This is a genomic window from Paenibacillus planticolens (genome assembly GCF_013141725.1).
In the GTDB taxonomy this organism is placed as follows: Bacteria; Bacillota; Bacilli; order Paenibacillales; family NBRC-103111; genus Paenibacillus_E; species Paenibacillus_E planticolens.
On sequence record NZ_WHNZ01000012.1, the window covers coordinates 230,686 to 288,356 of the forward strand.

58 protein-coding genes (2 of these 58 only partly in view) are annotated in these 57,671 nt (G+C 48.1%); 15 read left to right on the forward strand and 43 right to left on the reverse strand.

The window, feature by feature from the left end; all coding sequences use genetic code 11:
• On the reverse strand, window positions 1–588 hold the 5' portion of the coding sequence (gene leuD, locus GC097_RS03860) for a 3-isopropylmalate dehydratase small subunit (protein ID WP_171682026.1). The gene continues 18 nt to the left of window position 1, outside the view; 588 of the gene's 606 nt are visible here — the first part of the coding sequence; the start codon lies at window positions 586–588; its stop codon lies off the left edge, out of view.
• Window positions 589–615: 27 nt separating this feature from the next.
• Window positions 616–2,037, reverse strand: a complete 1,422-nt coding sequence (leuC, locus tag GC097_RS03865) for a 3-isopropylmalate dehydratase large subunit (protein WP_171682027.1) — start codon at window positions 2,035–2,037, stop codon at window positions 616–618.
• Between the two features lie 318 nt (window positions 2,038–2,355).
• Between leuC and GC097_RS03870 the strand changes: the two genes are divergently transcribed.
• The 4 genes from GC097_RS03870 to GC097_RS03885 all read left to right on the forward strand — a co-directional run bounded on the left by GC097_RS03870 (window position 2,356) and on the right by GC097_RS03885 (window position 6,202).
• Window positions 2,356–3,249, forward strand: coding sequence for a LysR family transcriptional regulator (locus GC097_RS03870; protein WP_171682028.1), 894 nt, complete (start codon window positions 2,356–2,358; stop codon window positions 3,247–3,249).
• 25 nt (window positions 3,250–3,274) lie between these two features.
• Window positions 3,275–4,234 carry a helix-turn-helix transcriptional regulator gene (locus tag GC097_RS03875; protein WP_171682029.1) on the forward strand — a complete coding sequence of 320 codons (960 nt, stop codon included), beginning with the start codon at window positions 3,275–3,277 and terminating at the stop codon, window positions 4,232–4,234.
• A 113-nt stretch (window positions 4,235–4,347) separates the two neighbouring features.
• Complete coding sequence (locus GC097_RS03880; RefSeq protein WP_171682030.1) at window positions 4,348–5,223, forward strand: SDR family NAD(P)-dependent oxidoreductase; 876 nt, start codon at window positions 4,348–4,350, stop codon at window positions 5,221–5,223.
• Window positions 5,224–5,710: 487 nt separating this feature from the next.
• Window positions 5,711–6,202 (forward strand): cysteine dioxygenase, encoded by a 492-nt coding sequence (locus GC097_RS03885; protein ID WP_171682031.1) that lies wholly within the window; start codon window positions 5,711–5,713, stop codon window positions 6,200–6,202.
• Between the two features lie 54 nt (window positions 6,203–6,256).
• Here the strand turns inward: GC097_RS03885 and GC097_RS03890 are convergent, their stop codons facing one another.
• Both GC097_RS03890 and GC097_RS03895 read right to left on the reverse strand, forming a co-directional pair.
• Entirely contained in the window at window positions 6,257–7,639 is a 1,383-nt protein-coding gene (locus GC097_RS03890; protein WP_171682032.1) for a glycine--tRNA ligase, read from the reverse strand.
• A gap of 365 nt (window positions 7,640–8,004) precedes the next feature.
• Window positions 8,005–8,805, reverse strand: coding sequence for a carbon-nitrogen family hydrolase (locus GC097_RS03895; protein WP_246293930.1), 801 nt, complete (start codon window positions 8,803–8,805; stop codon window positions 8,005–8,007).
• A gap of 179 nt (window positions 8,806–8,984) precedes the next feature.
• Here GC097_RS03895 and GC097_RS03900 point away from each other — a divergent pair, with 179 nt between their 5' ends.
• The 8 genes from GC097_RS03900 (at window position 8,985) to mtnB (ending at window position 18,187) form a co-directional block, all read left to right on the forward strand.
• Entirely contained in the window at window positions 8,985–10,187 is a 1,203-nt protein-coding gene (locus GC097_RS03900; protein ID WP_312875604.1) for a pyridoxal phosphate-dependent aminotransferase, read from the forward strand.
• A gap of 392 nt (window positions 10,188–10,579) precedes the next feature.
• Window positions 10,580–11,680: a glutamate 5-kinase gene (gene proB, locus GC097_RS03905; protein WP_171682033.1), complete on the forward strand. Its 1,101-nt coding sequence runs from the start codon at window positions 10,580–10,582 to the stop codon at window positions 11,678–11,680.
• Window positions 11,681–11,711: 31 nt separating this feature from the next.
• Window positions 11,712–13,445, forward strand: coding sequence for a proline--tRNA ligase (locus tag GC097_RS03910; RefSeq protein WP_171682034.1), 1,734 nt, complete (start codon window positions 11,712–11,714; stop codon window positions 13,443–13,445).
• Window positions 13,438–14,685, forward strand: coding sequence for a glutamate-5-semialdehyde dehydrogenase (locus GC097_RS03915; RefSeq protein WP_171682035.1), 1,248 nt, complete (start codon window positions 13,438–13,440; stop codon window positions 14,683–14,685). Before GC097_RS03910 ends, GC097_RS03915 begins: the two co-directional genes overlap by 8 nt.
• Window positions 14,686–14,715: 30 nt before the next feature.
• On the forward strand, window positions 14,716–15,585 hold the full coding sequence (gene proC, locus GC097_RS03920) for a pyrroline-5-carboxylate reductase (protein WP_171682036.1): 870 nt from the start codon (window positions 14,716–14,718) through the stop codon (window positions 15,583–15,585).
• 42 nt (window positions 15,586–15,627) lie between these two features.
• On the forward strand, window positions 15,628–16,896 hold the full coding sequence (locus tag GC097_RS03925; protein WP_171682037.1) for a 2,3-diketo-5-methylthiopentyl-1-phosphate enolase: 1,269 nt from the start codon (window positions 15,628–15,630) through the stop codon (window positions 16,894–16,896).
• On the forward strand, window positions 16,893–17,555 hold the full coding sequence (locus GC097_RS03930) for a 2-hydroxy-3-keto-5-methylthiopentenyl-1-phosphate phosphatase (protein ID WP_171682038.1): 663 nt from the start codon (window positions 16,893–16,895) through the stop codon (window positions 17,553–17,555). Before GC097_RS03925 ends, GC097_RS03930 begins: the two co-directional genes overlap by 4 nt.
• Complete coding sequence (mtnB, locus tag GC097_RS03935) at window positions 17,552–18,187, forward strand: methylthioribulose 1-phosphate dehydratase (RefSeq protein ID WP_171682039.1); 636 nt, start codon at window positions 17,552–17,554, stop codon at window positions 18,185–18,187. Before GC097_RS03930 ends, mtnB begins: the two co-directional genes overlap by 4 nt.
• A 77-nt stretch (window positions 18,188–18,264) precedes the next feature.
• On the opposite strand, the gene GC097_RS03940 is transcribed toward mtnB, so the two are convergent.
• The 8 genes from GC097_RS03940 to GC097_RS03975 form a co-directional block, all read right to left on the reverse strand.
• Window positions 18,265–18,945: a DnaD domain protein gene (locus GC097_RS03940; protein ID WP_171682040.1), complete on the reverse strand. Its 681-nt coding sequence runs from the start codon at window positions 18,943–18,945 to the stop codon at window positions 18,265–18,267.
• A 40-nt stretch (window positions 18,946–18,985) separates the two neighbouring features.
• Entirely contained in the window at window positions 18,986–20,275 is a 1,290-nt protein-coding gene (asnS, locus tag GC097_RS03945) for an asparagine--tRNA ligase (protein ID WP_171682041.1), read from the reverse strand.
• Between the two features lie 102 nt (window positions 20,276–20,377).
• On the reverse strand, window positions 20,378–21,586 hold the full coding sequence (locus GC097_RS03950) for an acetate/propionate family kinase (protein ID WP_312875605.1): 1,209 nt from the start codon (window positions 21,584–21,586) through the stop codon (window positions 20,378–20,380).
• Window positions 21,583–22,455: a 3-hydroxyacyl-CoA dehydrogenase family protein gene (locus tag GC097_RS03955; protein ID WP_171682042.1), complete on the reverse strand. Its 873-nt coding sequence runs from the start codon at window positions 22,453–22,455 to the stop codon at window positions 21,583–21,585. The genes GC097_RS03950 and GC097_RS03955 overlap by 4 nt, the downstream gene beginning before the upstream one ends.
• 258 nt (window positions 22,456–22,713) lie before the next feature.
• On the reverse strand, window positions 22,714–24,222 hold the full coding sequence (locus GC097_RS03960; RefSeq protein WP_171682043.1) for an AAA family ATPase: 1,509 nt from the start codon (window positions 24,220–24,222) through the stop codon (window positions 22,714–22,716).
• Window positions 24,215–24,745, reverse strand: coding sequence for a hypothetical protein (locus GC097_RS03965; RefSeq protein WP_171682044.1), 531 nt, complete (start codon window positions 24,743–24,745; stop codon window positions 24,215–24,217). The genes GC097_RS03960 and GC097_RS03965 overlap by 8 nt, the downstream gene beginning before the upstream one ends.
• Before the next feature lie 114 nt (window positions 24,746–24,859).
• Complete coding sequence (locus GC097_RS03970) at window positions 24,860–25,354, reverse strand: cell wall elongation regulator TseB-like domain-containing protein (RefSeq protein WP_171682045.1); 495 nt, start codon at window positions 25,352–25,354, stop codon at window positions 24,860–24,862.
• 40 nt (window positions 25,355–25,394) lie between these two features.
• The gene (locus tag GC097_RS03975; RefSeq protein WP_171682046.1) at window positions 25,395–26,690 is read right to left on the reverse strand and encodes an amidohydrolase; all 1,296 of its coding nucleotides are present in this window, start codon (window positions 26,688–26,690) and stop codon (window positions 25,395–25,397) included.
• Window positions 26,691–26,934: 244 nt separating this feature from the next.
• On the opposite strand from GC097_RS03975, the gene GC097_RS03980 reads away from it, so the two are divergent.
• Window positions 26,935–27,561, forward strand: a complete 627-nt coding sequence (locus GC097_RS03980; protein ID WP_171682047.1) for a DUF47 domain-containing protein — start codon at window positions 26,935–26,937, stop codon at window positions 27,559–27,561.
• Between the two features lie 63 nt (window positions 27,562–27,624).
• Window positions 27,625–28,626 (forward strand): inorganic phosphate transporter, encoded by a 1,002-nt coding sequence (locus GC097_RS03985; protein ID WP_171682048.1) that lies wholly within the window; start codon window positions 27,625–27,627, stop codon window positions 28,624–28,626.
• Between the two features lie 50 nt (window positions 28,627–28,676).
• Here GC097_RS03985 and GC097_RS03990 read toward each other — a convergent pair whose 3' ends face one another.
• From GC097_RS03990 to GC097_RS04055, 14 genes are all read right to left on the reverse strand, one after another.
• A complete protein-coding gene (locus GC097_RS03990; protein ID WP_171682049.1) occupies window positions 28,677–29,297 on the reverse strand; it encodes a redox-sensing transcriptional repressor Rex in 621 nt (206 codons plus the stop codon).
• Window positions 29,294–32,155 (reverse strand): ATP-dependent DNA helicase DinG, 3'-5' exoribonuclease type, encoded by a 2,862-nt coding sequence (locus tag GC097_RS03995; RefSeq protein ID WP_171682050.1) that lies wholly within the window; start codon window positions 32,153–32,155, stop codon window positions 29,294–29,296. Before GC097_RS03995 ends, GC097_RS03990 begins: the two co-directional genes overlap by 4 nt.
• Window positions 32,156–32,244: 89 nt before the next feature.
• Window positions 32,245–32,838, reverse strand: a complete 594-nt coding sequence (locus GC097_RS04000; protein ID WP_171682051.1) for a tetratricopeptide repeat protein — start codon at window positions 32,836–32,838, stop codon at window positions 32,245–32,247.
• Between the two features lie 79 nt (window positions 32,839–32,917).
• Window positions 32,918–33,301: an aspartate 1-decarboxylase gene (gene panD, locus GC097_RS04005; protein WP_171682052.1), complete on the reverse strand. Its 384-nt coding sequence runs from the start codon at window positions 33,299–33,301 to the stop codon at window positions 32,918–32,920.
• 5 nt (window positions 33,302–33,306) lie between these two features.
• Window positions 33,307–34,170 (reverse strand): pantoate--beta-alanine ligase, encoded by an 864-nt coding sequence (panC, locus tag GC097_RS04010; RefSeq protein ID WP_171682244.1) that lies wholly within the window; start codon window positions 34,168–34,170, stop codon window positions 33,307–33,309.
• 27 nt (window positions 34,171–34,197) lie between these two features.
• A complete protein-coding gene (panB, locus tag GC097_RS04015; RefSeq protein WP_171682053.1) occupies window positions 34,198–35,052 on the reverse strand; it encodes a 3-methyl-2-oxobutanoate hydroxymethyltransferase in 855 nt (284 codons plus the stop codon).
• Between the two features lie 260 nt (window positions 35,053–35,312).
• Entirely contained in the window at window positions 35,313–36,281 is a 969-nt protein-coding gene (locus tag GC097_RS04020) for a biotin--[acetyl-CoA-carboxylase] ligase (RefSeq protein ID WP_171682245.1), read from the reverse strand.
• Between the two features lie 222 nt (window positions 36,282–36,503).
• On the reverse strand, window positions 36,504–37,787 hold the full coding sequence (locus GC097_RS04025; protein ID WP_376768360.1) for a CCA tRNA nucleotidyltransferase: 1,284 nt from the start codon (window positions 37,785–37,787) through the stop codon (window positions 36,504–36,506).
• Window positions 37,788–37,816: 29 nt separating this feature from the next.
• Window positions 37,817–38,989, reverse strand: a complete 1,173-nt coding sequence (gene bshA, locus GC097_RS04030) for an N-acetyl-alpha-D-glucosaminyl L-malate synthase BshA (RefSeq protein WP_171682055.1) — start codon at window positions 38,987–38,989, stop codon at window positions 37,817–37,819.
• A gap of 19 nt (window positions 38,990–39,008) precedes the next feature.
• Window positions 39,009–39,701: a bacillithiol biosynthesis deacetylase BshB1 gene (gene bshB1, locus GC097_RS04035; RefSeq protein WP_171682056.1), complete on the reverse strand. Its 693-nt coding sequence runs from the start codon at window positions 39,699–39,701 to the stop codon at window positions 39,009–39,011.
• A gap of 1 nt (window position 39,702) precedes the next feature.
• Window positions 39,703–40,122, reverse strand: coding sequence for a methylglyoxal synthase (locus GC097_RS04040; protein ID WP_171682057.1), 420 nt, complete (start codon window positions 40,120–40,122; stop codon window positions 39,703–39,705).
• 26 nt (window positions 40,123–40,148) lie between these two features.
• Window positions 40,149–40,952 (reverse strand): 4-hydroxy-tetrahydrodipicolinate reductase, encoded by an 804-nt coding sequence (gene dapB / locus GC097_RS04045; protein WP_171682058.1) that lies wholly within the window; start codon window positions 40,950–40,952, stop codon window positions 40,149–40,151.
• A gap of 26 nt (window positions 40,953–40,978) precedes the next feature.
• Window positions 40,979–41,488: a tetratricopeptide repeat protein gene (locus GC097_RS04050; RefSeq protein WP_171682059.1), complete on the reverse strand. Its 510-nt coding sequence runs from the start codon at window positions 41,486–41,488 to the stop codon at window positions 40,979–40,981.
• Between the two features lie 62 nt (window positions 41,489–41,550).
• Entirely contained in the window at window positions 41,551–41,889 is a 339-nt protein-coding gene (locus GC097_RS04055; protein WP_167053839.1) for a nucleotide pyrophosphohydrolase, read from the reverse strand.
• A 113-nt stretch (window positions 41,890–42,002) separates the two neighbouring features.
• Here GC097_RS04055 and GC097_RS04060 point away from each other — a divergent pair, with 113 nt between their 5' ends.
• Window positions 42,003–42,875 (forward strand): YitT family protein, encoded by an 873-nt coding sequence (locus GC097_RS04060; protein ID WP_171682060.1) that lies wholly within the window; start codon window positions 42,003–42,005, stop codon window positions 42,873–42,875.
• Between the two features lie 46 nt (window positions 42,876–42,921).
• Here GC097_RS04060 and GC097_RS04065 read toward each other — a convergent pair whose 3' ends face one another.
• The 17 genes from GC097_RS04065 to trpB all read right to left on the reverse strand — a co-directional run.
• Window positions 42,922–43,806 carry a sporulation protein YpjB gene (locus GC097_RS04065; protein WP_171682061.1) on the reverse strand — a complete coding sequence of 295 codons (885 nt, stop codon included), beginning with the start codon at window positions 43,804–43,806 and terminating at the stop codon, window positions 42,922–42,924.
• Between the two features lie 66 nt (window positions 43,807–43,872).
• The gene (locus GC097_RS04070) at window positions 43,873–44,535 is read right to left on the reverse strand and encodes a DUF1405 domain-containing protein (protein ID WP_246293931.1); all 663 of its coding nucleotides are present in this window, start codon (window positions 44,533–44,535) and stop codon (window positions 43,873–43,875) included.
• 63 nt (window positions 44,536–44,598) lie between these two features.
• The gene (locus tag GC097_RS04075) at window positions 44,599–45,489 is read right to left on the reverse strand and encodes a menaquinol-cytochrome c reductase cytochrome b/c subunit (protein ID WP_171682063.1); all 891 of its coding nucleotides are present in this window, start codon (window positions 45,487–45,489) and stop codon (window positions 44,599–44,601) included.
• Window positions 45,490–45,509: 20 nt separating this feature from the next.
• Window positions 45,510–46,181, reverse strand: a complete 672-nt coding sequence (qcrB, locus tag GC097_RS04080; RefSeq protein ID WP_028554311.1) for a menaquinol-cytochrome c reductase cytochrome b subunit — start codon at window positions 46,179–46,181, stop codon at window positions 45,510–45,512.
• A 17-nt stretch (window positions 46,182–46,198) separates the two neighbouring features.
• Window positions 46,199–46,744 (reverse strand): QcrA and Rieske domain-containing protein, encoded by a 546-nt coding sequence (locus GC097_RS04085; RefSeq protein ID WP_127451417.1) that lies wholly within the window; start codon window positions 46,742–46,744, stop codon window positions 46,199–46,201.
• 283 nt (window positions 46,745–47,027) lie between these two features.
• Window positions 47,028–47,462, reverse strand: coding sequence for a DUF2487 family protein (locus tag GC097_RS04090; RefSeq protein ID WP_171682064.1), 435 nt, complete (start codon window positions 47,460–47,462; stop codon window positions 47,028–47,030).
• A 72-nt stretch (window positions 47,463–47,534) separates the two neighbouring features.
• Window positions 47,535–48,557 (reverse strand): LCP family protein, encoded by a 1,023-nt coding sequence (locus GC097_RS04095; RefSeq protein WP_171682065.1) that lies wholly within the window; start codon window positions 48,555–48,557, stop codon window positions 47,535–47,537.
• A 170-nt stretch (window positions 48,558–48,727) separates the two neighbouring features.
• Window positions 48,728–48,916 carry an IDEAL domain-containing protein gene (locus GC097_RS04100; protein WP_167053825.1) on the reverse strand — a complete coding sequence of 63 codons (189 nt, stop codon included), beginning with the start codon at window positions 48,914–48,916 and terminating at the stop codon, window positions 48,728–48,730.
• A gap of 171 nt (window positions 48,917–49,087) precedes the next feature.
• Window positions 49,088–50,245: a hypothetical protein gene (locus GC097_RS04105; RefSeq protein WP_171682246.1), complete on the reverse strand. Its 1,158-nt coding sequence runs from the start codon at window positions 50,243–50,245 to the stop codon at window positions 49,088–49,090.
• A 139-nt stretch (window positions 50,246–50,384) separates the two neighbouring features.
• Complete coding sequence (locus GC097_RS04110) at window positions 50,385–50,966, reverse strand: histidine phosphatase family protein (protein WP_171682066.1); 582 nt, start codon at window positions 50,964–50,966, stop codon at window positions 50,385–50,387.
• 50 nt (window positions 50,967–51,016) lie between these two features.
• A complete protein-coding gene (locus tag GC097_RS04115; RefSeq protein ID WP_171682067.1) occupies window positions 51,017–51,646 on the reverse strand; it encodes an anti-sigma factor family protein in 630 nt (209 codons plus the stop codon).
• Between the two features lie 7 nt (window positions 51,647–51,653).
• On the reverse strand, window positions 51,654–52,235 hold the full coding sequence (locus tag GC097_RS04120) for an RNA polymerase sigma factor (protein ID WP_171682068.1): 582 nt from the start codon (window positions 52,233–52,235) through the stop codon (window positions 51,654–51,656).
• A gap of 441 nt (window positions 52,236–52,676) precedes the next feature.
• Window positions 52,677–53,531: a polysaccharide deacetylase family protein gene (locus GC097_RS04125; protein WP_171682069.1), complete on the reverse strand. Its 855-nt coding sequence runs from the start codon at window positions 53,529–53,531 to the stop codon at window positions 52,677–52,679.
• Between the two features lie 171 nt (window positions 53,532–53,702).
• Complete coding sequence (locus GC097_RS04130; RefSeq protein ID WP_171682070.1) at window positions 53,703–54,791, reverse strand: prephenate dehydrogenase; 1,089 nt, start codon at window positions 54,789–54,791, stop codon at window positions 53,703–53,705.
• Window positions 54,792–54,812: 21 nt separating this feature from the next.
• Entirely contained in the window at window positions 54,813–55,913 is a 1,101-nt protein-coding gene (gene hisC, locus GC097_RS04135) for a histidinol-phosphate transaminase (RefSeq protein ID WP_171682071.1), read from the reverse strand.
• Between the two features lie 224 nt (window positions 55,914–56,137).
• Window positions 56,138–56,947 (reverse strand): tryptophan synthase subunit alpha, encoded by an 810-nt coding sequence (gene trpA / locus GC097_RS04140; RefSeq protein WP_171682072.1) that lies wholly within the window; start codon window positions 56,945–56,947, stop codon window positions 56,138–56,140.
• Window positions 56,948–56,950: 3 nt separating this feature from the next.
• A protein-coding gene (trpB, locus tag GC097_RS04145) for a tryptophan synthase subunit beta (RefSeq protein ID WP_171682073.1) crosses the window boundary here: on the reverse strand, window positions 56,951–57,671 show its 3' portion. Its footprint extends 476 nt past the window's final position; only the last 721 of its 1,197 coding nucleotides appear in the window; the start codon falls outside the window, past its right edge; it ends in the stop codon at window positions 56,951–56,953.

Consider the following 57,671-nt stretch of genomic DNA (forward strand, 5'->3'; position numbering starts at 1 on the left):
CTTCGCGTGCGCTTGCTCATAAGCTGTAATTTTCTCTTCATGCTGCAGCGTTAACCCGATATCATCCAAGCCTTGCAGCAAAAATTGACGGCGGTGCTCATCGATATTGAAGGAAATTTCCAGACCGTAATTGTCAGTCAGTTTATTGTTTTCAAGATCGACGTTCAACTTGTAGCCTTCATATTGCGCTGTACGGTTGAACAAATCATCCACTTGCTCTTCCGATAGCTTGATAGGCAAAATGCTGTTTTTGAAACAGTTGTTGTAAAAGATATCCGCATAAGAAGGCGCGATGATAACGCGGAAGCCGAAGTCTTGAATCGCCCATGGTGCGTGCTCACGGGAAGATCCACAGCCGAAGTTCGCTCTGGAGAGCAGAACAGAAGCTCCTTGGAAACGATCCTGGTTCAGTGGAAAGCTCTCGATTACATTACCCGCTTCATCCCATCTCCATTCGAAGAAAAGGAATTGGCCGAATCCGGAGCGCTCGATTCTTTTTAGAAATTGCTTAGGAATAATTGCATCTGTATCTACATTGACACGATCCACAGGACCGACTAGGCCTGTATGTTGTTTGAAAGCTTCCATGTTTTCATTCTCCTTAATCAGCCAAAATTAAGCTTGTTGGTATTCTTTGATTTCCCAATCGCGAACATCGTAGAAATGACCTTTGATCGCTGCAGCGACAGCCATCGCCGGGGATACGAGATGCGTACGTCCACCGCGGCCTTGACGGCCTTCGAAGTTACGGTTGGAAGTGGATGCGCAGCGTTGACCTGGCTTCAGAACGTCTGGGTTCATTGCCAAACACATACTGCAGCCTGCATCGCGCCATTCGAAGCCTGCAGCCGTGAAAATTTTGTCCAAGCCTTCTTTTTCAGCTTGAATTTTAACGCGGCCGGATCCTGGAACGACGATTGCCGTAACACTTGGATCAACGGTGTAGCCTTGTGCGATTGTCGCTGCGGCACGCAGATCTTCGATACGTCCGTTCGTACAAGAACCGATGAAGACATAATCAACTTTCAGATCCGTCATTGGTGTTCCTGGTGTTAAATCCATATATTCAAGCGCTTTTTCAGCAGCTTTACGTTCATTTTCGGTTTCGAAGCTTTGCGGGTCCGGTACAAGAGCAGTCACGCTTGTTCCCATACCCGGGCTAGTTCCCCAGGTTACTTGTGGAATCAAGGTATCCGCATCAAACTCAACTACCCAGTCATACGTTGCTCCTTCGTCCGTTACATACTTCGACCACTCCGCTACGGCTGCGTCGAAATCAGCACCTTGCGGTACATACTCGCGGCCACGCAGGTAGTTGAAAGTCGTTTCGTCTGGAGCAATCAAACCTGCTCTCGCTCCACCTTCGATGGACATGTTGCAAACGGTCATACGCTCTTCCATGGAAAGACCACGAATCGCTTCGCCTGTATACTCGATTACATAGCCGGTCGCAAAATCCGTGCCATATTTCGCAATAACGCCAAGGATCAAGTCCTTCGCCGTTACACCCGGTTTCAAGCTGCCGGTAATACGTACTTCAAGCGTTTTGGCTTTGGATTGCTGCAGCGTTTGCGTTGCAAGAACGTGCTCCACTTCGCTTGTACCAATACCGAATGCCAGTGCACCGAAAGCACCGTGCGTTGATGTGTGACTATCGCCGCAAACGATCGTTTTGCCTGGGTGCGTAAGGCCAAGCTCAGGCCCCATAACGTGCACGACACCTTGATCGATGCTGTCAAGATCGAATAAAGTAACGCCGAAATCACGGCAGTTTTGGGAAAGTGTATCAATTTGCTGTTTGGAAATTGGATCTGTAATATTGAAACGGTCCTTCGTCGGAACGTTATGATCCATCGTTGCAAAAGTCAAGTCAGGTCTGCGAACTTTACGGCCCGATAGACGAAGTCCTTCAAACGCTTGCGGCGATGTTACTTCATGCACCAGCTGCAAGTCGATATAGATAACGCTAGGTTTGCCTTCTTCCTGGTTAATTACGTGATTATCCCAGATTTTCTCGAACATCGTTTGTTTACTCATATCCAGTCACCTCTTGTCATTATCCGCTCAATTTGTTAATGTCTTACCCTCATACGTAGTGTAGCATGGTTATCGTCATTGCTCCAAGATATAATAACTATAAGCTTGATAGGAATAACCTATACGGCGATCGCGGGTATTGTATAGCAATAGTTGGTTATATTTATAAACCAGACTCTTGCACATTCTGTCCCTCAAGACATCATCGCTTATGGTAAAATACAATTATGGCACGTATAAATGTAACAAGCCCGTTAGCTTTATAGCTAAAAGCAATAAAGAAGATCTTCATCATTCACATTAGGAGATGTAAATACATTGGAATTACGTCAATTGCAATACGCGATTCAAATCGCCGTCGAACGAAACTTTTCCCGTGCCGCAGAGAAACTGCATATCGCCCAGCCTTCTCTCAGCCAACAGCTGTCCAAGCTTGAGAAGGAGATTGGCGTGCTACTTTTTCAGCGCAGCACCAACTCCGTGGAGCTTACGCATGCCGGCTCTTTATTCGTAGAAAAATCCCAAAAGATACTCGACATGGTCGAACAGCTCAAAAAGGAAATGGAAGACATTTCTCAAATGAAAAAAGGACGTCTGGTCGTGGGCAGCATGCCAATTACAGGATCGACCATCCTCCCTTTCGTAGTCCCCGTTTTCCAAGCCGCTTATCCGGATATTGAGATTTCGCTTGTCGAGGAAACATCTGCCAATCTTGAAACGTTAACCATGAATGGACAGACGGATATCTCGCTGTTGTCATTACCGCTGAGAGAAGAGTCTCTCGTTTACGAAACTTTGCTGGAAGAGGAAATTGTTCTTGCCGTGCCACCTCGTCATCCTCTGACTCAGAACAACGGACCGGTCAGCATTTCCCAATTGGAAAAAGAATCGTTCATTGCCTTGAAGAAAGGGCAAGGGTTTCGAAAGCTAACTTTGGAGCTGTGCCAAAATGCGGGAATTGTCCCTAATATCGTTTTCGAATCCAGCAACATGGAAACCGTGCAATCCCTCGTCGCCGCCGGCATGGGAATCGCCTTTGTGCCGTATTTGATCTCAAAACGGAGCTTCAGCGAATTGTCGCCCGTTCACCTTCCTTTAGAAGGCAAGCCGGCTCGTACACTTGTTATCGCCTACCGCAAGGGCAGATATCTTTCCAAAGCGGCTGAAGCTTTCGTCAGCACGATGAAAGAAGTCATGCGGACAATCGGGTAGCCAAACGCAGAGGAGGATAACCCGCATGAATAAAACCCAGCGATTAATCCAGCTTATGATGACAGTCAATGAACGTATGAGGTTTACGACTAAAGAGCTGGCCGAGGAGTTTGGCGTCTCGGAGCGGACCATGCATCGCGATTTACAGGAATTGAGCGAGCTCGGAATGCCGCTATATACGGAATTCGGGCCGCATGGGGGCTACCGCTTGTTAAAGAAGCGGATGCTCCCTCCTATTTTGTTCACGGAGCAAGAAGCGGTGGCGATGTTTTTCGCCTTTCAATCGCTCCAATTTTATGGAGCGCTGCCTTTTGCCTCCGAATCGGTTTCAGCGCTTAATAAGTTTTATCACTATCTCCCAGGTGATGCCAAAGCAAGAATTGATGCCCTCAAAGACCGCGTCTCATTCTGGACGCCTACTCGAACGCAAAGTTCTCCGTACTTGGAGCAAGTATTGGAGGCTTCGATCGATGGCCTACCGCTTCGCATGACGTATGCGTCCAAGGATGGCGCCACAGATCGAACAGTTCAACCTATCGGCATCTACTCATCGAACGGATTCTGGTACTTCCCCTCCTATTGTTTTCTAAAAGAAAGAATCTTGCTTTTTCGCGCGGATCGCATACTAAGCTTGGAGCGTGCTGAGCCGGGTCATCCCGGCAAAGATCTCAGTCACTATACCATCCTTGATTGGCTAACCGCAGATCTTAACCAGACAGCCCATTCCTCCGAACTCATCAGGCTTCGCGTCAAATTTACCCCTGCTGGAATCAGAGCCTATGAACGAAGCGGTGATATGGAGGGAACGATAACCCTTCATGCGGATGGCAGCGGGGAGCTTCTGACTGATATGCATCAAAGCAATCTGCTTTATTTTTCGAAATTCTTTCTAAGTATGGGTGCGGATGCCCTGGTCGTCGAGCCGATGGACATGGTGATCTGGATTCGCGAGCAAATTCAAGCCATGCAACGTTCATACGGTTAAGTGCACGATTCTTCACGCGCTCACAATCCACGACAAGAATTGTCATAGTAACGAGTTAATCTATATGTGCAAGATAACTTGGCCATAGGACGCAAAGGAGGCATCGTTTACCGATGACGAATGAAAAAAAGCTGCAAGGAAAAGTAGCGCTCGTTACAGGGTCCAGTCGAGGCGCTGGCAGAGGCATTGCGTTGGTACTTGGAGAGGCGGGCGCAACGGTTTACGTAACCGGCCGCAGCACGAGAGCCCAGAGTGTGAGAACAGATCTGAAAGGAACGATTGAGGATACGGCGGATGAAGTGACGGCGCGCGGCGGAGTAGGCATTGCCGTTCGTTGTGATCATACCGTTGAAGCGGATGTCCAAGCGCTGTATGAGCGAATCAGACAGGAGCAAGGCACGCTTGATCTTTTGGTCAACAACGCATGGGGCGGTTACGAAAACTATGAAGATGTTGATTTCTTGGTTCCCTTTTGGGAGCAGCCAATGAAACGTTGGGACAGCATGTTCGATGCCGGCTTACGTGCTCAAATGGTCTCCAGCCGCCATGCCATGTCCACTTTCTTTCTGGAGCAGAATCGCGGACTCATAATTAACACAGGCGTTTACTCCGACATCGGCGGAAATTATCCTGTAAATGTTTTCTATGACACGGTGAAACGCGCGGTTGTCAATATGACACGGACTATGTCCCAAAATCTCAAAGCGCAGCACCTTGAAGTGACAGCACTTACGCTGGCCCCCGGTTGGATGCGCACAGAAGCTGTGCTCAAACATTACGGACTTCAACCAGACGATCCTGATTTCATGAAAATTGAAGATTTGCATCCGACGGAATCAGTCGAGTATATCGGGCGCGCCGTAGTCGCGCTGGCCTCCGATCCTGAGGTCCATCTTCAAGCAGGGAACATTCTCGAAGTTGGCTCCTTGGCTGAGCGATATGATTTTACAGATACGGATGGCAGGCGTTTGCCCCCTTTTCGCGTATGAACGTACATCTTTATTAAACATTTATTGAAAATAACTTGGCGGTTGGATGCTGCAGTTGTGAATAACTGCAAATTCCGGCCGTCTTTTTTTGACATTATGCCGATCGAGCAGATGCAATAGGTGTTACCGCAGTATTCATTCTCGCTAACGGACAGAGAGGTCCTTATTCGCTGGAAAAGAACCTCTTTGAACATGGGACGGACACCTGTGCTGTCATTTGCACACTTCGGGCTGATTTTGCCCCGAAATCGGTAAATAAAGACTCTGGCGTCCGTCATTGTGACACGACGCTTTTCGCGAAGATAACGGCCGCTGTGTCCGAAGCGTGATTAGACAAAGGCTAGGTTATCTTGTTCAAGTTCGATCACTCCCAAATTATTGCCAATTCCCCTAACCATTTAAATACCGTCCGCATACAATATAATAAAAACTTATCGATTCTCTAATAATTTCTGATAAAGAGAACCATGCCTAGGAGGCGGAGACCATGATGTTAGAAAGAGCAGTTGAACAGACATTCTGTAAATTGCAACAACCTTCATTGGAACAATTAAGCGAGGCACTACTATCGCTAAACGGCTTGCTCTATGAGGTGCCTGCGCATAAAACCGAGCCAAGACAGCTCCCTTATGGCCGCAATGTCCTTTATAGCACACAGCATCTCGAGGTTATTATCATTCATATCCCCCCTTCCGCTGCTACCGCGATTCATAATCATGGAACATCAATCGGGGCAGCTTGTTTGGTTCAAGGAAACATCGTCAATTCCACATTCGTCCTTGACAAGGATGGTTACCCTATAGTTGAAAACGATGTTTTCATTAAAGCAGGCGACTGCTTTACAGCTCCCCAGAATCAAATTCATCAGCTTAGCAATCCGTTCCATGAGCCTGCCGTTTCCATTCACGTCTATAGTCCGCCGCTTCGCGACGTTCACCGCTATCTGCCATACACCGAAGTCCTCGATTATGTAATATAAAAAATAAACCCTCTGCAAAAGCGCCTTGTTAGGCCTCTCGCAGAGGGTTTTAGCTTAGAATTGAAGCGAATTTTCGATGAATGCTTTTAATTCAGCAATCGGCATCCGGGTTTGTTCCATTGTGTCACGGTCGCGTACCGTTACTTGGCCGTCTGTCTCGGACTCGAAGTCGTAAGTAATACAGAACGGCGTACCGATTTCGTCGTGACGGCGATATCTTTTGCCGATTGAACCTGTATCGTCATAATCAACCATGAAATGCTTGGCAAGATCGGCGAATACCGCCTGCGCGCCTTCATTCAATTTCTTGGAAAGCGGGAAAATAGCGGCTTTGATCGGAGCCAGCGCCGGATGGAAGTGAAGCACCGTACGGCTGTCGTCGCCTTCCAGCTTTTGCTCTTCGAATGCATCGATCAGAAGTGCCAAAGTTACACGGTCTGCGCCAAGGGATGGCTCAATGCAATAAGGAACGTAACGCTCGTTCGTTTCTTGATCGATATAGTTGAAATCTTCGCCGGAGTGCTCCATGTGCTGTTTCAAGTCGAAATCCGTACGATCCGCAATACCCCAAAGCTCGCCCCAACCGAATGGGAATTTGTATTCAATATCTGTCGTTGCATTGCTGTAGTGGGACAATTCATCCTCATTGTGATCGCGCAAACGGAGGTTTTCCTCTTTCGCACCCAGGGATAGCAACCAATTGTGGCAGAAGCTTCTCCAGTATTCGAACCATTTCATATCCTCACCCGGTTTGCAGAAAAACTCAAGTTCCATTTGTTCAAACTCACGTGTACGGAACGTAAAGTTGCCCGGCGTGATTTCGTTACGGAAGCTTTTACCGACTTGGCCGATACCGAAAGGCAGCTTTTTGCGCATCGTGCGCTGAACGTTCTTGAAGTTAACGAAAATACCTTGAGCTGTTTCCGGACGCAGGTAAACAACGTTGGCACTCGCTTCCGTTACGCCTTGGAACGTTTTGAACATCAGGTTGAACTGACGAATATCAGTAAAGTCCTTGCTGCCGCAATCCGGACAAACAATGTTATGCTCTACGATCAGCTTCATCATATCGTCGAAAGTCATACCGTCAACGATAATTTCGATATCTTTTTCAGCCAGCTTGTTCTCAATTAATTTATCTGCGCGGTGGCGAGCTTTACAGCTTTTGCAATCGATCATTGGATCGTTGAAATTGCCTACGTGGCCGGATGCGACCCAAGCTTGCGGGTTCATCAGAATCGCAGCGTCAAGACCTACGTTATACGGGGATTCCTGAACGAATTTTTTCCACCAAGCGCGCTTGATGTTATTTTTCAGTTCTACACCCAACGGACCGTAATCCCACGTATTGGCCAAACCGCCATAAATTTCCGAACCCGGGAAAACAAAACCTCTGTGCTTTGCTAATGCGACAACTTGATCCATAGTAACACTCATCGTTCATTCGCTCCTTCAGCTTATCGTAATGGGTCAAAGCCCTTAGACGTCCGTTTGGATATGAGCGCGCAAAAAAGGCTCAACATCCAAAGGCATCAAATCATGCCTAGGGACGAGAGCCTTACGCACCCGCGGTTCCACCCTAGTTGATACACCTGTAAAAGCCATGTATCCCCTTTATCGTATTGGCTCCGGATAGCCTTTTCCTTGAGCTTCTGTCTGGGCTTTCACCGTCCCCAGCTCGCTGAACAAGAAGTTGTTCAAGTACTATTCATCCTTCACAGCCACAATTGATCATTCAATTGGCTTTAGTTTACAGAAAAACCGACAAAAAATCAAATCCTTAAAACCAAATTAAAGAAAAATTAATACAAATGCGGCCGGCGGTCCTCAAAGACCGGAATTTTGGCCCTTACCCGAACAACTTCCTCTAAATCGATCGTCGCCCGCAAAATCGCTTCGCTTTCATCGCCTTCCGCAAGCACCTCGCCCCAAGGGTCAATGACCATGGAGTGGCCAAAAAACTCCGTCGTTCCACTCGTTCCGACACGGTTGCAAGAGACGACGTACATTTGATTTTCGATCGCTCTAGCCATGAGCAGTGTGCGCCAATGATGCAAACGCGGGTGTGGCCACTCCGCAGGCACGAATAAAATTCTCACGCCATCCAGCGCCAATTTGCGCGCCAACTCAGGGAAGCGAATGTCATAACAAATCATGGCGCCGGCAGGAACGCCCTCGAGCTCAAATCGGCCAAGTTTGTCCCCGCTGTGAAGAAATTTCTCTTCATCCATCAGACGGAACAAGTGAATTTTGGAATACTCCGCAATTTCAGTCCCTTCGCGATCAAATGCATAGATGGTGTTTAGCACTCGTTCTTCTTTTTTATCGGCAATCGAGCCGCCAATAATATTAACATTGTTCGCTTTGGCAAATTCGCTTAAGAACGATCTTGTTCTTGCCCCATTCGGGTCTGCAAGCTCTTGAATCTCGGTCAAGGCGTAGCCGGTGTTCCACATCTCGGGGAAAACGATCACATCCGGTCTCGGGTCGTTTTGAACGGCTTCTTGAAGAAGCTTTTCCAATCGGGCAAAGTTCGTGTCCGGCTCACCGATCGTGATATCCATTTGAATAAGGACTAGATGAAGCTGTTTTGATTCTGACATGCGGTGAATACTCCTTCCGGTGGGCAAAAAGCCAATACTATGTTTTCTATCATAATCGAAATTCGGTTTGAACCCAAGTGCCGCATAAATCGTTTTTTTCATCACTATGAAAAAAAGGCTAATCATGATACATTTAGGTTATTAATTAAAATCCCGACCTCCGGAGTGTGAATTAAAACGTGACGATTCTATCTACTAAAACAAGCGCATTTCCCATACAGCCTGCCGAACGGATGAAAGGTTTGCCAACGCAATTTTTCGCGACGCTCGTAGGTAAGGCGAATGAACAAATTGCCCAGGGACATGATGTAATCAATTTGGGACAGGGCAACCCGGATCGCCCTACACCGCCTCATATCGTTGCTTCGATGCAGGAAGCGGCCGCCAACCCTTTGTATCACAAATACCCGCCATTCAGCGGATTTCCGTTTCTGAAACAAGCGATTGCACAGCGTTATAAAGAAGATCACCAGGTTGATCTTGATCCGGAGACGGAAGTCGCGATCCTTTTCGGCGGCAAAACAGGACTCATCGAAATCGCACAGTGCTTGCTGAATCCCGGCGATGTTTGCCTTGTGCCAGATCCGGGCTATCCCGATTATTGGTCAGGCGTAGCGCTAGCCGGAGCGGAAATGGCCTTTATGCCCTTGCGCGAAGAAAATAACTTTCTTCCGGATTACTCCGCTTTGAAGCAATCCGATCTGGATCGTGCAAAGCTTATGTTCATCAACTATCCGAACAATCCGACCGGCGCAACGGCCCCCGCTTCCTTCTATGAAGAAACGGTCCGGTTCGCGCAGAAGAACAGCGTAGTCGTCGCCAGTGATTTCGCCTACGGCGCTATCGGATTTGACGGACAGAAGCCGATTAGCTTCTTGCAAACGCCAGGCGCCAAAGAAGTTGGTATCGAGTTCTATACGCTTTCCAAAACGTATAACATGGCCGGCTGGCGCGTAGGCTTTGCGCTCGGCAACCGGGAAGTCATCCGCCTCATTAATTTGATGCAGGATCATTACTACTGCTCCTTGTTCGGCGGCATCCAAGCTGCGGCTGCAACCGCGCTGACCGCTTCGCAAGACTGCGTAACCGAGCTGCGCGATGTATATGAGAGCCGCCGCAATGCCCTGTATACGGCATTAGCGGACATTGGCTGGAATGCCCGGCCTTCACAGGGCTCTTTCTTCTCCTGGCTGCCTGTTCCGAAGGGACATACGTCACAAAGTCTTGCCGATCTGCTTCTCCAAGAAGCAAAGGTGGTAGTTGCCCCGGGCATTGGCTTTGGCACACATGGCGAAGGCTACGTGCGTCTCGGCTTATTATCTTCGGAAGAAAGGTTAGCTGAAGCCGTACAGCGCATTGGAAAGCTAAATTTATTCGGCTAATCCCAAAAGTTAGCGGCTTCTGCTGCTTTACAAACGCTTGGACCCCGTGCTATTCTAGATAGAACCAAAAAAGGAAGTCTTCCAAAACTTCTATATCGCAATGTTATGATGGGAATAGTAGGAACGTGCAGCACGTAACCAGAGAGTAAGCTCCACCGACTGAGAGAGCTTGCCGTGAACCGATTCCGAACCCGCCCCTGAACCGTCAACGATGAGTTGAACAGCCCCTGCTGTTATCAGGGAATCCAGAGTTGGGTGCAGCCGCTATAGGTTTGCGCCAATCTAAGGTGGTACCGCGGAAGCTACAGACTTTCGTCCTTATGTTATGAGGACGGGAGTCTTTTTTTGTATCTGCATGATACATATTTACTCAAGCAAAGGATGGGATTGTAATGACTCAGCGCATCGTCGTGAAAATCGGCAGCTCCTCTTTAACTTCAGATACGGGTGGTTTAAATCCCGATAAAATCCGCTTTTTCGCATCGGAACTAGCGCAATTGCAGCAGGACGGCAACCAAGTCCTGCTCGTAACCTCAGGCGCGGTAGCCGCAGGCTTCACTTCCCTTGGGTACCGCACGCGGCCCAAGGTGCTGCACGAGAAGCAAGCCGCAGCCGCTGTAGGGCAAGCGCTGCTTATGCAGGCGTACCACGAAGCATTTGCGTCCCACGGCGTAAGCGTAGCGCAAATTTTGCTGACCCGGTACGACTTCTCGAACCGCAAGCGCGTCCAGAACGCGCTGATGACGATTGACGAGCTGCTGCAGCGCGGCGTCGTTCCGGTCATTAACGAGAATGACACCGTCGCGGTAGATGAATTGAAATTCGGCGACAACGATACGTTGTCGGCCTTGGTTGGCAATTTGGTGAAGGCAAGCAAATTGATCATCATTACAGACATGGACGGCCTGTACACGGACGATCCCCGCAAAAACGCGAACGCCCAGCGTATCGATCGCGTAGCCGCCATCAGCGACGAGCTGTTCAGCTTCGCCGGCGGTTCGGGGAGCGCGGTCGGCACCGGCGGCATGCGCTCGAAAGTCGAGGCCGCCCGCATCGCGATGCGCGGGGGCGTGCCGGTATTCATCGGGCGCGTGGTGGAGCCCGGTGATTTATCGCTTACGGTTGGCGGCAGCGGCAAGGGCACGTACTTCGACACGGCGCTGAACAACCTGCCGGTGAAGAAGCAATGGGTCGGCTTCCACTCGCTGCCCCAAGGGCAAATCCTCGTCGACCCAGGTGCCCGGACGGCCCTGGTCAGCGGCGGCAAAAGCCTGCTCCCGGCAGGCGTCATCGGAGCTACCGGCGATTTCCACCCCGGCGATGTGGTCGAAGTGCTGAGCAACGAGGGAACACTGCTCGGACGCGGCGTCGTGAATTATGCGGCATGGCAAATCCAAGCCGCCGCGGGATTATCAACCGAGGAAGTACAAAAGCGCGTGGAAGTAGCCAGAATCGAAGTCATCCACCGCGATGAATGGGTTCCGCTGGCCTAGATTCGAATGAGAAAGCGAGGCACACCAAACCATGAGACAACAAAAAATGCTGATTCCAACTTTGCGGGACGTCCCGGGTGATGCCGAAGCCGCAAGCCACCGGCTCATGCTCCGCGCAGGCTTGATACGGCAGCTCTCCAGCGGGATCTACTCCTATTTACCGTTAGGGCTTAAAGCCCTTCAACATATCCAAACCATCGTTCGTGAAGAGCTGGACGCGGCAGGCGCTCAAGAAATGCTCATGCCGGCGCTCCATCCTTCCGAATTATGGAAATCGTCCGGGCGTTGGGATGTTTATGGTCCCGAACTCATGCGTCTGGAAGACCGGCATGGCCGTGAGTTTGCGCTCGGCGCCACCCATGAAGAAGTGATAACAACGATCGTGAAGGACGAAATCCAGTCCTACAAAAAGCTTCCTGTCACGCTGTATCAAATTCAAACGAAATTCCGGGATGAGCGAAGACCGAGATTCGGCCTGCTGCGCGGACGCGAATTCATCATGAAGGATGCGTATTCCTTTGATAAAACAGCAACCGGGCTTGATGAAAGCTATCAACGCATGTACAACGCTTATGATCGCATTTTCACACGCTGCGGCTTAAACTTCCGGGCTGTTGAAGCCGATTCCGGTGCGATGGGCGGTACGGATACACACGAATTCATGGCGCTTGCGGACATCGGCGAGGACACGATTGTTCATTGCCCTTCCTGCCATTATGCGGCCAACTTGGAGAAAGCCGTTGGTCAGTTGCCGCCCTCTTCAATAGCTGCAAGCAAGCAGCCAGAGCTGGACGGTCGGCCGGAGAAAGTGCACACACCGCAGGCGGCAAGCATTAAACAGCTAAGCGAATTCCTTCGCATTCCGCCTGAGAGGATCATTAAATCTGTTGCTGTCTCCGCAAACGGCGTGCCTGTCATCGTCCTCCTTCGGGGCGACTGTGAAGTTAATGAGATTAAAACAAAAAATGTCATAGGCGTTTCAGAACTTACGATGCTTTCCGAATCGGAAATTCAAAAAATGGGCTCCGTTGCCGGATTTATTGGGCCGATCGGACTTCAAAACGTTAAGATCATCGCGGACTTTTCGGTGAGGGGTATGGAGAACGCCGTCGTAGGCGCCAATGAAGCGGATTACCACCTCACACAGGTCGTCGCCCAGCGCGATCTCGCGGGTTTGACTTACCATGACCTGCGCAATGCTGCCGAAGGCGACTGCTGCGCGTCCTGCGGGCATGAACTCGCTTTTGTTAAAGGCATTGAGGTTGGTCATGTCTTCAAGCTCGGAACCAAGTACAGCCGTTCGCTGGGGGCTGTGTTCAGCGATGAGAACGGCGTATCCGAGCCCCTTATTATGGGTTGTTACGGAATTGGCGTTTCCCGTGTGCTGGCGGCTATTATCGAGCAGAATTATGATGAGCGTGGCATCCTATGGCCAGCGTCCATTGCGCCTTTTGTCATCCACTTGCTGACAGTTCAAGTGCAGGATGAGACACAGATGAAATTATCCCAAGAAATTTATACGTCGTTGACTGGGGCCGGCTATGCCGTCCTTTGGGATGATCGCGAAGAGCGTCCAGGCGTAAAATTCAACGACAGCGACCTGCTCGGTTTCCCCTTGCGAATTACCGTAGGGAAAAAAGCCGCAGAGAACATCGTGGAATGCAAGGAACGCCGCAGCGGTCATCAAGATGAAATAACGGTTGCTCAAATACTTACGCATTGCCAAACTTTTTTCCAAACAGGAGGTCGATCTTCCCATGAGTGAAGTCGTTCAAAAGTCAAAACTGGCGAAACAAGCCGCCCAAAAGATGGGCAATCTCACAACGGAGCAGAAAAACGCAGCGCTGCTGCTAATGGCTGATGCCCTTGTCACCGAACAGCAGGCCATTATTGAGGCGAATGCAAAAGATTTGGAACGCGGCAAACAATTAGGCACCAGCTCCTCCCTGCTTGACCGTCTATCCTTGAATGAAGATCGTATCGCCGCAATCGCCGAAGGATTGCGTCAAATCGCCGAGCTGCCGGACCCTATCGGGGATACGCTAGAAGATTTTGAGCGTCCGAACGGCTTGCGCATCCGTAAAATTCGCGTTCCGCTGGGCGTAATCGGCATTATTTATGAAGCAAGACCGAATGTCACCGTGGATGCGGCAGGTTTATGTCTCAAAACAGGCAACGCCGTTGTGCTGCGTGGCGGTTCAGCCGCTTTATTTTCCAATGAGAAAATCGTCGAGGTTTTGCATAGCGCGCTAAGCCGTTCCGCCATTCCTGCTGACGCTCTGCAGCTGATCCTTAGTTCGGATCGCAGTTCAGTCGATGAAATGCTGAAACTAAATGGCTTAATCGACGTTCTCATCCCAAGAGGCGGACACTCACTTATTCAAAATGTTGTCAATAACGCATCCGTCCCTGTCATTGAAACAGGCGCAGGTGTATGTCATACTTTTATTGACGAAAGCGCACAGCTCGAAATGGCCATCGCGATTGGGCTAAATGCCAAGGCTCAACGTCCTTCCGTCTGCAACTCGATGGAAACATTGCTCGTGCATGAAGCGGCGGCAGCTAAGCATCTTGGCGCCATTGCGGAAGCCTTCACAGGCGCCAATGTGGAGCTTAGAGGAGACGAGCGCGCCAGAGCTATTGTTCCTGGCATGCTGAAAGCTGAAGCAGCGGATTGGGGAACGGAATACGGAGATTACATTCTTTCCGTCAAAGTGGTTAAGGATCTGGATGAAGCGTTGGATCATATCCGCGAATTCGGCACGATGCACTCGGAATGTATTGTGACGGAAGATGCCTCGCATGCCGAGAGATTTCTGCAGGAGGTCGATGCGGCAGCGGTTTACCACAACGCCTCTACCCGCTTCACGGATGGCTTTGAATTCGGATTCGGTGCGGAAATCGGCATCTCTACTCAAAAACTTCATGCTCGCGGACCGATGGGTCTGCCGGCATTAACTTCAACCAAATACCGCATCTACGGCAGCGGTCAAATACGTCAATAAGTTCGAACATCAATTGAGGAGGAATGTACGATGTCCATTACTTTATCCCAAGCCAAAATCGCTTTCGTCGGCGCAGGCTCCATGTCGGAAGCCATTATCCGGGGCTTGATCCAAACCAAGGTTGCCAATCCGCAAAATGTGTACGTCATGAACCGATCGGATCAAGACCGTCTCGCATTTTTGCGCTCCGAATATGGCCTGCAGGCCACTTCCGATCCGGCTGTGAAAGAATCCTTTCTGCGCGAAGCCGATGTTGTCGTGCTCTGCATGAAGCCCAAAGACGTTGTGACGGCTTTTGCGGATCTTAGGCCGCTTCTGAATGAGGGGCAGCTGCTCGTTTCAGTCATCGCCGGTCTCTCGATCGCCAAAATAGAGACGCTGCTGGATTCGAATATGCCCATCGTTCGGACAATGCCGAACACATCCTCGACGATCGGATTGGGCGCAACAGGAATGAGCTTCTCCGCAAAAGTCAATGATACATTAAAGCAGCTCGCAACCCAAATGTTCGAAGCTGTGGGTATCGTTTCCATCGTAGAGGAAGAGAAACTTGAAATTCTAACCGGGGTATCCGGCAGCGGTCCCGCTTATGTATACTATTTCATGGAAGCTATGATCAAAGCGGGCATCGAAGGCGGTCTAACCGAGGAAGACGCACGGCAGCTCACGCTGCAAACCGTGCTCGGAGCCGCTCACATGGTTCAGCATACACAAGAAGATCCGGCCGAGCTTCGCCGCAAGGTCACGTCGCCGAATGGGGCTACGCAAGCATCCATTGAAGCACTGGATCGCTACCAGTTTACGGAAGCTGTATCCAAGGCCGTCTTCCGCTCCGCGGAACGGGCCAAAGAAATGGGCGAGCAAATCGCGGTGTCAAGCCCCGTAAGCAAATTGTCCTAAATGAACGAGGTCTTATTCTAGTAAAGCAGGTGAACGTTTTCGATGAGTGCATATTGTTTAGCCACATATCGGAGTTTCGATGAGAAAGCCGATTTTCATAAAAAAGCGACGGGCATTGCTGTCGGTCTGACAGTAGGCTCCTGGACGGAGCTGCCGGAAGCGCAAAAAGCGCAAATGGAGAAACATCTGGGCAAAGTCGTTTACGTTGAGGTTCACGAGCCTGGCCCTGAGGAGCCGGCTTCTGGCCGCTATGCCGATATTACGATCGCTTATCCGGACGTTAATTTCAGCAGAGACATTCCCGCACTGTTAGTTACCGTATTCGGCAAGTTGTCGATGGACGGCAAAATTAAGCTCATTGACTTAAAGTTTTCAACCGATTTCTTGGCCGGATTCTCCGGTCCGAAGTTCGGCATGCAGGGCGTGCGCGACATTCTCGGTGTCCATGACCGCCCTTTGCTGATGAGCATCTTCAAATCGGTTGTCGGTTATGAGTTGCCAGCTTTGCGCGAGCAATTTTATTTGCAAGCGGCAGGCGGCGTCGACCTGATTAAAGACGATGAAATCTTATTCGAAAACCCGCTGACTCCGCTTGAGAAGCGGATTGAGATTTGTATGGAAGCCGCCGCGCAAGCATCCAAAGAAACCGGTCAAAAACTGCTTTACGCTGTTAATTTGACCGGCCCAACTTCGAAGCTCGCGGCGCAGGCCAAAAAAGCGATAAATGCAGGAGCAAACGCCTTGTTGTTCAATGTGTTAGCCTACGGCTTCGATGTGCTTCATGAGCTAAGCGCTGATCCGGAGATTACAATACCGATTATGGCCCATCCGGCTATGGCAGGCGCCACATATCCATCACCGCACTACGGGATCTCCCCTTCTGTGCTGCTTGGCAAATTGATGCGGTTAGCCGGAGCCGATCTGGTGCTGTTCCCTTCTCCTTACGGTTCTGTGGTCATGCCGAGAGAAGAAAACTTAGCGATCAAGCATGTGCTGCTAACAGGCGATCTGCATAACGACTACAGCTATAACGCTTCGGCAGATGCGCAATTGAAGCTTGCCGCTTCCTTCCCTGTGCCGTCAGCCGGTATTCATCCTGGTCTTGTGCCTCTCATCCTGAGAGATTTCGGCCAAGATGTCATCGTGAATGCAGGCGGAGGCATTCATGGCCATCCGCTTGGCACAATCGCCGGAGGACGTGCATTCCGGCAAGCGATCGATGCAACGCTGCAAGGCATTCAGCTTCGCGACTACGCCCAAAACCATCCAGAACTACAATCAGCTATTGACACTTGGGGGATTAGAGAATGAGCAAGGAACGCATCATTTTTTGCGATTTTGACGGTACCATTACCGTAAATGATAACATCGTGGCGATCATGAAGCATTTTAACCCGGCTGGTTGGGACGCGATTGTGGAACGCATTTTGGATAAAAGCATTTCCATTCGTCAAGGCGTAGGCGAGATGTTCGCCCTCCTCCCAACTTCACGCAAGGATGAGATTGTGAAATACGCCATCGGCAATGCGGTTATCCGGGATGGCTTCAAACAATTTGTGGATTACTGCAAAGAGCAAAACATCAAGCTTTTGATCACCAGCGGAGGCATCGATTTCTTTATTTACCCGCTGCTGAAACCTTTCCCGATTCCGCATGAGCACATCTACTGCAACGCCTCTTCCTTTGAAGGCAGCGTTATCGAAATTTTGTGGCCGAACCAATGCGACGAGCATTGTCAAACAGACTGCGGCATGTGCAAAACGAGCATTATTCGCTCCTATGATGCCAATCGGTATGAGCGGATTATCATCGGAGACAGCATTACAGATTTCGAAGGAGCTAAGCTGGTTGATACGATTTTCGCACGTTCCCACCTTGTTGAGATGTGCGAGAAGCTGGGATACGCGTATTACCCGTTCGATAACTTCTTCGATATTATGAAGCAATTGGAGGCTGAACCTGTAGCATGAGTATTTTACTGGAAGAGAAACAACGCGCTTTTGCCGAGCTGCGCGACATTAAAGCCAATCTGGCGGCAAGAGGCTGGTTCCCTGCGACTAGCGGCAATTTATCCGTACGCGTAGGCGGCTTTGACCCTGAGCAATTCACGTTCGCCATCACATCAAGCGGCAAGGATAAATCCGTGCAAACGCCGGAAGATTTCCTGCTTGTGAATGAGAAAGGCGTAGCCACAGAAGCCACCAGCCTGAAGCCGTCGGCTGAAACGCTAATCCATAGCGAAATCTACCGATTGACCGGCGCTGGCGCTATTTTTCATGTGCATACGATTTTCAATAATTTGATTTCCGAGCTGTACTGGGAACGTAAAAGTATTCCGGTTAACGGCGTTGAGCTGATTAAGGCGTTCAACATTTGGGATGAGGAAGCTCAAATCGAGATTCCGATTTTGCCGAACTATGCGGAGATCCCGCGTATCGCTGAGCTTGTAGAAGGAGCCATTATTCCGCGGATTCCCGGCATCGTACTTCGCAAGCACGGTATTTATGCGTGGGGTGCGAATGCATTTGAAGCGAAGCGTCATTTGGAAGCTTTCGAATTCCTCTTTGAATACGTGTACCGCTCTCATCTGCTGAATAAATAACATATTGTGCCTCTTATGAAAGCACAAATAAGGCTGTCTCCAAAGGTCTAATGCGACCTGAGGGACAGCCTCTTCGTTTATCTGGATTGTCTAAAGCGCTGCGAATATTCCTTCGCTTGATCCACGGTGCCGACCCGATTCCGGCTCCATTCCAGCAGAATGCGATCAATATAACGGAAGTGCACCTTGCCGGCAAAAACCGCTTCCTTCAATGCCGTCAGTATGAGATCTTCCTTATATTGATCCTTGTCCAGCCAACCGCTGATCGTCTCCAGCTCCATCGGAGTCAACGGTCGGGCAAACTCTTTTTCGAACGTGGTGAAAATATTTCTGGCACCCTCGTCAGCTGGCATTGGCGTACGGACAGCGGATAATTTGGCCATCTCCTGTTCGGCTGCCTGCTTGGCTAGCTTCCGGTATAACGGTGTTAGATTATATCGCTCGCTGCGAATCCCAGATAGCACGTCAATCTCTTCATCAATCGCGATGAACTGTTCGTGAATCAATTTCTGCAAGCCGGCAATGACCAAATCCGGTGATGCCGACATGCGGGATTGAATCTCATCGGTGGTTGGAAAATCGTACTTTTCCTTTTCCAGAAAGGAAATGAGATGGATTAGCGTCATAACCTCGATTTCGCTTAACTGAAGGGCACGATAGTTTTTCAGCAGAAGAAGCGGTACCGCGACACTGCCTTCCTGGATGCTGCTCAACAGGACCGCTTCAATTTGCTGCTGTGTAATGAACGGTTTGCTCATCCGGTCTCCTTTCTCTTTCTACCTTCGGTTGATAAATGGATTACGGATACAAACGGTAGAGCAAACGCGGGAACGGAATCGTTTCGCGAACGTGATCCAGACCGCAAATCCATGCAACGGTACGTTCTAGGCCAAGACCGAAACCGGAATGCGGCACTGACCCGTATTTCCGCAGGTCGAGATACCATTGGTAGGCTTCTTTGGATAGCTCGTGCTCTTTGAAACGTTGCTCCATTAACTCCGGATCATCAATCCGCTGACTGCCTCCGATAATTTCACCATAGCCCTCTGGTGCAATCATATCTGCGCAAAGCACAACCTCAGGGCGGCTAGGATCCGGCTTCATATAAAAAGCTTTAATCTCGGTAGGCCAATGCGTAATGAACACAGGCGTTTCATATTCAGCAGCAATCGCAGTCTCATGCGGCGCTCCGAAATCTTCGCCCCACTCGAATTCATGGCCGTTCTTTTGCAAGAACTCGACCGCTTGATCGTACGTAATTCGCGGGAAGGAGCCTTTAATTTTCTCAAGCTTGGAAGTGTCGCGCTCTAAGGTTTCCAGCTCTTGCGCACAATTTTGGAGTACAGTCTGAACGATATGAGACACGAATTGCTCCTGAACTTCTAAGTTTTCGGCATGGTCCACGAACGCCATTTCCGGTTCGATCATCCAGAACTCAATGAGATGTCTTCTAGTTTTTGATTTCTCCGCACGGAACGTAGGCCCGAAAGAATACACGCGGCCAAGCGCCATCGCAGCAGCTTCCATGTACAGCTGACCGCTTTGCGTCAAGAAGGCATCCTCATCAAAATATTTGGTGTGGAACAAATTCGTCGTTCCCTCACAAGAAGAAGGGGTTAGAATCGGCGGATCCACCAAATGGAAGCCGCGCTCGTTGAAAAATTGCTGAACCGCTTGAATAATTTGGGCGCGAATGACAAGCACGGCGCGTTGGCGCGGACTGCGAATCCACAGATGACGGTTATCCATCAAGAAATCAACGCCATGCTCCTTCGGTGTAATCGGATATTCTTCGGTGATTTGAATGATCTCTACGCCGGTTACATCCAGCTCGAAACCGCCCTTGCTGCGGGTATCCTCTTTCACTTTGCCGGTTATGTACAGTGAGCTTTCTTGCGTCAGCTTGGAAGCCGCATCCCAAACATCTTCGCTAACTTCGCTTTTTACTACAACACCTTGTATATATCCTGAACCGTCTCTAAGTTGTAAAAATTGAATTTTACCGCTAGACCGTTTCTTGTTTAGCCAACAGCCAATTGTCACTGACTCGCCGACATGATGTTTTACTTCCCCTATCGTACATTTCATACTTGTTGAGTACCTCCTTGAGTTTTCGTACGAACTTTTTTACAGCTAAGATGCCCGGAAATCTCCTGCGCTTTTCTATTGTACACTATTTTGAGCAAAGATTCAGTTTTGGGCAGACTGAACTAAACGATAGGTGTCTCTGGCGATCACCCATTCTTCATTGGTTGGTATGACCAGCACTTGCACTTTGGAGTTTGCAGTTGTAATGCGCCGTTCCTGGCCTCTCCCTGAGCGGTTTGCTGCTTCATCGAATTCCACCCCAAGGTAAGTCAGTTGCTCGCAAACTCTTTTGCGCAGCAGCTCCGAATTCTCGCCGACGCCGGCCGTAAATACAATCGCATCGACGCCATTCATGGCCGCGGCGTAAGCACCGATATATTTGCGCAAGCGATACTCATACATCTCGAATGCAAGATTGGCGTTTTTGTCCCCTGCCTCCATCGCTTCCGTGATCTCCCGCATATCGCTGGAGATGCCCGAGATCGCTTGAAGCCCGCTATGCTTGTTCAGCATCGAGGAAATCTCGCCAAGCGTCAAATCCTCCTTGCCCATCGCATAAGGCACGATAGCGGGATCGAGATCGCCGCTGCGCGTCCCCATCATCAGACCCTCGAGCGGGGTCATCCCCATGCTCGTATCCACCGCCTTGCCACCCAAAATGGCGGCGCAGGAAGCTCCATTACCGATATGACAGGTAATGAGCTTCAGCTGCCCCAGAGGGCGGCCCAGGAAGGCTGCGGCACGTTCGCTCACATAGTTGTGCGAAGTGCCGTGAAAACCGTAGCGGCGCACTTTGTGCTTCCGGTACAGCACCATCGGTACCGGATAAAGGTAAGCATGCGCCGGCATGGACTGATGGAAGGCCGTGTCGAATACAACGGCCTGCGGGACGTCCGGCATGTTCGCTTCCACCGCCAAAATGCCAAGCATGTGCGCCGGATTGTGCAGCGGCGCCAAATCGAAAAGCCGCTTGATCTCCTGCTTCACCTCGTGGTTCACGAGGACGGAGCTCTTGAAGCTTTCACCGCCATGCACGACGCGGTGACCTACGGCGTTGATCTCTGCCGTTGACTCGAGCACGCCGTGCTCGGGATGAACGAGCAGCGCCAATACTTTGCGGATCGCAGTCGTATGCTCCAAAATTTCACTGACCTCGTGAACTTCACCTTTGTCTTTCGGTTCATGCACCAAAATAGCGGTTTCCATCCCGATCCGCTCGACTCTGCCCTTCGCCAGAACCGTCTCATCTTCCATTTGAAAAAGCTGATATTTCAGTGACGAGCTCCCTGCATTAATGACGAGAATATTCACAATCGGTCACCATCCTTGTCGTAAAGGAAAAAGCCCTCTCCTGTTTTGGCACCCAAATGACCGGCACGCACCATTTTCTTCAACAGAAATGACGGCCGGTACTTAATATCTCCATAATCGCGGAACATTCCTTCGAGCGCATCATGCACAGAATCCAAACCGAATCGGTCACACATTTCTAACGGGCCATACTTGAAATCATAGCCGATTCGCATGGCGGTATCGATATCTTCCGCAGATGCTACGCCCTCTGACAGCGTGTGCAAAGCTTCGTTGATAAGCGTGCAGATGAGTCTTGTCGTAATAAAGCCCGGCGATTCATTGACTTTAATGCCTTTCTTTTGAATCAGCTCATCCACAAATCGTCTCGTTTTCTCAAAGGTTTCATCCGACGTCTTCATCGCACGGATAATCTCGACGAGATTCACTTTTGCAACCGGGTGCAAAAAATGAAGTCCGATAACCCGTTGAGGAATGGTTGTCACAGCTGCAATCTCGGTCACGCTGAGCGTAGATGTATTGGATGCTAGAATAATGGATGAATTGCAAATTTGATTTAATTGGAAAAAGACGTGTTTTTTAGCATTTAAATCTTCGGTGATTGTTTCTATGACCATATCGCAAGAAGCCATGTCTTGGAGAGAATCCGCTTTCTTTATTTTTGCTAAAATAAGCTTTTTCTCCGCTTCCGTCAAAGCCCATCGTTCGATTTGTTTATCTAAACTAACCTGGATCTGCTCTAAGGCTCGGTCAAGCTTCTCTGCCGATTTCTCAACCAACAATACTTCCAGCCCCCGGGCCGCAAGCATTTCAGATATGCCTTGTCCCATTGTGCCGCCGCCGACAACACCAATTGTTTTGATAACCATGCCAATTTCTCCTTCGTAAGGCTCATTCTTATCTTTCGCAACCAGAGCGCCTTGCAACTTTGGATGCAACCTTGGAAGCCCACACCTATCATACAATTTTTACTGTCAAATTTCATTAACAGTCACAAAACATTGCGGAACCTTTACGAGCTTTGACACAATTGCGATATGAAAGAGAGCTCCGCCTATTTTTTGAACGAACATAAAGGGGCTATCCTTCAGGCCATTCCTGACCTTTCAAGACAACCCCCACCTTTTTTAAGCACTCTGGGAAACAGATGCATCAAACAACTTTCGGAACGTATCGCCGGAAATAACTTCTTCTTTCATCAAAATCGCGAAGGAATGGTCGAACACTCCCCGCTGCTGCTCCAGCAGAGCTTTTGTGTGCATCATCAAAGCATCGAGAATGCTCGTATTCTCCTTCATCAGCTGATCCTTCGTGACCATCTCACGGTCAATGATGCCAAGCGATGTTAAGCCTGAGTCCATCATATTGCGGACCATGGATAGAGCTTGCTCAAAATCGTTCCGCGAGCCCGTGCTGCGGCCGCCATAGAAAATTTCTTCTGCCGCGGCGCCGCCTAGAGCGATCATGATTTGCTGCTCGATATAATCCTTCGTGTACAAATAATGATCCTTCGGCGGGTTATGGCGCACATAGCCGAGCGCTTTCCCACGCGGACTTACCGTTACTTGCGACACGGAGCCCGGACGTACAAGCTCAGCAACAATCGCGTGGCCCAGTTCGTGATAAGCAACCCGCTCTTTCTCGTCCTGTGCGGTTTCCTTATCCGTCCGCTCACCCATCATGATTTTATCAATCGCAGATGCCAAATGATGCTGCTCAATGACTTTTTTATCCTCACGCATCGCATAAATGGCCGCTTCATTCAGCACGCCTTCCAATTGAGCGCCGGAGAAGCCGAAAGTTTGTTCGGCGATCACATCCAAAGAAACCTCGCTTGCTAACGGCTTGTTTTTCACATGAATATCCAGAATCGACAGCCGGCCTTTCTTATCCGGAAGATCCACTTCAATATGACGGTCAAAACGTCCCGGACGTAGAAGCGCACTATCCAGCATTTCCTTCCGGTTCGTCGCAGCCATAATCAAAATACGCGGCGCATCGTTCGTGTGAATCCCATCCATCTCGGTTAACAATTGGTTAAGCGTTTGGTCGTACTCGCGCTGCTGACCGCCATCCCGCTTACCGCCGATCACATCAATCTCATCGATAAAAATAATCGCGTTGTCTTTGCCCTCTTTGACCGCGCGGGTTCTTGCTTCCTTGAAGAGATCACGGACACGGCTCGCACCGACGCCTACATACATCTCTACAAACTCACTGCCTGAAGCAGCTAAGTACACCGAATTCGTGTAGTGAGCGGCTGCTTTCGCCATTAGCGTCTTACCCGTTCCCGGAGGCCCGGTGAGCAATATACCTTTGAGCGGGCGAATGCCCAGCTTCTTAATTTCTTCATGCTTAATCAAAAAATCAAGTGCTTCCGTCAATTCTTTCTTAGCCCGGTCCTGTCCGCCAATCTCATCAAAAGTCAGAAAAGCCGGCGTTCGATTCTTACTTTTACGGTCGCCGCCCCCGCCGGCAGAGATGCCTACTCCGCCGCGGCTTCTAATCATATAAAACAGCGAAACGCCGATTACACCAACAAACAATATAGGTATCACATTCACGCCTAAGAATGCTAAGAAAATAAGCAGTACGGGAATAAAGCCAATCCCAATTTCCTTGTATATTTTACTCATTCGGCCACACTCCTATCTGAGAAGTTCTAGGAAGCATGATGAATTTCGTGGCATCACCATCTGTCAATCGAATATATACATACGTTTGATCCATTTCACTTTCCACTTTCATATTCGGCATGTCAGCGGCATATTTTTGCAGCGTTGCAGGAATGTCCGCATAGTGCTTGGTCTCCATGGCTTGAGCAACTTCGAATAAAGCTTTGGACCACCACTGATCCAGCTTCTCGGACGGATTGTCTTTAACATGAATATTTACAGTACGTTTACCGATAATCGATGCACCATCTTTGTTAATATGTTCAACAACTGTCCTTAAATTAGCATCTGCTTTTAAAACAACTTCTATATCAACTTTATCTTTGTCTAATTTCATGGTTGAACTGGTCACTCCGGGAACTTTGCTAATGATATCGGATAATGGAGATTCCATTGCAAAACTTGTATAAGCAAACCAGCCTCCAAATAAGACGCCGGCGGAAATAATTACACTCAATACAACAGGTAAGAGACGTAGCTTCATCAGTCAACGTCCCCCTTTCTCGATATATTATGTTGCGTCCGATTCCATACACTGAGTATATCACGCCATATAACCATTAACCTTATGAAATGAGTGGAAACAAGAAAACCCAGCCTATTGCAGGCTGAGTCTCCACGTATCGATATACGATCCATCTTTAAATTTATAGTAATCATAAAAATATCTAGTGCCGCTATCATTTATTTTTTTATAAAATACTTCCCACACATACTCCTGATCCAGTTTGCCAGGCATGATCCGTTCAATCTCCGCATCAGGATTTTTCTTCATAACCACATCCCGAACTTGGTCTTCCGTGAAGCTTTCAGAAGCCATTTCCGTATGCACGTCCTTATCTGAAACCCATACGATCAAATCTTGACCCAGCTTGTCTTCCCCATAAACGATACGAAACGGCTCTTCGCCATAGAAGAAATCCACTTTAACAGCTTTCGTCATGATGCTTTTCTCAAATGCGGTTTCTACCGCGGTGCGCTTACTGTCCCAATGCTCATTCTGCACGTTTAAGTAGAAGCGGCTGAGCACGACGCCCAGCGTCACAATAATAAATACTCCAAAAGCTATAATTCTCGTTCGCTTCGCATTCATAAGCGCCGCTCACCTCCTTGGACGAACTGCCGGCACCTGCTTAACCAATTAATTTGTCGAAGCACAGTTCAAACTCGCGTTTAATTTTTTCTTCATCCATCGTCAAGCATTCGCCTTTGCGAACAAGCCATTTGCCATCGACACAGACATCAACAACATCCTTGGCGCACGCGGAGTAAACAACGTGAGAAACGAAATCTGTTTTTGGCAAGAAGTGCGGCTGATCGATATCCAGTGCGATAAAGTCAGCTTTCATACCTGGCTGCAGGAGGCCTACGTTATCCAACCAGACGGATTCCGCTCCCATTTTCGTTCCCAGCAGAAGTGCTTCTGCGGCCGGTACAGCCAGCGGATCACCGGAAACACCTTTGTGAATTAACGCCGCAAGTCTCATTTCTTCGAACATATCCAAATTGTTGTTGGAAGCTGCGCCATCTGTTCCAAGCGATACCTTCACGCCTGCGCGAAGCAGTTCCGGTACACGGGCTACGCCGCTGGCAAGTTTCAAGTTGCTTCCCGGATTGTGAGAGACGCGGACGTCATACTGCTTCAAAACAGAGATTTCTTCGTCCGTTAAATGTACGCCGTGCGCTACGAGCGTCGGTCTGCTGAACACGCCGATCTTCTCTAAATGGACAACCGGACGCAAACCGTATTGATCCACATTGCCTTGTACCTCGCGGCTTGTCTCCGACATATGGGTATGAATCGGCAAGTTCAAATCATGAGCAGCTTGAACGATTCGTTCAATATATTCCGGAGGACACGTGTAAGGCGCATGAGGAGACATCATCGTCGTGATTCTGCCATTCGCAGCCCCATGCCAGCTTTTTGCAAACTCAGAAGCGTCTTTCAGTTTAGCCGTCTGTACATCGGGCGGGCACAATCCGATAACGCCGCGTGCAAGAACGCCGCGCATTCCGGACTCTTCGACTGCTTTCGCCACTTCATTCATATGGTCGTACATATCAACAAAGGTCGTAGTTCCGCCTTTCATCATTTCCAAAATAGAAAGACTGGTGCCCCATTTTACATCCATAGCGCTAAATTTAGCTTCCATCGGCCACATTTTCTCTTCCAACCAGATCTGGAGCGCTAAATCGTCCCCATATCCTCTGAGCAGCGACATCGCCGCGTGACCATGCGTATTGACGAGTCCAGGCATATAAAGCTTGTTCGTCCCATCGATCACTTCATCGTAGTTTTCCTTAGGCTCAGGAGTTTGTTCGCCGATATATGTAATAAGATCGCCTTCTATAACCATAGAGCCTTTAATCCATGATTTTCCTTCAATAGTAGAAATAAAATGGCCATTCGTAATTAATGTTTTTTTCATACTAAAATACCCTCTCTATGCTCATTCTAAGTTAAACACTGCTTAATAAACTTTACATCTTCAGGCTTGTAAAATCAAGGAAGCATCCAATGTTAAGAAATTGTAAAATGTCACGGAATTTTGGTTGCTTTCGGTCCAATTATTATGATATTTTTAACTTCGTGAGTTTTTTCTACAATTTGGTCCAATTCTCTCGTAAATTCGATCAAAATCTTGTACATATAGTAAAAACTAGGAGGCTATTATGACCACATTATTCACAAAAAAAAATGAAGTCGATTTCTTGCAACTGCTTATCCGGGCCGCAGAGAACGCACTTCAAACCGCTCAGCTGTTTCGCACGGCGATGATGGGTGACAAACCGCCAGTAGACTACGTTCAGCCAATCCACGATTTAGAACATGCAGGCGACTCCATTACCCACGAAATTTTCAAAGGTTTGAATAAAGTTTTCATTACGCCGATCGATCGCGAGGACATCATGATTCTTGCCTCCAAAGTGGATGATGTCACGGATGGAATCGAAGCTACCATTGCCCGTTTTGACTATTTAAACGTCTCCCACACAGATACGTATATGAGAGACTTCTCGGCAGTCATTGTAGATTCGTGCCAACATATGCTAGACGCGTTCAAACTGCTCGCGAAGAAAAAATACATGCAAATTCCTGAGCACACCGTTGCAATTAACTCCCTCGAAAATGATGGCGATCGCTTAATGCGCGAAGGAATCCGCCAAATTTTCATCACTCGCAAAGACCCCTACGAGGACTTCAAACTGAAAGAAATCTACGAGCGCTTGGAAGAAACAACAGACGCTTGCGAAGACGTAGCCAATATCCTAGACAGCGTTGTACTTCGTTATTCATAGGGCTGTGCGGTTCATCTGCACGAGAAGATCGTTTTTTGAGTGGAAAGCTCTTAGGAGGAAATCATGTTAACTTATTTAATCATAATTGTTGTACTAGCCTTGCTCTTTGATTTCATTAATGGATTTCACGATACAGCCAATGCCATTGCGACTTCGATATCTACGCGCGCTCTTAGCCCGCGGGTAGCCATTGCTATGGCAGCCACTCTTAATTTTATCGGGGCGATGGTGTCCTCGAAAGTTGCCAAAACCGTGGGAGGAAGCATTGCCAACCCGGCTAAAATTGAGAACGGCGTTGAAATCGTAATCGCAGCCTTACTGGCAGCCATTATTTGGAACTTGCTAACATGGTATCTTGCCATTCCTTCTTCCTCCTCTCATACACTGCTCGGCGCTCTCGCGGGTGCGGTTATCGCCGGAGCCGGCGTCAACTCAGTGAACTGGAGCGGCTTCACCCAAATCATTATCATTTTGATTCTGTCACCAATCATTGCTTTCGCACTTGGTTACGTCATTATGATTTTGATCAAGTACATCGTCATATGGTCCGGAAATAAATCGCGATCAAAGCTCAACCGTATCTTCAGAACGTTGCAGATCCTCTCTGCCGGATTGCTTTCCTACTCACACGGCGGTAATGACGCACAGAAAGCAATGGGCATTATCGTGTTTGGTCTGGTTGCAGCCGGTGTGCAAACGGATCTGAACGTACCGCTCTGGGTCAAAATTTCAGCAGCCTTGGCAATGGGTCTTGGAACCTCGATCGGCGGATGGAAAATCATTAAAACCGTTTCCGGAAAAATCGTTAAAATCGAACCGATTAACGGTTTCGCATCCGACCTGACATCGTCGCTTGTCATTCAATTCTCGACTCATATCGGTAAACCTTTATCAACAACTCATGTTATCTCCTCAGCCATTATCGGGACAGGCAGTGTTATGCGGTTCCATGAAGTACAATGGGGGACCGTAAGCCGCATGCTGATTACTTGGGTCATTACCATTCCGATCTCTATCGCGCTTGCTTACACGCTATACTTCCTTATCTTCAGACTTATTTTCTAAAAAGAAAGACCGTCAGGAAAATCCTGACGGTCTTTTTGCGTGTAAGTCCATTAATCCAAATAATAAGCTAAGCTTTGAAGCTCCGTTGTAAAGTCTGCATAGTGTACACGAACTTCAGGCGGAACCTTGATAATGACAGGAGCGAAATTCAGAATAGCCTCAATGCCGCAATCTACGAACTGATTGGCCACATTTTGAGCTTCGTCCGCAGGTACCGTAATGATGCCGATCCGAACGCCAAGCTCCGATAAGACAGCTTTCATCCCACTCATGGGTTGAACCGTCAAATTATTAATGGTCTCTCCCGTTTTACTGGGCATGGCATCAAAAACAGCGACAATTTTCATATCATTTCGCAAGTAAGTATTATAATTGCATAAGGCGCGGCCAAGATTGCCCGCTCCGACAAGAGCGACTTGAATATGCCGGTCCAACTTGAGAATCTGTCTAATCTTCTCGATCAAGTAGGCGATATCATAGCCGATGCCTTTCTTCCCGAACTCCCCGAAATAGGCCAAATCCTTTCGAATCTGAGCAGGATTCAGATCAAGTTTTTGACCCAAATCCTGTGAAGACACTGTTGCGACATTTTTCATGGCAAGCTCATTTAGAAAACGTAGATAAATGGGCAGCCTGCGAACAACGGCCTCCGATATTTTTTGTGATTTCATTTCTGAACCTCCCCCATCCACTGCTCAATCCTTGGCAGCATTTGTTCCGTTTTCATATGCTCGATTTTGGGTCCGGGCAGCGAATAGAGGAAATGCTTGCCATAGAAGGTTTCAATCACGCGTGTATCGTAAATGATCACAATGCCCTTATCCGAAGCGCGTCTGACTAGCCGGCCAAAGCCTTGTTTAAAGCGAATGACCGCTTGCGGCACTGAAAATTTCATGAACGGGTTTTCGTTGCGTTTCTTAATATTTTCGCATTTAGCCTCAACCAGCGGATGATTCGGCGGTTGGAACGGCAAACGGATAATCGCTAGACAGCTCAGCGCGTCACCTGGAATGTCTACGCCTTCCCAGAATGAGCTGGTGCCCAGCAGGACGCACATTTTGTTGTCCTGGAACATGCGGGTCAGCTTGCTGCGGTTACCGCTGTCTACGCCTTGACCGAGAACTGTAATGCCGTACGGCTTCAAGTAATCTTTCATGCCGGCATAAATCTGCTTAAGCATCCGATTCGATGTAAACAAAATAAGCATTCGGCCTTTAGTCACGATGGCCACTTCACTGAGCGACTCAATAAGAGATGCGATAAAGACGGGATCGCCGGCGCCTTTAATCGTAGGGAAATCCCGTGGGATGACAACCAGCGCTTGCTCCCGGTAGTTAAACGGAGAAGGCAGCTGGACCGTCTTAAGCTTGCCGCTCTCTTCGTCCTGCGGGATAACCAGCCCCAATTGATCAGCTGAATACTGAAACGATTTATTCACGGACAAGGTTGCTGAGGTCATAATGATGCTGTCCTTCGTTTCAAAGAAATGCTGTTGAAGCAAGCCGCTCACATCGGTCGGTACCGAGATGAGCTGCAGCGATTTCGCTTTGGCGTAGGTCCCCGCTTCCATCCAGTACACATAGCCTTCATCGGCCATTTTCATAAAGAAATGCAGCGCATCCCGATGCTCATAGAGCTCTTTCACAGTCCCGTTAAGGTCCGTAACTAATCCTTGGACGCCAAAAGCTTCCTGATGCTCCTTCACATCGCTCAGCAATTTATCTAGCGTGCGAAGCAGATCATTGGCATTCAAATAAATATTATCTTCCATCGTCAGCAGCTCGTGCCAATTGTTAGGCAAAGTCTCCGGCTTCATACGCAAAACATAAGTGGAATTCTCCGTTTGCGACGGATCGCTTTTGGAGGAAAGCAGCTCATAAAGCGATTCGCTTAACCGTTCCCAATCCTCTTTCATTTGCACGATTTTGGGAAAGAGGCCGTCAATCGTATGGCTCCAAGCTGCTGCACGCTCCTGCTGCTCATCCGCTTTCTGCAGCCGAAACCGCAGCATCGGCAGCTGACCGCTTCGATTGTCTTTATAGAGCCAAGTCAACGAATGGTACATCGCCGAGGAATGCAGCTCAATTCCCAAGTGTTTGGAGGCTACTTCCTCAAAATGATGCGCCTCATCAATCACAAGGTGTTTGTAAGCCGGCAGAAGGCGGTTCTCCGCTTTCATATCCGTGAATAAAAGAGAATGATTCGTAATGACCACATCAGCCGTATTGGCGTCGTTACGGGCGCGATGATAGAAGCATTTTTTGTACCATGGGCACATGCGGTTTAAACATGAGTCCGTATCGCTGGCAACCGAATACCAGAATTGAGCCCCTTTATTCCCAAAATGCAGCTCCTCTTCATCACCGTACTCCGTCTCGCTGAGCCATACGACCATTTGAGCGGCCGTTAACGGGTCTTCCTTGCCATTCTCGTAATCGCGCGTTGTCAGCTTCGTCTCAAATTTGCGCAAGCATAAGTAATGGCTTCTCCCTTTGAGCACCGCGGCTTTGAACGGCACAGGGAAAATCTCCTTGAGCAGCGGAATATCCCGCTCTCTAAGCTGTTCCTGCAGATTGATGGTGTGCGTGGAAACAACCACTTTCTTCTCATACTTGATGCCATAATAAAGGGCCGGAATCAAATAGCCAAGTGATTTGCCCGTACCCGTGCCCGCCTCAATCATCAAATGCTGATCGTTCCTAAGAGACTTCTCCACTTCATAGATCATTTGCTCTTGGGACTCACGTTCTTCAAAAATCTCAAACTTTTGTTGAAGAGCCGTTTTTAAGCCCTGTTGGAAATGTTTAAAAGATGGCCCTAGCCCGTCTTCATCCGAAGCCGAGCGAATCTCATCCTCTTCTCCCCAATCCGTGACGTTCAGTGTAAATTGACGGAAATAGCGATGGGTTTCCGTATCTACGCTCGTAATCGATTCTTTATATAGACATATTTCTTCCAAAAACCAGCCTAAGTCACTGGAACTGTTTTCGTAAATATGCTGCAATCTCTGAACGGTAAGCAATGGCAGACCTAGCAGCCTTTCCAAACAAACAATCCAGATTTCCGCTGTCACTTCCGCGTCGCTATCGGCTTGATGGGGCCTTTCATGATCAATCCCGAATAATCCGGCTACCATGCTCAGTTGAAGACTGGAAATGGACGGAAACAAGATGCGCAGCATATCCATCGTATCGAGTACCCGGCCTGAAAATGGCGGATAGCCGGTTTTCGTCAGCCCCTTTTGCAGAAAGGACAGGTCAAAAGCGGCATGGTGGGCGACAAGCACACAATCGAACAATAGCGGAAACATATCCGACATCACTTGATCAAGCGTTGGCGCGTCTGCCACCATTTCGTCCGTAATGCCCGTAAGTGTTGTAATGGAAGAAGGTATACCGATCCCTGGATTGACCAGAGAAGTATACCTGTCGATAATTTGAAATTGATCTATAATGACCAGTCCAACCTGGATGATTTCATCCGCAGGCTGACTTCCTGTCGTTTCAAAATCTAAAACTGCAAATTTCATGACGTGTATCTTCAATCCCTTCGTCCTGCACTTCTCCTAGCATACCAAATCTTCTTAGGAAAAGGGAATACCTAGTTCGTCACTTTGCTTTAGGATTCGTCCAAATTAATGAGCGGCTCCATACATGACGGGTCGGTATGATACGCTTTTTGAAAATATTCAAACGCTTTTTCCATATTGTGATTTTGAACTTGAATACAACCCATGGCGTTGTAGGAAATGGCCTTCATTTTTGAATTGTCCGTTAAGGGCAGCAGGAATTTGAAGTGCTGGTACGCTTCTCCAAACTCCCCTTTGCGCAGATGTCCCATCGCCAAATAAACCCTTGCCAACAAGAAATCCGGCTGCCTCCGAATCAAAGCTTCAAATTCTTTGATCGCCTGATCATACATATAAAGCTTGTAGTACCCTTGGCCGCGAACGAACTCATCCGTTTGCTTCCCGGACAGATCAAGATCCATCAGTTCCTTATGAAGGGTTTGGGTGCTGATCGGCACGGCCCCATAAAACTTTCCCAGTTTCTCCTCAAAAAGCAGCCATGCCTCGATGAACTCATCGCTCATCGTCTTCAACACCTGCAACTGCTCGTCAAGCTCCGCTTTTTTCTCCACATCACTATTCGGATATTCTTTTTGGATTTCTTCCAAAACCTCGTTCATTGTGGAAAATAAATGCTTAAACATTTGGCATCCCACCTTTGCTTCGAAAGCTTATCCTCATTCTTTGTAAACAGAGCCGATTTCATGCATGGAAATCACCAGCTTAAAGGATGGTTGAATGCTCTTCCGCTTTCAGCAGTTGGGCCACTTTATTGTTCGCATCCATGATAGCAACGGTCGGTTGATGCTTCTTCGCTTCTTCGTCGGTCATCATGGCATACGACATAATAATGACGGTATCTCCGGTCTGAACCAGACGGGCCGCCGCGCCGTTCAAACAGATAACCCCGGTTCCGCGGGGGCCGGGAATAATGTAGGTTTCCAGACGCGCCCCGTTGTTGTTATTCACAATTTGCACTTTCTCATTAGGCAGCATATCGACTAGATCGAGCAAATCTTCATCAATCGTGATGCTCCCGATATAGTTCAAATTCGCTTCCGTTACGGTAGCGCGGTGAATCTTGGCTTTCATCATCGTGCGAAACATAAACTTCACTTCCTCAATTGTATAATAGCATTGTCGATTAGCCGGGTTTTGCCGAATTTGACAGCTAGAGCAATAATAACGGAATCGGTATGAGTGCTGCTTTCAAAAGTCTCTAAGGCCGGATAGGCAAGTACCTCCGCATAATCAATGACGGCTAGTGGCGCTGTGGCAATATGGCTCCTGACCAGACTCTCCAACTCACCTGCCGTAAAACTGGATCTACCCCGTACGAATTCCTTTGCTAGTTCCAAAGATTGCGAAAGAACCAACGCTTGTTTCCGCTCTTCCTCCGTTAAGTACACATTGCGTGAACTCATCGCGAGGCCGTCCTTTTCACGCAATGTTGGACAAGGTACGATTTCGACAGCAAGATTGAGATCCTGTACCATCTGCTCGATCACGGCAACCTGCTGAGCGTCTTTGAGTCCGAAGAACGCTTGATCCGGCTGCACGATATGAAACAACTTGCTGACCACTGTCGCAACGCCGTCAAAATGTCCAGGACGCGACGCTCCGCAAAGATTTGATGTCAGTCCCGTCACACTAACGGTTGTCCGTGTCGGAGCCGGATACATTTCGCTGACGGATGGCATAAAAACAAGATCAGCGCCGGCTGCCTCCGCTACCTCAAGGTCTCTCTCCGTATTCCGCGGATACCGCTCAAAGTCCTCTCCAGGACCAAACTGAAGCGGATTGACAAAAATGCTCAACACCACAAGCCCGCTTTGAGACCTGGCTTTGCGCAGCAAGCTGGCATGGCCTTCGTGCAGATAGCCCATTGTGGGCACAAAACCTACGGATCCATCATTTTTACGTCGGTATTCTCTAATGCGAGAACGCAAATCGGCAATTGAATGAACCACTTCCATGGTTTGGATCGCTTTCATGGCCGCTCACTACTCCTTATCGCCGTACAAGTATTGAACTACATCGTTATCCATATGAAACGTATTTTCAGGGGCGGGGAACGTCCGCGCTTTCACTTCTTTCACATATTCGCCAATGCCTGCTCGAATAGTGTCCCCGATATTCGCGTAACTTTTTACAAACTTTCTGGGGGCACTGTCAGAACCATACTGTAGAAGATCATGGTAGACAAGCACTTGCCCATCGCAATTAACCCCTGAGCCGATGCCGATGGTCGGAATGGACAGCTGTTTGGTGATCCATTCGGCCAGTTCGTCAGTAACCAGCTCCAGAACAATGGCGAATGCTCCCGCTTCCTCGATCGCTTTCGCATCGCTCAGCAGCTTCTCCGCTTGCTCCGAGCTGCGGCCTTGTACGCGGAAACCGCCAAGCTGGTGGATCGATTGCGGCGTAAGACCAAGATGTCCGACAACAGGAACACCTGCTTCGGTGATCGCTTTGACCGTTGCCGCTATCTCCGCTCCGCCTTCGAGTTTCACCGCTTTGGCTCCACCTTCTTGCATTAATCGGGCGACGCCTTTAAGGGTTGTATCCAGACTTCCATGGTACGTCAAGAATGGCATATCCGCTACAATAAACGTATTGGAAGCTCCGCGTACCGCGGCTCGCGTTTGATAGACCATATCATCCAGCGTCACAGGCAAGGTCGAATCATATCCGAGCACAACGTTCCCCAGTGAATCACCGACGAGAATTACATCAATGCCTGCTTCCTCCGACAATCGGGCAGACGGGTAATCATAAGCGGTTACCATCGTAATCGGTACGCCGTCCTGCTTCATTTTTCTCATTTTGGCTGTTGTAAGCGGCTTTCTCTTTTCCATTTGTATCCCAGCTTCCTCATCTAAAATAAAAAAACCTTTTAGCTAAGAGCTAAAAGGATCGCATGCAGAAAGAATCCAATGATCCTTCTGTCTCGGTCCCATAAGGCTCAGAGCAGAATCCAACATCTTGTTTACTCGTTATTTCGGCTTCAATCAAACCTGTTACTACGCTTGTATAGCAGCAAGTGCAGTTCCTTTAAGGATACCGCCTCGCTATTCAATTATACCAAATAGAGATTCCAAATGATACCTTAACTTTTTTAGCGCAGTTCGATATCGCCAGAGTAGACTTTAATTTTCTCGCCGTTTCCGGTAATCACCGTCAGTGCGCCTGAATCATCCAAGGAATCTGCAATGCCTTCAATGACGCCGCTGGGCGAATGCGTACGGATAGGACGCTTGAGAGTTACGCTTAAAGCTTCCCATAGCAGTCGGATAGGTGAAAAACCTTTTTCCAAATACAACGCATACAGCTCTTCGAATTCTAAGAGAAATGCTTGTACCAAAGTCTCTCTCTTGATTTCCGCTCCCGATTCAATGGCCAGTGAAGTTGCAACCGACCTTAGTTCCTCCGGATAATCCTCTACCTTCAGATTCACACTGATGCCAATTCCCGCGATAACATACTTTAAGCGTTCATCTTCACCGCTGCTTTCCAGCAAAATGCCGCTGACCTTCTTCCCTTTAATCAGCAGATCATTCGGCCATTTGATGCCGATGTCAACTTGGCATACCTTCTGGATCGACCGGCAAAGGGCGACAGCGCTTAACAACGTAAGCTGCGGCAAGAAATAAACAGGGACTCTCGGTGTCAGCACCAGACTCATCCATATGCCTTTCCCGGCCGGAGAATGCCACGCACGGCCCATTCGGCCCCGCCCGGCTGTCTGTGCCTCGGCGAGCACTAACGTGCCTTCCGGAGCCCCTGAAGCGACCAGCGCATGGGCGATCGTCTGGGTGGAATCGACTTCCCCGTATACATGCACCTTCTGCCCCAACACCTTCGTTCTCAAGCCCTGCAGCAGTTCGGTCACCTGCCATTTGTCCGGCTTGCTCACCAGCCTGTAGCCTTTGCGCGGGGCGGCCTCAAATTCATAGCCTGCCGCGCGAAGCTCTTCGATATGCTTCCATATGGCTGTGCGGCTCACATTCAATCGGCGGCTGATTTCCTCACCGGAAACGTAAGCCTCCGGGGATTGTTGGAAAAGCTCTAAAATCCGCTCATTCATCTTTTTCACTCCAATTTATTGACTTCTTCAACTTTAAGGGAACTACAATCCGCTATTAAAGCAAAAAGCGAAGATTTGGGTAATGAGAGGAAACTACAGGGTCTTATATCACTCGAACGGGCTATAAGACTACCCTGATCTGTGAAATAGCGGACCGTTATTCCCTCACCTGCGCAGAGCGCGGCCTTCCGTGAACACTTTATAAAAAAACCACGCGCGCTGCTACTTCGCAGCACGCGCGGCCTGTAGAAGAATTTCCCGCTCGTTCGGTATTTCCCCGAGCGTTGTTCGTTCAAGCAAATGCTCCAGCAGCTTGCCCATCTCCGGGCCCGGCTGCAAGCCGAGCTCCGAAGCCAAATCCTTGCCGGATATGGCGAGATGCTTGAGGCTGAAGCAAGGAATCTCGCTCAGCCACGCTTCCCCGCGGCGCACCAGCTCCGGCGCCGCTGTGTCAAGAAACAGCGCGAGCTCGCCGCGCTGACCCGCATACGGCTGCAGCACGCGCAGCAGCCGCAGCAAGGCGCGGGCCGCGGCTTCGCCGCTGCGCACCGCGCCAAGCTTCCAGACCCGCTCCAGCGGAGCCGGGTCTGAGTGCGTGGCGGCCACCGCTTCGCGCAGGGCCAGCACAGCCCATACCGCGTCGCCGTCGGCGCGGGAGAAGGTCAGCTCCTGGAGCGCCGTGCGGATAACGTCCGCCGGCACCTCCAGGAGCATCAGCAGCATCGCCCAGCGGTCATGCTGCCCTTCCAACGCGCTGACAGCGTCCAGCGCGTCATCCCAGGCGAGCCAGCGCTCAAAAGGCAGCGGCAGCTGCTTTTTGAGGTGCGCCGTAAGGCGGCTCGCCAGGAGCAGCCGTACAGCCCGTGCAGGGGCTGGGCCGTCGATCATGCGCTGGAGCTCGCTGCGCACGCGCTCCATGGCAATGTGGCGCAGCAGCGGTGCTTGCGCGAGCAGCGCCTGCCAAGTGCTCTCCTCGACCTGCAGCTCGTAGGTCGAGGCAAACCGAATGCAGCGAAGCATGCGAAGCGCATCTTCGCCGAAGCGCTCTTCCGCTTTGCCTACGCAGCGGAGAACGCCTAAGGCGAGATCCTTTTGCCCGGCAAAAGGATCGACGACAACGCCATCGCCGTCCATGGCCATCGCGTTCATCGTAAAATCGCGCCGCTTCAGATCCTCCGTCAAATCGGAGATATAGGCGACCGAAGCAGGGCGGCGGAAACCTTCATACTCCGCCTCTTTGCGGAACGTCGTTACCTCATACGTCCCCTGCTGCAGGATGACGGTGACGGTCCCATGCTGAAGACCCGTCGGCGCCGTCCGCGGGAAACAGGCAATAACCTGCTCAGGCAAGGCTGAAGTCGCGATATCGATATCTTTAATCGGTCTGTCAAGCACGGCATCACGTACGCAGCCGCCTACGAGATAGGCTTCATAGCCTGCCTCTGTAAGCTTTGCCAGCACATAAGAAGCGCCTCGATCTTCTACCAATATTTTTCCAGCATCCAACATGTTTCTCCTAACCAGCCTGCACCTTCTTATTGACAGGTTGAAGCTGTGATGCGATGTGATTCCGGAAGCTCTCTTCCAAGTACGCGATAGTAAATTTCCTCATATTGCATCGTTGTAATGTCATTGCAGAACGTATATCTGGCACGGTCCAAGCAATTTTGCACTACTTGCTCGTACAGCACTTGATTGCTGAGCAGGTTTACCGCATGCTCGGCCATTGCGTCCGTGTCGCCAACATTGGCTAAATATCCAGTTTCCCCATGAGTGATCAGCTCGGGAATCCCTCCTGCGTTAGAGCCTATGGTCGGTACACCGCACGCCATAGCTTCCAGAGCGACGAGACCAAAGCTCTCTTTCTCGGAAGGCAGCAGCATGACATCCGCAAGCGAAATCACCTGCGAGACGTCATCCTGCTTGCCGCAGAACGTAACCTTATCGCTAAGGCCAAGCTCCTTGACCTTCGCAATCATTTTAGACAGATCGGGACCTTCCCCGACAAACAAAAGCCGCGATGGAATCTTCTTGCTCACCTTAGCAAAAATATCGACGACATCATGGACCCGTTTGACCGGTCTGAAGTTAGAAATGTGGATAAGAATCTTTTCTTCCGGTCTGGCGAATTCGCCTCTGAGCTTTGTAATATCCCGTGGGTAATACACGCGTTTATCGACAAAGTTATATGTTAAATCAATATCCCGGTCAATATCAAGTAATTCCCTTGTTTCCTTAATTAAATCCTTCGAGACGGCCGTAACCGCATCGCTTTCATTAATTGCATAGCGAATTAAATCCGAAATGGATTGATCTTGGCCAAGTACCGTGATATCCGTTCCGTGAAGCGTGGTAACTACTTTCAATTTACTTCCGACCATCTGTTTGGCAAGAAGCGCACATACCGCATGCGGAATTGCGTAATGAACATGAAGCAAATCCAGCTCTTCCATCTTGGCTACCTGCGCAAGTTTGCTTGCAAGGGATAGATCGTATGGTGGATAGCGGAAAACATAATACTGACTGACTTCGACTTCATGATAAAAAATATTTTTATGAAATTTACCCAACCGAAACGGCATGCTGTGCGTAATAAAGTGAACTTCATGCCCTTTTTCGGCAAGCAGCTTGCCGAGTTCCGTCGCAACGACGCCTGAACCGCCTAACGTTGGATAACAAGTAATACCAATTTTAAGTTTGTCGTTCATCCTACACCTCTTTTCCCGATCAATCGAATCGATCAACCAACAATGGCAGCTTAGAGACGAAGCCTTCTGCATACTGAAGCATCCGCTTCTGTCCCATTAGACGGTCACGAGCTTCTACACGTTCTACATAGCCTTGATTGAGCGGCGTAGCTACAGTGCCTTGACCCGTAATAAACTGCGAGCGGTATGCGCTCAGTGCCGCTGTTTTGGTCTCGTAATAATCGGTTACATTTACAATGAAATCTGCTTCGTACACATCATTTATAAAATAGAAATACATCTGCTCCACATTCACAGGTTCAGTCTCCGGTAAATATTTGCGCAGCTTGGCATTGAAAACAGATTCTTGAATGAGTGCCGAGCAAGCGATATGATCCGGATGACGATCCTGCCAATACGGAGCGAACACGATTCTAGGTTTAAATTTCCGAATTTCAGCGGTAATCCGCTCAATATAGTCAGGAGTCACGTACAAGCCTCGATCCGGAAGACCCAGATTCGTGCGTGCGGTCAATCCCAACACCTTGGCAGCCTGGTCGGCTTCTTCCATCCTCGTTTCAACGGTCCCGTTGGATGACATTTCCGCATGGGTTAAATCGCAAATACCGACCCGGTAGCCTAAAGCGGTATGTTTCGCAATTGTTCCGGCCATCCCGATCTCGGCATCGTCCGCATGTGCGCCAAAAATAAGAATATCCAGTTGCTCGCTCATCTTATTCAATTCCCGGTTTATATTTATGTACGAGTTCTCTCCATGCAAAATCCCCGCGATCCAGCGCTTTAACGAGAATTTCCGCCGTAGCGATATTGGTCGCGCACGGTATTCCCTGTACGTCGCATAAACGCAAGAGCGCGATAATGTCCGGCTCATGCGGCTGCGCCATTAACGGATCACGCAAAAAGATAATCAGATCCATTTCATTCTGAGCGACCAAAGCGCCGATTTGCTGGTCTCCTCCCAGTGGACCTGACATAAATCGATGGACATCGAGTTTGGTATTATCCATAATCCTCTGCCCTGTTGTGCCTGTTCCGTACAGCTTATGGCCTGCGAATACATGTTCGTAAGCCGTAACGAAGTTTACCATTTCATCTTTCTTGCGATCATGAGCAATTAGCGCGATGTTTAACATTCTGACTTCCACTCCCCTAAGACTTCTTAATCTATAAAATGCTCGAATCCGTAAATCATACCGCTATATGTCATCACTTTACGTACAGCAATCGCAACGCCAGGCATATAGGCTGCACGGTCATAAGAGTCATGTCTAATCTTAAGCGCCTGGCCTTGCTGCGCCATAATAACTTCCTGTTGAGCGAAAATACCCGGCAAACGAACGCTATGTATCCTAAACCCATTGTAATACCCGCCGCGCGAACCTTCAATTATTTCTTCTTCTTGCGGATTGCCTTGCCTGAGCTCTTCTCTGACTTCCGATATAAGTTCAGCCGTTTTCACGGACGTACCTGATGGAGCATCCAGCTTCTGATCGCCATGATATTCGATAATTTCCAAATGAGGAAAGTATTTGGATGCCTGCGCTGCAAATTTCATCATTAGTATCGCGCCAATGGAGAAATTAGGGGCAATGAGTCCGCCGATTTCTTTCTCCTGGCACTGCTTGTCCAACTCGGCAATATCTTCCGGGGTAAATCCGGTTGTCCCCATAACAGGGCGAATGCCTAAGCGAATAGCTAAACTTGTGTGTGAGAACGCAGTTTTAGGCCCCGTAAAATCTACCAATACATCCGGTCTGGATTCGGTCAAAGCAAGCTCCAAATCATTGCTCATTGTAACTCCGCATTCTTCAAGCCCTACCATTCTTCCTAGATCAATCGGGCCAGAGGAGCGGTCGACTCCCGCCACTAATTCCATATCGGACTCCGTGAGTACGGTCTTCACGACCTCTCTCCCCATTCTTCCACTTGCCCCAACGACGGCTACTCGAATTTTACGCTCCATGACGATGTTTCTCCTTTGTGTATGTTTCAATCTCTATTTTTCATCTTTTGCTGGTATCTCTCCGCCTGCTGCTTTGCCAGCTCATGATTCGGCTCTAATCTTAAGGCATCCGCCACGGTTTGGTGGGCTCTCCCATAATCGTTCCGGAAAGCAAAAGCTTCGCCTAAAATCAGATAGGCTTCAATTGCCAGCGGGTCGAGCACGATCGCTTCCTTCAGCAAGAAAATCGCTCTTTCCGCATGCTCTGTTTGCGTGCTTAGATGCCTCTGAGCTCTTTCGACCAGTTCTCTGGCATGCAGCACTTGCAAATGATAGCGGTAGGCTTCATTGTCCTGCTCGAGCTGGGCGGCCTCTACAGCATGTTCAATAGCACTGCTCAGCTTGTTGCCTCTTGCATAAGTTATCGATAGTTTGTAATGATAGGCAGCATTGTTTGGTTCAGCAGCTATTGCTTTTTCAAACCATTCGATCGCTTTTTCAAAGTCTTGTGAAAGTATGGATTCGTACGCTTTCTGTATTTGATCTTCTCCATTCATCTGCCCATCCTCCTTATCGAAAGCGAGTCTCCCGTTAGTGGGGATGGAATAGTTTATGAAGCTTATGTAGTTTCGGTGTTAATTTTAGTCCATCTACCCGCGTCCCGCGTATTAAACTTATGCATGATTTTATCATGCGCCTCAGTCAAATCAATACCTAGCGAGTTCGCGAAGCAGATCGTAATAAACATAATGTCGCCAAGCTCCAGCTCAATGGAATTGTCCGCTTCGGTGCTTTTTTTAGGTTTTTCACCGTAGGTATGGTTCACCTCGCGGGCTAATTCCCCCACTTCCTCAGACATTCTGGCCAGCATCGCCAAAGGACTGAAATATCCTTCTTTGAACTGGGAAATATAAGTATCGACTTCTTTCTGTATATCTTTAAGCGTACGTTCCGACATAGTCACCCTTCTTTCCTTCATCTTCACCAAGATATCATTACTATGTTAAACTAAACAAGAAAAGTTGACAAATTTTTTTGACAGATGGGATCCGTAAGTTTGGAGGAAAAGAAATGATTTTTAAGGAACGGTTTGCTGATCAATTCACAAATGTACTCGCCATTACAATCGGTACCGCGATTTATGCGTTTGGTTTGCATTATTTCGTGATTTCCAACGAGCTGATGGAAGGCGGTGTTACCGGAATCTCATTGCTTCTGAAGTATGTGCTGAACGTACCTCCCTCTATCTCTACGTTATTGTGCAATATTCCGTTGTTTTATCTCGGTTGGCGCATTTTCGGGAAAGGACCCATGCTCTATACCATTTACGGCGTAGTGGCCTTGTCATTCTTTCTCTGGGTGATGGAACTGCTTATCAACCTGCATTGGATTGTGCCCTTTCAGACCACACAGGATTACTTTCTAGCCACACTTTATGCAGGTATTACACTCGGGACAGGACTAGGCCTTGTATTTCGCTTCGGCGGCACAACAGGCGGATCTGACATTCTGGCTCGAATCGGACATAAGAAAAAGGGATGGAGTGTCGGACAAGTCATTCTCATTATCGACGTCATTGTCATTGGATCCTCCTTTCTCTATTTACCGAAAGAAAAGGTCTTATACTCTCTCGTAGCCGTTTTTGTTACCTCACGCATCATTGATTACATATCCGAGGGCGCGTATGCCGCCAAAGCATTTACAATCATAAGCGACCAAGCTGTGTCAGTAGCAGAATCCATTACAAAAGAATTAGACCGGGGCGTAACGTTATTTCCCGCCAGAGGCGCCTACTCCGGCCACAATAAAGAAGTTGTCTATTGTGTCGTTTACCGTCACGAAACAAGGCGTCTTCGCGAGCTCATTCGCGCGATCGATCCCCGCGCTTTTATCATCATAGGTGAAGTCCATGAGGTGATAGGCGAGGGCTTTAAAGAGAACTAAACGCCAAAAAAGGCTGAACAGATGTCATCATCTGCTCAACCTTTTTTTATTCCCCCAGTTCCTTTTCACGGGATTGTTTGACCGGGACAATATGCCGCCCTGATTGGTACATCCGCCAGCCAACGAATGACAGAACGCTAACGATAATTAGCCCAATTCCTGCAGACCAGATGATTGGATGCTTAGGGTCGGTTATCGGTACGAAAGCAATAGCATCCTTATTTTTGAGAAATAGTTCATCCAGCACTTGACCCAAATGATCTAAGCCTGATTCCGCTTGGCGGGCCGCCATGGGCTGGCTGTTAATGTTTTTTCGCAAATAGAGAAGGACAGAGTCAAGTTTCTCGACGGAGGATGCCTCCCGGCTTATCAATAAGGAAGGATGAATAATGGCAATATGCTGAGAAAGTTTACCGAAGGCGGCAATAGCTTCTTGCTGTTTCCCCGATTTAACCACTTGCGTTAAGGCTGCCGTGTCATTTTGAAGCACTTTATAATATTGCAGCCACATGGGCTGATTTTTATGCGTAAGAGCATCTGTTGCTAGGCGTATTTTGGCGACGGCCATTTGCCCTTCTTCCGGCGAATAGCTCGCGGCATTATAGACCCTCTTCGCTTGCGTAATCGTTTCGGTTAACGCGTTTAGCCCTTCCACTGATGTAATACCCTCGAAATGTATTTTGGGTATTTGATCAGACATTTGCATAAGCTTACTTCGCGCCTCAAGCACTTGACCGTCCATCGTTTGCTTGTACATCTCATCGGCAATTTGATTCAGAAACTCTACACGCTGTATTTGTTCCGGATCAAGAGGTTTGGCAGCTTGACCACTCGTACTGGTGCTGGCCGTGCATGCAGAGCTTATACTAACAACTGCTGTCAGCAAAAGCGTGACCGTCAGTCGCTTAAATCCCCCGGTAAACCTAAACATGGGACATCCCCTCCTTCACCATCATCATATGGAGGTTCGTCCCAATTTAGACCATCGCTTATTGGATTATAGTGCTCTATTCTGGCGAATGCGCAAACAAATGAGGGCGATCACAATACTTATCAGGCTTAAACTGATGGTGAACCCTTCGATAGTCGCATAATAGTTGCTCACAAGCACATCCGGCAATCTGGGGAATACCCCGCGTTCGTAGTCCATGAAATCGTTCCAAAATGTCCAGCACGCAACAATCACGATCGCGGGCATACGGTAGGTATACCACCTCACAAATAACAGCGCTTCCAATGCCATTGCCAGGTGAGAGCAAGTCAGCATCCAGCCATCCCAACCGACAGGAACTCCTTGCCAGGCACCTGCCCAAATCATCGTAACCGCCCAGATCCCGTACTTAAAAGAAGTGATAAGCGCAAAGGCTTCGACGAATCCTCGGATGGCTTGATAAACTTTTGAACTGCTCTTGCCCATAGAACGATCTACAATCAAGTAACCGACCGACAAAGTGAAAAATAAGCTGGCTGTCGGACTATCAGGAACAAAAAAAACGTACCACAGCGGATTTTCGGCAATTGTGTCCACCATTTGAAGCCAATACCACTTATAACCATACACTGTGCCAAGCAGGTTCGTAATAAATAGCAGCCATAGCATCTTTTTGCTCAGTAAAAAATCCTTACTCCAAAAGTAAGAAATGGACACTCCTTGATGCAAGAGAGCTCCTCCTTCATTTGATTTAAAAAAACCTGACCGCATGCGCGATCAGGCTTTCCTGTTTTATTGGGCCTTTTGTTTGGATAACCATTCAGCAAGCTTCGTGATATCGGCATCAGTTAAGCCTTTATCGATGTTAGCTTGATATTGTTTACCCATGTTGCCCTTACCGTTTTTGATAATGTTCAAGATCTCATCTTGCGGATGTTTGTCACCTACGCCAAGCAAGGCCGGTACGCCTGAAGCAGGCATTCCTTTAAGTCCAGCACCATGACAGGACAAGCAAGTTGCTTTTTTGTAGATTTCAGCACCCGGATCATCAGCTGCCACGATAGCTGGAGCTTTCTTAGTATCCTTAGCAGCGCCGCCGCCAGCAGCTGCGCCTTTGTTCGCGTGCATTTCTTCTTCACGCTTAATATGCTCAGGAATGATGTTTTTCTCTTTCAATTCAAACTGGTAGTGATCCCAAGATGTGTACGTCAAGTATGTACAAGCGATTAGAGATAAAATCATCAAGCTGGAAGCGATCGGTCTTCTATAGAAACGACGCTCTTTCCCCGTATCTAAGAACGGAGCCAGCAGCAAGCCGCCAAATAACAGACCAGGTACGACAACCGCTCCAAGCACAACGTAATCTCCAGATGTATACGGGTATTTCAACAATTGGTACATGAACAAGAAGTACCAGTCCGGCATCGGAATGAAAGCCGTGTTCTTAGGATCCGCAGGATAACCCAGCGGAGCCGGATCGGACATAACCAGCACTAGCATACCAACCAGTACGACTACCCCTACCATCCACTCTTTTAACAAGAAGTTGGGAATAAAGGCTTCTGATTTTCCCGGATACGCGGAGTAATCGCGAGGAATCAATCTTTGTTCTTGTGTTTTCTTAATTACGCGGGAATCCCCGACGTAAACGATTTTTTCGTCAGACTTATGACCATGCGCCACGCTATTCGCCCCTCCCTAATTTATAGCGGTCCGGAAATACCTTGTTTGCGAATCATGAAGAAGTGTCCAGCAAGCAAAGCGAGCAGAACGCCAGGCAGGAAGAACACGTGAATGGCGAAGAAACGAGTAAGTGTTTGCGCACCAACGATACTTCCGCCTTGCAGCAATGTTTCGATGTACGGACCTGCGAAAGGTACGGACGCTGCAATTTTCATACCTACTTGTGTAGCAAAGTATGCTTTGTTATCCCATGGAAGCAGGTATCCCGTAAAACCAAGACCTAACATAACGAAGAAAATGAGCATGCCTACCACCCAGTTCATTTCACGTGGTGCTTTATAAGAACCTGTGAAGAACACGCGCAGGGTATGTAAGAACATCATTACGATAACTAAACTAGCTCCCCAGTGGTGCATACCTCTGACGATAACACCGAAAGCTACTTTATGTTGTAAGTAATCAACACTTGCATAAGCATTGATGATATCAGGTGTGTAATACATCGTTAGGAACATACCTGACAAGATTTGAATAACTGTAATGAAAAACGTCAATCCGCCGAAGCAATACACGAAAGCGGAAAAATGATGAGCAGGGTTTACGTGTTCAGGAACCTCATGATCTGCTACATCCCTCCACATAGGCGTAATATCAAGACGTTCGTCAATCCAGTTGTATACGTTTTTAAACATCTGACTGTGACGCCTCCTTATACTCTTGTGTTAGCATGCAGTTGTCCCACATAAACGAAACCGTTCTCTACTTTGGTTGTGTATTCATCCAAAGGTTTAGGTGCTACCGCAAGGTTCTTACCGTCTTGCGTATAGTGAGCACCGTGACAAGGACAGAAATACTGATCTTTGTAAGCCGGGTTGTCGTTCCAGTTGACCGTACATCCAAGGTGCTTACAAGTTGGATTCAATGCAAAGAGCTTTCCGCTGCTATCCTTGGAAATCCACGCTACCAACTCAGCATCACTTTCGTACCAACCATCTACCTGATGGACTTGGAACGTAAAAGACTGTGGTACATTTGTAATTTTGCTTTCTTCGACAACTTTTACCCAATCCGATTCTGACTTCTTTTGAAGCACAGGATCTACCGCAAACCGTATCATTGGAATAATGATACCGGCCCCCATGAATCCTCCAGCGCCACCAAGGGTGTAGGAAAGAAATTGTCGGCGAGACATTTCGCGTTTTGTCCCGGGTTTCTTCCCGTGCTGTTCTTCATTGTGATTGTTATGATCACTCATTCTCAGGTCTACCCTCCTACATTGGCCGATGTCCAACCCTCTCGGACGTCAGTTACCTCTATCACGTGTCGTTCGACATTACACTACATATAACTAGGACATTACTAATAATAGCCTACGACTACTAGGTCGTCAAGAATCCAGAACTCCTTTTGAGCCATTGAAAACTTGGCGTTCGGACAAATTTTAACGAAATTGTCACAACTTTTTGGCAGCCAATGTACGCCATTACTTCCCTTATCCTGCACATTTTTTTTTCCAATAATACGCTTAACGGAGAAAGTTAATCACCTTGCTGCCACAATTGCTGAACTTGCTTGGAAATACTCGCTTTGATCTGTTCAGACCCGCTTGTCCACTGCTCCATATCGACAACGATCAACAAATCGGTTTGATCCGCTTTCCAGGAGGCCGCATCTTCCGTATGTATGGTTAGCACAATGACATAGCGGAATCCCATCCTTTTTAAATGAAGTGAGAGTGCTTCCAACTGGTCTTTCATGCTCACAGCTGTCATGTAATGAAGCGCTGGGTACGTCACAACCCTTCCTTTGTAAGGAATTTCGATGGTTTCGAGTGCATCGCGGAGCTGTTCCAGCGCTGCTGTCACGGATGCCGGATCTTCAAACCCCGTCAACCCCGTTACCGGAAGCAAGCATGTATCCAAGTACGGTTTCAAATCGGGCCAATCTTGTGCTGGAATATCATTAAACTTCAACAGGACTTCCCCCTCTATCTTTTGCCAAAAAAGCTTTGGCTATGTAACAATAGCCATGTCTACTTGTACACTTTAATCCGTCATTACGCGACTGTCAATTGAACTTCCTGTTTGTCCGCGCAAAGCTTCAAGCGCATCCTCCAAATCCTGCTGCTTCACGACAAGATAAGGACTCTCCCATTCCCCATCCAAATGAATGTACTGGACATTTGCCGGTTTATAGGTTTGGTATGATTTCATCAATGTTCGCAATTCATCCGCTGGAATGTCCGTTTTAATGGAATTTCCCATAATATCGAGCACTTTAGCCCATGCCGTTAAACCGTTCAGTGATGTCAAGTTATCCAGCAACTGATTGAGGACAAGCTGTTCCCTCTGGTTTCGCACGATATCCGACGATTCCGCAGTACCTAAATTAGATTTGCGGTATCGAATAAAGTCAAGAACCTGCTTTCCATTCAAATGCTGTATGCCTTTATTTAAACGAATATCCGTACCATCGCTTTCGTCCTGATAACGCATATCCATATCGACATCTACCGTCATGCCGCCGAATTGATCAACGAGCTTGCGAAATCCGTCAAAATTAATAACAGCCATATGGTCAATTGGAACTTGATACACCCTGCTAAACAGTTGTTTTGTTTCCTCAAGGGCCGTGTCTTTATTTTTATTATAATAATAAGCGTAGAAATAATTTGCTTTATGGGATGTTTCTAAGCCGGATTTATCCGCAGTAATCTCCAGATCTCTCGGAATCGACACGACGGTCCCTTGATGGGTAGCAGGATCGACGCGAAAGATCATCATGACATCCGTATTCTTTGATCCCTCGCTGCCCTCACGCTCATCCGTAGCCGTAAGAAGGAAAGTAAGCGGTTTTTCTTCTTCCTCTGCCCGATTTGATAATTGTGAAGTCTGCGTTAGCGCTACTTTTCCTGTGTTTATGCCATTTATCGTTGATTCTGCCGGAGCAGCCATTTGATCAAGCGTTTGATTCCATTTATTCATGATAAACGCGGCATAACTGGTCGCAGATCCTACAACAAATAAGGTCACAAGCAAAAACACCGATAAAACTTTACGCTTTCTCATGCTTCTCAATAGCTTTCTCATCGTTTTCTCCTTTTGTTCCGCAGTATAGTCTAATTAATGGACGCACGGCTGAACAAAATAGTTCTTTTTTATCATCTTTACAGCAAAAAAAGACATGTGAAATTGTTCACACGTCTTCTCTAATTTACTTTGCCTGCCAGCATATTCATTTATCCTGAAGATTGCAGCGTTTTTAGCTCTGAGGTAAGAGCGAGGAATGTCGGTTGATCCCCTTTAGCTAACGCAAGGTCAATCTCTTTATAGAGATTTTGTTCTTTATATTTGCGAATGGCGTCATCCCAAACCATTTCCGCGAAAAGTGCCAGCAGCGCGTTGTTAGATACATTCATTTTTCCCATGAGACCTACCTCCAAATGTTGTACGCGGTTTGTCAGGAGCTTCTTTTTCGCAAAAACATGAAAGTCCGTTTCTTGGTGTCTGCCAACCCCTGTGTGCTCCTACTTTATCATATTCATTCGGTACAACAGCGCTTCCTTCAAAAGCCCGATTGAACAGGAATGTGTTTATACCTACTGCTTGCCGTCCGCCTTGAAACGCGTGCTCTCTTGATCCAGCAAGAGAACTACCTTATCTTCTTCAGCCACAAAGGTGCCTTGAACGACTTTAGATCCGAGTTTGGTGACTTGTACCACCATGCCCTCCTTATCGTCTTCTCCGATTCGAATGAGCCCCAGATGCATCATCATTTGTAAAATACGCTTTTCCACAATAGATTCCGAACTATCATAGTAAAATGGCTTCACCAATTTACATAACACATCGCTAAGTGATGACAATGTGATCCATTGCCCGCTAAGCCGGTCAACCCACCCCGCGAGGCTTTGCACATTGGGAATCGGATTCTTATACAGCCGGAGCCAGAACTTGTACACATCTGCCAGATTTTCTTTTTTGCCTTCCAGCAAGCGCGCTTTTCCTTCCTCCGTCAAATGAAGCGTTTGGCCCTGTTCGCTGATCAACTGACGGTAATAGCAGTAATCATAGATGAACGAGAATCGGTTCGGGTAGTCTTTAAACATACGGCCATACCCGAAACGCCAAGCTCCCTTTGCCACCATATCCTCCTGAACCGACAAGCGGTCGAGTATTTGCTGCAGCTGCCGCTTGTACATGGACCCGTCCGCTGTGAGAAGAATTTCCTGCTGATGTGAAATATACGTCAAGAAATGAAAGATATCATCCACCAAAAGCGTTTGCTCATCCCGATATACACTTGGTTCGCCGGTCAGCTTTAAGCTTTGCTTAAACTGTCCTGTCAGCACCTCGCTAAATTTCCGTTTCAAATCATTAGGCACATGAAACAAAAATTTCGTTTGCTGGGAATAGCCGTTAAATAGCCAGCCAAGCTTCTTAAACTTAATGACCATGTCGCGGGGATTCCATTCATCCGATACGTCCTTTTGAAACCGCGATTGTTGAACTCTAGCGATCAGCTCTTCGATGCTGAAGGCATTACGAGGATCAAAGAGCAGAGAATTTAGGAAACGGATATCTTCGATGTTCAACTCTTGAATATGTTTTTCGAAAATCTCTCTGCGCAGCGCCGTGCTCAAAATAGACTGAATCAAATCATTCTTAGAATGGCCATTGCACTCACACTCGTAAGTATGAGCAATTCGGCCTAGCTCGTGAATATCGGCGTAGCTGAGCATGTCCGCAAGGTTCATTTCCATCTACATCCCCCATTTGACGGAGCTTTCCGCTCCTTGGTTTCTAGTAACCATTATGGGGTTTTTTCCCGAAAATATTCCAAGCGGAACAAAAAAAGCACGACTCTGCTAACAAGTCATGCTTCCGGTTCAGTTATTATTCATGTACGGTTTCCAAGTGAGATAAACAATTATATAACTCAAGCTCCCACCCATTTTCTTGACGCATCAGGATCGTTAAAGACGTATTTTGCAGGAATTGCTCACTGTCCATGCGTAGAACTCTGAGCACCTGCACAATGAACCCGCCATGAGAAACCATTAATATTTTTTGGGCCGGGTATGCCTCAAGTATTTCTGCTTCAAGCTCCGACCACCGTTTCCAAAGATCATCGTCCGACTCCTGGCCTAGTTCCTGAAGCTTCCATTCCGGCCCCCAACGCTCTTCCCGCTCGGCAACGGTAGTTCCTTCCACCTGACCATATTTACGCTCACGAAGTCTGCTATCCGTACCTATAAGGGGGATGCCCGATAGATCCGAGATAATTTGAGCCGTTTCTTTTGCTCTTTTTAAGTCACTGCTGATGATCCCGTCCCAATTTTCATTGGCTAATCGGCGTCCAAGCAACCTGGCTTGCTCTCTTCCTTCGTCGGTCAAATCCGTATCCAACTGCCCCTGCAGCTTGCCTAAACGATTCCACTCCGTACTTCCATGCCGGATGAAGCCAATTGTTGTCATTTGAGTATCCTCCATGTATCTCTAAAATGAAAAATGCCCCATACGGAGCACTAAGTTTTCGTTCGCGACAACCAGTTCATAATGAAGATTGTTGCAATTAATCCTAAAATTGAAACAACCAGTAAATAATGCGGGTAAGAGTGAATCGGCCCTACGTGAAATCGCAATGGTTCCATGAAACTAGGATTCAAACTTGCAACGGCATCTACCATCTTATGGCCGTTCATAGATTCAGAGCCGGTAGATTTCATCGCTTGAGGCGCTTGCAGATCGAACAATGAATTATCTGCAGCAGCTATGGATGATTTCGGCGTCCCGTCATAGACAACAGCAAACAAAAAGCTGAACACAAATAAAGCTAAACAAAAAGCAATGACAGCTGTAAGATTACGGCGAAGCTTGTAAGAGATCGTATACATGCGCTCAGCAACGGGAATACGCCATGATTCGTCCTCATAAATACGACTCATGACCTTGCCTGAAACCATCGGTTCATAATCCGGGAGCTCGTCATCCAAAGCAGCCGTACGAATGAGTATCGTACTTTCCTCCCAGATCTGAAACTCTTCTGCACATTCGGCACATCCCGCAATATGGGCATCTACCGCGGTACGTCTCAGGTCATCATTCGGCAAATCCCAATACACCCCAAATAATTCCTGGATCTCACTACACTTCATCGCTGTTTCATCCCTTCGATTCTTCGAATATCGGTTCACTGAAGTAAGGGTCCAACTGTAACTTGACTGACGCTCTTGCCCGGAATAATAATGACTTCACCGAACTTACAGTTTGGCCTAAAATGTTGGCGATTTCCTGATAATCCATCTGGTCATACTCTCTCAAAATCAAAGCAGACCGTTGTTTCTCTGGCAAACTATTAATCGCCTCTCGAACCATCGATACTTTCTCGTTACGCAACATAGCTTGCTCCGGCATAGCATCAAAGGATGCATGCGGGGTCAAGCCGCTTTGCTCTAACGAAACTTGCACACTCTTATTTTTGCGCAGCTCACTCAAAACCGTATTCCGAGCAATTGTATACAACCAAGTAGAAAAGGAAGCCTCAATTTCACGAAAGGAATGCAAACTGCGGTACGCTTTATAAAACGTTTCATTACACAAATCTTCAGCGATCGCTTCCATTTGTGTGCTTTTGAGCATATGAAAGATGAAGGCAAGGATTTTACGCTCGTAACGACGCATAAGCTCGTTATACAGCTGAACATTTCCATCCTTGATTTCTCTGATCAATTGGGAATCGGTCATTACGTGGCGACCCTCCTAACAGTTCCCCGGGGTACCACTCCAACTGCTCATACATGTTGTACTGCGGTTAGAGTGAAAAGTTGCGTTCATTTATAAAAAAACGTGAATGGATCTTTATGTAAAAAGCATCCCTACTAATGCTTCTCGATTTCTCGTGAAATTCCTGCTCTATTCGACAAATTGTTGAAAAAAATTCATATTTATGACTTGTCTGTTACAAGCGGCAGTCCACCCTAACCATTATATAATATTTTCAGAAAAATATGGTATATCTGAGCAAAAAAAAAACCGCCAAATTGGCGGTTGCACTTATGGTGCGATTATCGGATAGGAGTGGAGAGAAACCATACTGTACTTTTATTATATGTATACGGTTTCATTCTGTCAATGACTATTTTGAAAACGTTTACTACATCTTTAAAAAAATGATGTCTTGAGCCGTTACAGCTTTTGCCTTTTAGATTGATTAATCAAATTGTTGATGGAATAAGGCCGAATATAAGGGCTGCCTGCATTAATCCGCGGAATCTGCATGGGATCCGTCTTTACGGAAGTTAGGCCGGCCTTGGTCGTGAACGCGTACTTAACCCCTGCTTCATTGAGATAGGAAATTGTAAATTCATCATAACTTCCAAAAGGATAAGCGTAAGCGTCGATAGACTTTGCTCCATTGACTTCTCTAAGTTTCGCCATACAGGTTTTGGTATCCGAAATAACTCTTTGCTTGAGATCTTCATCGGTTTCGGTTACGCCGTTCGTCGTCATTTTATTATTCAGCATAGGTTTGCCGTCTTTCATGACATGCAGTTGATCGGAATGAAGTTGAAAATCGATGTTCGAAAATTCTTTTCTCATTTTCCTGATTTGGTCTCTGGACAAGGAGGGCAGCAAGGTTGCCGTCGGGTTATCCAAATCTTTCGTTATAACGAAATTCACCGCTGGAATACGCATCTTTTTGAGAATGGGATATGCATGGGTGTAAAAACTTTCATACCCATCGTCAAAAGTGATCAGAATGGCATTATCCGGAATTCTAGCACCGTCTTTCATAAAACTTTTGAACTGATCCATCGTAATAAAATTGTACCCCTGCCGCTGCAGCGCACCTAACTGACGTTCAAATAATTTCGTTGAGATCGTCACTGAGCCCTGCACTTGATCATCGATATGGTGATACACGAGTACGGCAACTTCCTTGGAATAAATGACATTGTTCGCACTTACAAATGAGGGGAAAAAATTAACAAAAATAATAACAACAATCAATGCACTTTTTAACATCATCCAGATCTTCATTCCGTTCGCCCCACACTTAGAAGTTTGTAATATTAATATGAACGATGTCATTATAGCACGAAGTTTTTTTTTTGAGAATTACTTTCAATAGAATAAAAGAAAAGCTGGTTCCTCTCTCTTTAGAACGTCTAGAAGAGAAGAAACCAGCTTATATTTGGGTACAAACTTAAGTCAAACATGAACCTCATAAGGACCCTTGAGCAGCTCGCCTGCGCGGTCCGCGTCTTCTTGATTACGGAACGATAATCGCAGAATACCGGGAACATCTTCACGGCTCTCAATGATTTGAATATTGCTCAAATTAATTCTCTCATTGCCAAGCAGCGTAGTGATTTGTCCAATAATGCCGGGATGATCGGGAATATCCACATAAATATCAAACAGGGAAGTAATCATGCCTTTCCTACGCTCAGGCAATTGACTTCTGAACTCGCCGGCAATGCGGAATTGCTCAACAATTCCTTCGCCATCGCTGTTCTCCAGCAGCTCGACAAAACGTGAAATTTCCAAATTCCAATCGGTAAGCAGCTTGAGCAGCACCTGGCGGTTGTTCACCAGAATATCCCGCCAAATCATAGGCTCGCTGGAAGCAATGCGTGTGATATCTCTGAAGCCGCCGGCTGCGAGATTCTGATACAGCGGATTCGATTCATTATAGCCTCTGACTTGGTTAACCAGAGCAACCGCAATAATATGCGGCAAATGACTGATCGCGCCGACGATATCGTCATGTTCCCGTGCGCCGACTTTCACGACTTGCGCTTTCGTCATCTTGAGCAGCTCCGTCAAGCGATCAACCTCGGTTTGCGGCGTCCCCTCAGCCGGTGTCAGTACGTAGAAGGCATTCTCAAAAAGATGCGAAGAAGCCGCCTCAACGCCGTGACGTTCGGAGCCTGCCATAGGATGACCTCCGATAAAGTACACGCCTTTCTTTACGATGGTTTCGGCACTTTCCGTAATGGAAGCTTTGGTACTGCCAACATCCGTGATGATGCACCCTGATTTCAGCGGTAGTTTCATCAACTGCTGCACATACTCCTCCAACATCCCCACGGGCACGCATAAAAAGATGTAATCAGCCCCATCTACTGCCTCAGCCATGCTAGTCGTTGCCGCATCAACCACATTCCGTTTGAGCAGCTTCTCCACGGATTTCGGATTCGGCGAGTGGCCGACGACGGTAAAATCCGGTTTTCCTTTGTAGCATAAAGCCAATGAACCGCCAATAAGCCCTACGCCAAATATCGCAATTTTCGTCATAAAATCAACCTTTTAATTATATTAGGCTTGAACAGCAACCTCGGCTAGCACCTGCTGCAGAGCTGCAATGAATTTCTCATTCTGTTCCCTTGAACCGATTGTAACTCGAATGGATGTAGGGAAGCCCAGCATATGTCCGCCGCGGACGATGATTCCTCTGCGCAGCAAGCCATTAAATACGTCTGCGGCCGGACGTCCTACATTCACCATAATGAAGTTTCCATGAGCTGGGAAAGCCTGTAACCCCATCTCATTAAACTGTTCTGTCAAGTAATTCAGACCTGACGTATTTGCTTCGCGGCAGCTGGCAATGAAATCTTGATCCTTAATGGCTGCAAGCGCAGCAGCTTGTGCGAATCTAGTCGTGTTGAACGGCTCACGCACTTGATTGATAGATCTAATAACATCCGGATGCCCGACTCCATAACCGATACGAAGCGAAGCCAGTCCGTAAATTTTGGAGAAAGTACGCAGTGCAATGACATTGCGGTACTGACCGATAATTTCGATACTGTCCGGGAATTGTCCCGTCGTATTGTACTCACAGTAAGCCTCGTCCAGAACGACCAATACATGGGCAGGAACTTTTGCTAAAAATGCTTTAATTTCCGCATCCGTATTCATGGTGCCGGTCGGATTATTCGGATTGCAAATCCAAACGATTTTCGTACGATCCGTGATCGCAGCCAGCATGCCGTCCAAATCGTGCGTGCCATCTTTCAATGGGACCTCTATAGACACAGCTCCCTCAATCTCGCAATTGTGCTTATATTGCGGGAAGGTGTGAGTTGCCATCACCGTTTCATCACCCTGTACAAGGAAAGCGCGTGCCAGCATGAGAATTACCTCATCGGATCCTGCGCCGAAAATTAACTGGTTAGTCGCCACTCCGAGGTACTCGGCTACCGCTTCTGTCAGCTGAACAGCTCCGCCATCCGGATATAAGCTGATGTTCGCAATTTCCGCTTCGATCGCCGCTTTCACTTTAGGCGAAGAGCCGAATGGATTTTCATTCGATGCGAGCTTTATCACTTCTGTTAATCCTAGTTCTCTTTTCACTTCTTCAATAGGTTTACCCGGTTGATAGACCGGCAAATGTACAATGGTTTGTTTCGGTTTCATTGGTAGCCACCTCATCAATTAGTTGTCCGAACCTTGTAATTGTCCCACATACATAAAGGGTTTGTAAAATACGGCTCCTTCTACGAAGCAGGAATAGGGTCTTATTCACTTATTTGAGACAGATGTCTCGATGTTCAATACCTAATAGTGTACTGCTTTAACGCTTAACAGTAAATAGGTAATTTCAAAAAATCCCCCCAGACATGGTGTCTGGAGGGATTTCATTATTTGCCTTTTAACTGGCCGACAAAGCCGCCAATTTGCTGAAGTCCTTGCGGATGAGCGGCATCTTCTTTGAAATGATGCAGCGCACCTTCTATCGTACGGACAATGGCGCTCCCTACTACGACACCGTCGCAAAGCTTCTCAAACCGCTCGACCTGCTCCCGGTTGGAAATCCCGAAGCCAACAACGATCGGCACCTTTGCAGCTTCCCGCACGGTTGAAAGGAAGTCTTCGATTCCCCCGAAAAACTCAGCGCGTTCGCCGGTTACGCCCAGAGATGACACACAGTATACGAATCCGCGTGCTCCTGCCGCAATCCGTTTAACGCGCTCATTCGATGTCGGCGCTACTAATGGAATCAAGTGAACCCCATAAGACTCGGCGATCGCTCTCGTTTCACTGTCTTCTTCCAGCGGCAAATCAGGAATGATAATACCGCTGATTTCATTTTCCTGCATCGTCTTGAAGATACGTTCCAGACCGATTTGCAGGACAGGATTATAATAGGTGAATAAGATGAACGGCAGCTTTGAACCCCGGCTTCTTGCTTGGCGTGCCACATCGATCACATCGAAAATCGTTATTTTGCTCAGCAGCGCACGTTCGGAGGAGCGTTGGATAACTGGACCGTCGGCCAACGGGTCTGAGTAAGGAACGCCCAGCTCGATCAAATCGGCGCCGGCCCGCTCCATTTCCAGAATAAGCTCCAGAGACGCCTCCAACGACGGATCGCCGATGGTCAGGAAAGGGATCATCGCCGTTTCCCCTCGCTCTTTGAGCTCAGCAAATCGCTTATCAATCAGGTTCATGACTTATTCCCTCCCTGTGCCAAGATAGCTCATAATGGATTCCACGTCTTTATCGCCGCGTCCGGACAGACTGACGACAATAATTTGATCTTTGGACATCGTAGGAGCCAACTTAACCGTTTGTGCAATCGCATGAGCGCTTTCCAAGGCTGGAATGATGCCTTCCGTGCGGCTCAGTAATTGAAGAGCATCCAGCGCCTCTTGGTCAGTAATCGGATAATACGTTGCGCGCTCAATATCTTTGAGATAAGAGTGCTCAGGACCGATACCCGGGTAATCTAAACCGGCGGAAATGGAGTGAGCCGGAAGCACTTGCCCGTAATCATCCTGCAGCAGGTAGCTCAGCGAGCCTTGGAATACGCCGGGTGAACCTTTGGTCATCGTCGCAGCATGCTCTTCTGTATGAATGCCGCGTCCAGCCGCTTCCACGCCAATAAGCTTAACCGTTTCATCCTGAACAAACGGGTAGAAGATCCCCATGGCGTTGCTTCCTCCGCCAACGCAGGCGACAACGGCGTCCGGCAATCTGCCTTCGGTTTCCAGAATCTGCTCGCGCGACTCATCGCCGATGATGCGCTGAAAGTCACGCACCATCATAGGGTAAGGATGCGGCCCTGTAACAGATCCAAGAATGTAGTACGTATCCTGGACGTTGCTGACCCAATAGCGCAGCGTTTCATTACACGCGTCCTTCAGCGTACGAGTACCTGAAGTTACGGGAATA

Bases quoted from the DNA above. Each gene is read 5' to 3' on its own strand.
- leuC (WP_171682027.1), bottom strand. From the start codon at position 2,037: ATGAGTAAACAAACGATGTTCGAGAAAATCTGGGATAATCACGTAATT.
- GC097_RS03875 (WP_171682029.1), top strand. From the start codon at position 3,275: ATGAATAAAACCCAGCGATTAATCCAGCTTATGATGACAGTCAATGAA.
- GC097_RS03880 (WP_171682030.1), top strand. From the start codon at position 4,348: ATGACGAATGAAAAAAAGCTGCAAGGAAAAGTAGCGCTCGTTACAGGG.
- GC097_RS03885 (WP_171682031.1), top strand. From the start codon at position 5,711: ATGATGTTAGAAAGAGCAGTTGAACAGACATTCTGTAAATTGCAACAA.
- GC097_RS03890 (WP_171682032.1), bottom strand. From the start codon at position 7,639: ATGAGTGTTACTATGGATCAAGTTGTCGCATTAGCAAAGCACAGAGGT.
- GC097_RS03895 (WP_246293930.1), bottom strand. From the start codon at position 8,805: ATGTCAGAATCAAAACAGCTTCATCTAGTCCTTATTCAAATGGATATC.
- proB (WP_171682033.1), top strand. From the start codon at position 10,580: ATGACTCAGCGCATCGTCGTGAAAATCGGCAGCTCCTCTTTAACTTCA.
- GC097_RS03910 (WP_171682034.1), top strand. From the start codon at position 11,712: ATGAGACAACAAAAAATGCTGATTCCAACTTTGCGGGACGTCCCGGGT.
- GC097_RS03915 (WP_171682035.1), top strand. From the start codon at position 13,438: ATGAGTGAAGTCGTTCAAAAGTCAAAACTGGCGAAACAAGCCGCCCAA.
- proC (WP_171682036.1), top strand. From the start codon at position 14,716: ATGTCCATTACTTTATCCCAAGCCAAAATCGCTTTCGTCGGCGCAGGC.
- GC097_RS03925 (WP_171682037.1), top strand. From the start codon at position 15,628: ATGAGTGCATATTGTTTAGCCACATATCGGAGTTTCGATGAGAAAGCC.
- GC097_RS03930 (WP_171682038.1), top strand. From the start codon at position 16,893: ATGAGCAAGGAACGCATCATTTTTTGCGATTTTGACGGTACCATTACC.
- mtnB (WP_171682039.1), top strand. From the start codon at position 17,552: ATGAGTATTTTACTGGAAGAGAAACAACGCGCTTTTGCCGAGCTGCGC.
- GC097_RS03940 (WP_171682040.1), bottom strand. From the start codon at position 18,945: ATGAGCAAACCGTTCATTACACAGCAGCAAATTGAAGCGGTCCTGTTG.
- asnS (WP_171682041.1), bottom strand. From the start codon at position 20,275: ATGAAATGTACGATAGGGGAAGTAAAACATCATGTCGGCGAGTCAGTG.
- GC097_RS03955 (WP_171682042.1), bottom strand. From the start codon at position 22,455: ATGGTTATCAAAACAATTGGTGTTGTCGGCGGCGGCACAATGGGACAA.
- GC097_RS03960 (WP_171682043.1), bottom strand. From the start codon at position 24,222: ATGAGTAAAATATACAAGGAAATTGGGATTGGCTTTATTCCCGTACTG.
- GC097_RS03965 (WP_171682044.1), bottom strand. From the start codon at position 24,745: ATGAAGCTACGTCTCTTACCTGTTGTATTGAGTGTAATTATTTCCGCC.
- GC097_RS03970 (WP_171682045.1), bottom strand. From the start codon at position 25,354: ATGAATGCGAAGCGAACGAGAATTATAGCTTTTGGAGTATTTATTATT.
- GC097_RS03975 (WP_171682046.1), bottom strand. From the start codon at position 26,690: ATGAAAAAAACATTAATTACGAATGGCCATTTTATTTCTACTATTGAA.
- GC097_RS03980 (WP_171682047.1), top strand. From the start codon at position 26,935: ATGACCACATTATTCACAAAAAAAAATGAAGTCGATTTCTTGCAACTG.
- GC097_RS03985 (WP_171682048.1), top strand. From the start codon at position 27,625: ATGTTAACTTATTTAATCATAATTGTTGTACTAGCCTTGCTCTTTGAT.
- GC097_RS03990 (WP_171682049.1), bottom strand. From the start codon at position 29,297: ATGAAATCACAAAAAATATCGGAGGCCGTTGTTCGCAGGCTGCCCATT.
- GC097_RS03995 (WP_171682050.1), bottom strand. From the start codon at position 32,155: ATGAAATTTGCAGTTTTAGATTTTGAAACGACAGGAAGTCAGCCTGCG.
- GC097_RS04000 (WP_171682051.1), bottom strand. From the start codon at position 32,838: ATGTTTAAGCATTTATTTTCCACAATGAACGAGGTTTTGGAAGAAATC.
- panD (WP_171682052.1), bottom strand. From the start codon at position 33,301: ATGTTTCGCACGATGATGAAAGCCAAGATTCACCGCGCTACCGTAACG.
- panC (WP_171682244.1), bottom strand. From the start codon at position 34,170: ATGGAAGTGGTTCATTCAATTGCCGATTTGCGTTCTCGCATTAGAGAA.
- panB (WP_171682053.1), bottom strand. From the start codon at position 35,052: ATGGAAAAGAGAAAGCCGCTTACAACAGCCAAAATGAGAAAAATGAAG.
- GC097_RS04020 (WP_171682245.1), bottom strand. From the start codon at position 36,281: ATGAATGAGCGGATTTTAGAGCTTTTCCAACAATCCCCGGAGGCTTAC.
- bshA (WP_171682055.1), bottom strand. From the start codon at position 38,989: ATGAACGACAAACTTAAAATTGGTATTACTTGTTATCCAACGTTAGGC.
- bshB1 (WP_171682056.1), bottom strand. From the start codon at position 39,701: ATGAGCGAGCAACTGGATATTCTTATTTTTGGCGCACATGCGGACGAT.
- GC097_RS04040 (WP_171682057.1), bottom strand. From the start codon at position 40,122: ATGTTAAACATCGCGCTAATTGCTCATGATCGCAAGAAAGATGAAATG.
- dapB (WP_171682058.1), bottom strand. From the start codon at position 40,952: ATGGAGCGTAAAATTCGAGTAGCCGTCGTTGGGGCAAGTGGAAGAATG.
- GC097_RS04050 (WP_171682059.1), bottom strand. From the start codon at position 41,488: ATGAATGGAGAAGATCAAATACAGAAAGCGTACGAATCCATACTTTCA.
- GC097_RS04055 (WP_167053839.1), bottom strand. From the start codon at position 41,889: ATGTCGGAACGTACGCTTAAAGATATACAGAAAGAAGTCGATACTTAT.
- GC097_RS04060 (WP_171682060.1), top strand. From the start codon at position 42,003: ATGATTTTTAAGGAACGGTTTGCTGATCAATTCACAAATGTACTCGCC.
- GC097_RS04065 (WP_171682061.1), bottom strand. From the start codon at position 43,806: ATGTTTAGGTTTACCGGGGGATTTAAGCGACTGACGGTCACGCTTTTG.
- qcrB (WP_028554311.1), bottom strand. From the start codon at position 46,181: ATGTTTAAAAACGTATACAACTGGATTGACGAACGTCTTGATATTACG.
- GC097_RS04085 (WP_127451417.1), bottom strand. From the start codon at position 46,744: ATGAGTGATCATAACAATCACAATGAAGAACAGCACGGGAAGAAACCC.
- GC097_RS04095 (WP_171682065.1), bottom strand. From the start codon at position 48,557: ATGAGAAAGCGTAAAGTTTTATCGGTGTTTTTGCTTGTGACCTTATTT.
- GC097_RS04100 (WP_167053825.1), bottom strand. From the start codon at position 48,916: ATGGGAAAAATGAATGTATCTAACAACGCGCTGCTGGCACTTTTCGCG.
- GC097_RS04105 (WP_171682246.1), bottom strand. From the start codon at position 50,245: ATGAACCTTGCGGACATGCTCAGCTACGCCGATATTCACGAGCTAGGC.
- GC097_RS04110 (WP_171682066.1), bottom strand. From the start codon at position 50,966: ATGACAACAATTGGCTTCATCCGGCATGGAAGTACGGAGTGGAATCGT.
- GC097_RS04115 (WP_171682067.1), bottom strand. From the start codon at position 51,646: ATGAAGTGTAGTGAGATCCAGGAATTATTTGGGGTGTATTGGGATTTG.
- GC097_RS04120 (WP_171682068.1), bottom strand. From the start codon at position 52,235: ATGACCGATTCCCAATTGATCAGAGAAATCAAGGATGGAAATGTTCAG.
- GC097_RS04125 (WP_171682069.1), bottom strand. From the start codon at position 53,531: ATGAAGATCTGGATGATGTTAAAAAGTGCATTGATTGTTGTTATTATT.
- GC097_RS04130 (WP_171682070.1), bottom strand. From the start codon at position 54,791: ATGACGAAAATTGCGATATTTGGCGTAGGGCTTATTGGCGGTTCATTG.
- hisC (WP_171682071.1), bottom strand. From the start codon at position 55,913: ATGAAACCGAAACAAACCATTGTACATTTGCCGGTCTATCAACCGGGT.
- trpA (WP_171682072.1), bottom strand. From the start codon at position 56,947: ATGAACCTGATTGATAAGCGATTTGCTGAGCTCAAAGAGCGAGGGGAA.